Annotated in this window: 57 protein-coding genes and 1 pseudogene (1 of these 58 cut by a window edge); 36 read left to right on the plus strand and 22 right to left on the minus strand. The window is 73.2% G+C overall.

The window, feature by feature from the left end; genetic code table 11:
• Positions 1–511: 511 nt before the first annotated feature.
• From Csp2054_RS12415 to Csp2054_RS12425, 3 genes are read left to right on the plus strand one after another with little or no spacing between them, the layout of a single operon-like run.
• Complete coding sequence (locus Csp2054_RS12415; protein WP_096899632.1) at positions 512–1,354, plus strand: glycosyltransferase family 2 protein; 843 nt, start codon at positions 512–514, stop codon at positions 1,352–1,354.
• Positions 1,351–2,166, plus strand: a complete 816-nt coding sequence (locus tag Csp2054_RS12420) for an endonuclease/exonuclease/phosphatase family protein (protein WP_096899633.1) — start codon at positions 1,351–1,353, stop codon at positions 2,164–2,166. The genes Csp2054_RS12415 and Csp2054_RS12420 overlap by 4 nt, the downstream gene beginning before the upstream one ends.
• Positions 2,163–2,762, plus strand: a complete 600-nt coding sequence (locus Csp2054_RS12425) for a hypothetical protein (RefSeq protein ID WP_141399258.1) — start codon at positions 2,163–2,165, stop codon at positions 2,760–2,762. Before Csp2054_RS12420 ends, Csp2054_RS12425 begins: the two co-directional genes overlap by 4 nt.
• Before the next feature lie 83 nt (positions 2,763–2,845).
• Here the strand turns inward: Csp2054_RS12425 and Csp2054_RS12430 are convergent, their stop codons facing one another.
• Together Csp2054_RS12430 and Csp2054_RS12435 are read right to left on the minus strand one after the other, a co-directional pair.
• On the minus strand, positions 2,846–3,496 hold the full coding sequence (locus tag Csp2054_RS12430; RefSeq protein ID WP_096899635.1) for an NAD(P)H-binding protein: 651 nt from the start codon (positions 3,494–3,496) through the stop codon (positions 2,846–2,848).
• A 34-nt stretch (positions 3,497–3,530) separates the two neighbouring features.
• On the minus strand, positions 3,531–3,977 hold the full coding sequence (locus tag Csp2054_RS12435) for an SRPBCC family protein (protein ID WP_096899636.1): 447 nt from the start codon (positions 3,975–3,977) through the stop codon (positions 3,531–3,533).
• An 87-nt stretch (positions 3,978–4,064) separates the two neighbouring features.
• Here Csp2054_RS12435 and Csp2054_RS17825 point away from each other — a divergent pair, with 87 nt between their 5' ends.
• From Csp2054_RS17825 to Csp2054_RS12465, 7 genes are all read left to right on the plus strand, one after another.
• Positions 4,065–4,553: a DUF4126 family protein gene (locus tag Csp2054_RS17825; protein ID WP_141399259.1), complete on the plus strand. Its 489-nt coding sequence runs from the start codon at positions 4,065–4,067 to the stop codon at positions 4,551–4,553.
• A 167-nt stretch (positions 4,554–4,720) separates the two neighbouring features.
• Complete coding sequence (locus tag Csp2054_RS18165) at positions 4,721–4,867, plus strand: hypothetical protein (protein ID WP_176491687.1); 147 nt, start codon at positions 4,721–4,723, stop codon at positions 4,865–4,867.
• Positions 4,861–6,114 (plus strand): alcohol dehydrogenase catalytic domain-containing protein, encoded by a 1,254-nt coding sequence (locus tag Csp2054_RS12445; RefSeq protein WP_096899638.1) that lies wholly within the window; start codon positions 4,861–4,863, stop codon positions 6,112–6,114. Before Csp2054_RS18165 ends, Csp2054_RS12445 begins: the two co-directional genes overlap by 7 nt.
• On the plus strand, positions 6,111–7,625 hold the full coding sequence (locus Csp2054_RS12450) for an NAD-dependent succinate-semialdehyde dehydrogenase (RefSeq protein WP_096899639.1): 1,515 nt from the start codon (positions 6,111–6,113) through the stop codon (positions 7,623–7,625). The genes Csp2054_RS12445 and Csp2054_RS12450 overlap by 4 nt, the downstream gene beginning before the upstream one ends.
• A complete protein-coding gene (locus tag Csp2054_RS12455) occupies positions 7,622–8,191 on the plus strand; it encodes a formaldehyde-activating enzyme (RefSeq protein WP_096899640.1) in 570 nt (189 codons plus the stop codon). Before Csp2054_RS12450 ends, Csp2054_RS12455 begins: the two co-directional genes overlap by 4 nt.
• Positions 8,188–9,609: an MFS transporter gene (locus Csp2054_RS12460; RefSeq protein WP_096899641.1), complete on the plus strand. Its 1,422-nt coding sequence runs from the start codon at positions 8,188–8,190 to the stop codon at positions 9,607–9,609. Before Csp2054_RS12455 ends, Csp2054_RS12460 begins: the two co-directional genes overlap by 4 nt.
• A 151-nt stretch (positions 9,610–9,760) precedes the next feature.
• Positions 9,761–10,732 carry an NAD-dependent epimerase/dehydratase family protein gene (locus Csp2054_RS12465; RefSeq protein WP_096899733.1) on the plus strand — a complete coding sequence of 324 codons (972 nt, stop codon included), beginning with the start codon at positions 9,761–9,763 and terminating at the stop codon, positions 10,730–10,732.
• Positions 10,733–10,768: 36 nt separating this feature from the next.
• Here the strand turns inward: Csp2054_RS12465 and Csp2054_RS12470 are convergent, their stop codons facing one another.
• Complete coding sequence (locus Csp2054_RS12470; RefSeq protein WP_255252731.1) at positions 10,769–11,908, minus strand: PQQ-dependent sugar dehydrogenase; 1,140 nt, start codon at positions 11,906–11,908, stop codon at positions 10,769–10,771.
• 181 nt (positions 11,909–12,089) lie between these two features.
• On the opposite strand from Csp2054_RS12470, the gene Csp2054_RS12475 reads away from it, so the two are divergent.
• Positions 12,090–12,755 (plus strand): SDR family NAD(P)-dependent oxidoreductase, encoded by a 666-nt coding sequence (locus Csp2054_RS12475; protein ID WP_096899642.1) that lies wholly within the window; start codon positions 12,090–12,092, stop codon positions 12,753–12,755.
• Positions 12,756–12,799: 44 nt separating this feature from the next.
• Here the strand turns inward: Csp2054_RS12475 and Csp2054_RS12480 are convergent, their stop codons facing one another.
• The 8 genes from Csp2054_RS12480 to Csp2054_RS12515 all read right to left on the minus strand — a co-directional run bounded on the left by Csp2054_RS12480 (position 12,800) and on the right by Csp2054_RS12515 (position 21,695).
• Positions 12,800–13,537, minus strand: coding sequence for an SGNH/GDSL hydrolase family protein (locus tag Csp2054_RS12480; protein WP_141399260.1), 738 nt, complete (start codon positions 13,535–13,537; stop codon positions 12,800–12,802).
• A gap of 181 nt (positions 13,538–13,718) precedes the next feature.
• Positions 13,719–16,505 carry an FtsX-like permease family protein gene (locus Csp2054_RS12485; protein ID WP_141399261.1) on the minus strand — a complete coding sequence of 929 codons (2,787 nt, stop codon included), beginning with the start codon at positions 16,503–16,505 and terminating at the stop codon, positions 13,719–13,721.
• Positions 16,502–17,233: an ABC transporter ATP-binding protein gene (locus Csp2054_RS12490; protein WP_096899645.1), complete on the minus strand. Its 732-nt coding sequence runs from the start codon at positions 17,231–17,233 to the stop codon at positions 16,502–16,504. The genes Csp2054_RS12485 and Csp2054_RS12490 overlap by 4 nt, the downstream gene beginning before the upstream one ends.
• Positions 17,230–17,784, minus strand: coding sequence for a PadR family transcriptional regulator (locus Csp2054_RS12495; protein ID WP_096899646.1), 555 nt, complete (start codon positions 17,782–17,784; stop codon positions 17,230–17,232). Before Csp2054_RS12495 ends, Csp2054_RS12490 begins: the two co-directional genes overlap by 4 nt.
• A 165-nt stretch (positions 17,785–17,949) precedes the next feature.
• The gene (locus Csp2054_RS12500) at positions 17,950–18,828 is read right to left on the minus strand and encodes an aldo/keto reductase (protein ID WP_096899647.1); all 879 of its coding nucleotides are present in this window, start codon (positions 18,826–18,828) and stop codon (positions 17,950–17,952) included.
• Positions 18,829–18,890: 62 nt separating this feature from the next.
• Positions 18,891–19,478, minus strand: a complete 588-nt coding sequence (locus Csp2054_RS12505; protein WP_217990919.1) for a YdeI/OmpD-associated family protein — start codon at positions 19,476–19,478, stop codon at positions 18,891–18,893.
• 105 nt (positions 19,479–19,583) lie between these two features.
• A complete protein-coding gene (locus Csp2054_RS12510) occupies positions 19,584–21,143 on the minus strand; it encodes an FAD-binding oxidoreductase (RefSeq protein ID WP_096899649.1) in 1,560 nt (519 codons plus the stop codon).
• A gap of 9 nt (positions 21,144–21,152) precedes the next feature.
• On the minus strand, positions 21,153–21,695 hold the full coding sequence (locus tag Csp2054_RS12515; RefSeq protein ID WP_096899650.1) for an acyl-CoA thioesterase: 543 nt from the start codon (positions 21,693–21,695) through the stop codon (positions 21,153–21,155).
• A gap of 129 nt (positions 21,696–21,824) precedes the next feature.
• On the opposite strand from Csp2054_RS12515, the gene Csp2054_RS12520 reads away from it, so the two are divergent.
• The gene (locus tag Csp2054_RS12520) at positions 21,825–22,811 is read left to right on the plus strand and encodes an aldo/keto reductase (protein WP_096899651.1); all 987 of its coding nucleotides are present in this window, start codon (positions 21,825–21,827) and stop codon (positions 22,809–22,811) included.
• A gap of 353 nt (positions 22,812–23,164) precedes the next feature.
• On the opposite strand, the gene Csp2054_RS12525 is transcribed toward Csp2054_RS12520, so the two are convergent.
• From Csp2054_RS12525 to Csp2054_RS12545, 5 genes are all read right to left on the minus strand, one after another.
• The gene (locus tag Csp2054_RS12525; RefSeq protein WP_096899652.1) at positions 23,165–23,647 is read right to left on the minus strand and encodes an FBP domain-containing protein; all 483 of its coding nucleotides are present in this window, start codon (positions 23,645–23,647) and stop codon (positions 23,165–23,167) included.
• Positions 23,648–23,875: 228 nt separating this feature from the next.
• Positions 23,876–24,586 carry a class I SAM-dependent methyltransferase gene (locus tag Csp2054_RS12530; RefSeq protein ID WP_096899653.1) on the minus strand — a complete coding sequence of 237 codons (711 nt, stop codon included), beginning with the start codon at positions 24,584–24,586 and terminating at the stop codon, positions 23,876–23,878.
• A 171-nt stretch (positions 24,587–24,757) separates the two neighbouring features.
• Positions 24,758–25,663, minus strand: a complete 906-nt coding sequence (locus Csp2054_RS12535) for a helix-turn-helix transcriptional regulator (protein ID WP_176491688.1) — start codon at positions 25,661–25,663, stop codon at positions 24,758–24,760.
• 149 nt (positions 25,664–25,812) lie between these two features.
• A complete protein-coding gene (locus Csp2054_RS12540; RefSeq protein ID WP_096899654.1) occupies positions 25,813–27,105 on the minus strand; it encodes a hemolysin family protein in 1,293 nt (430 codons plus the stop codon).
• A 176-nt stretch (positions 27,106–27,281) separates the two neighbouring features.
• Positions 27,282–28,244, minus strand: coding sequence for a M23 family metallopeptidase (locus tag Csp2054_RS12545; protein WP_096899655.1), 963 nt, complete (start codon positions 28,242–28,244; stop codon positions 27,282–27,284).
• Between the two features lie 137 nt (positions 28,245–28,381).
• On the opposite strand from Csp2054_RS12545, the gene Csp2054_RS12550 reads away from it, so the two are divergent.
• A complete protein-coding gene (locus Csp2054_RS12550; RefSeq protein ID WP_141399262.1) occupies positions 28,382–28,876 on the plus strand; it encodes a hypothetical protein in 495 nt (164 codons plus the stop codon).
• A gap of 23 nt (positions 28,877–28,899) precedes the next feature.
• On the opposite strand, the gene Csp2054_RS12555 is transcribed toward Csp2054_RS12550, so the two are convergent.
• Entirely contained in the window at positions 28,900–29,280 is a 381-nt protein-coding gene (locus Csp2054_RS12555; protein WP_096899657.1) for a hypothetical protein, read from the minus strand.
• Positions 29,281–29,481: 201 nt separating this feature from the next.
• On the opposite strand from Csp2054_RS12555, the gene Csp2054_RS12560 reads away from it, so the two are divergent.
• Entirely contained in the window at positions 29,482–31,692 is a 2,211-nt protein-coding gene (locus Csp2054_RS12560) for an NADP-dependent isocitrate dehydrogenase (RefSeq protein ID WP_096899658.1), read from the plus strand.
• Between the two features lie 243 nt (positions 31,693–31,935).
• Here the strand turns inward: Csp2054_RS12560 and Csp2054_RS12565 are convergent, their stop codons facing one another.
• A complete protein-coding gene (locus Csp2054_RS12565) occupies positions 31,936–32,391 on the minus strand; it encodes a DUF3817 domain-containing protein (RefSeq protein ID WP_096899659.1) in 456 nt (151 codons plus the stop codon).
• Positions 32,392–32,521: 130 nt separating this feature from the next.
• On the opposite strand from Csp2054_RS12565, the gene Csp2054_RS12570 reads away from it, so the two are divergent.
• The 3 genes from Csp2054_RS12570 to Csp2054_RS12580 are packed head-to-tail and all read left to right on the plus strand — an operon-like array spanning position 32,522 to position 35,549.
• The gene (locus Csp2054_RS12570) at positions 32,522–33,643 is read left to right on the plus strand and encodes a Gfo/Idh/MocA family protein (RefSeq protein WP_096899660.1); all 1,122 of its coding nucleotides are present in this window, start codon (positions 32,522–32,524) and stop codon (positions 33,641–33,643) included.
• The gene (locus Csp2054_RS12575) at positions 33,640–34,407 is read left to right on the plus strand and encodes a ThuA domain-containing protein (RefSeq protein ID WP_096899661.1); all 768 of its coding nucleotides are present in this window, start codon (positions 33,640–33,642) and stop codon (positions 34,405–34,407) included. Before Csp2054_RS12570 ends, Csp2054_RS12575 begins: the two co-directional genes overlap by 4 nt.
• Positions 34,404–35,549 carry a GAF domain-containing protein gene (locus Csp2054_RS12580; RefSeq protein ID WP_096899662.1) on the plus strand — a complete coding sequence of 382 codons (1,146 nt, stop codon included), beginning with the start codon at positions 34,404–34,406 and terminating at the stop codon, positions 35,547–35,549. Before Csp2054_RS12575 ends, Csp2054_RS12580 begins: the two co-directional genes overlap by 4 nt.
• Before the next feature lie 61 nt (positions 35,550–35,610).
• On the opposite strand, the gene Csp2054_RS18170 is transcribed toward Csp2054_RS12580, so the two are convergent.
• A complete protein-coding gene (locus Csp2054_RS18170) occupies positions 35,611–36,051 on the minus strand; it encodes a hypothetical protein (protein WP_176491689.1) in 441 nt (146 codons plus the stop codon).
• A gap of 121 nt (positions 36,052–36,172) precedes the next feature.
• Here Csp2054_RS18170 and Csp2054_RS18175 point away from each other — a divergent pair, with 121 nt between their 5' ends.
• From Csp2054_RS18175 to Csp2054_RS12640, 11 genes and pseudogenes are all read left to right on the plus strand, one after another.
• A complete protein-coding gene (locus Csp2054_RS18175) occupies positions 36,173–36,847 on the plus strand; it encodes a ScbR family autoregulator-binding transcription factor (protein ID WP_176491690.1) in 675 nt (224 codons plus the stop codon).
• Positions 36,848–37,142: 295 nt separating this feature from the next.
• Positions 37,143–37,897 (plus strand): annotated as a pseudogene (locus Csp2054_RS12595) (aminoglycoside phosphotransferase family protein).
• Positions 37,898–37,971: 74 nt separating this feature from the next.
• On the plus strand, positions 37,972–38,583 hold the full coding sequence (locus Csp2054_RS12600; RefSeq protein ID WP_096899665.1) for a hypothetical protein: 612 nt from the start codon (positions 37,972–37,974) through the stop codon (positions 38,581–38,583).
• Positions 38,580–39,245 carry a DinB family protein gene (locus Csp2054_RS12605; protein WP_096899666.1) on the plus strand — a complete coding sequence of 222 codons (666 nt, stop codon included), beginning with the start codon at positions 38,580–38,582 and terminating at the stop codon, positions 39,243–39,245. The genes Csp2054_RS12600 and Csp2054_RS12605 overlap by 4 nt, the downstream gene beginning before the upstream one ends.
• A gap of 206 nt (positions 39,246–39,451) precedes the next feature.
• The gene (locus Csp2054_RS12610) at positions 39,452–40,099 is read left to right on the plus strand and encodes an ABC transporter permease (protein WP_096899667.1); all 648 of its coding nucleotides are present in this window, start codon (positions 39,452–39,454) and stop codon (positions 40,097–40,099) included.
• The gene (locus tag Csp2054_RS12615; RefSeq protein ID WP_411897155.1) at positions 40,086–41,381 is read left to right on the plus strand and encodes an ABC transporter ATP-binding protein; all 1,296 of its coding nucleotides are present in this window, start codon (positions 40,086–40,088) and stop codon (positions 41,379–41,381) included. The genes Csp2054_RS12610 and Csp2054_RS12615 overlap by 14 nt, the downstream gene beginning before the upstream one ends.
• Entirely contained in the window at positions 41,374–42,138 is a 765-nt protein-coding gene (locus Csp2054_RS12620) for an ABC transporter permease (protein WP_096899668.1), read from the plus strand. The genes Csp2054_RS12615 and Csp2054_RS12620 overlap by 8 nt, the downstream gene beginning before the upstream one ends.
• Entirely contained in the window at positions 42,135–43,130 is a 996-nt protein-coding gene (locus Csp2054_RS12625) for a glycine betaine ABC transporter substrate-binding protein (RefSeq protein ID WP_096899669.1), read from the plus strand. Before Csp2054_RS12620 ends, Csp2054_RS12625 begins: the two co-directional genes overlap by 4 nt.
• A 127-nt stretch (positions 43,131–43,257) precedes the next feature.
• Positions 43,258–43,986, plus strand: a complete 729-nt coding sequence (locus Csp2054_RS12630) for an ABC transporter ATP-binding protein (RefSeq protein ID WP_096899670.1) — start codon at positions 43,258–43,260, stop codon at positions 43,984–43,986.
• A complete protein-coding gene (locus tag Csp2054_RS12635; RefSeq protein WP_096899671.1) occupies positions 43,983–45,260 on the plus strand; it encodes an ABC transporter permease in 1,278 nt (425 codons plus the stop codon). Before Csp2054_RS12630 ends, Csp2054_RS12635 begins: the two co-directional genes overlap by 4 nt.
• A 57-nt stretch (positions 45,261–45,317) precedes the next feature.
• Complete coding sequence (locus Csp2054_RS12640; RefSeq protein ID WP_176491691.1) at positions 45,318–45,845, plus strand: GNAT family N-acetyltransferase; 528 nt, start codon at positions 45,318–45,320, stop codon at positions 45,843–45,845.
• Between the two features lie 70 nt (positions 45,846–45,915).
• Here the strand turns inward: Csp2054_RS12640 and Csp2054_RS12645 are convergent, their stop codons facing one another.
• Positions 45,916–46,191: a hypothetical protein gene (locus Csp2054_RS12645; RefSeq protein WP_096899740.1), complete on the minus strand. Its 276-nt coding sequence runs from the start codon at positions 46,189–46,191 to the stop codon at positions 45,916–45,918.
• A 103-nt stretch (positions 46,192–46,294) separates the two neighbouring features.
• Here Csp2054_RS12645 and Csp2054_RS12650 point away from each other — a divergent pair, with 103 nt between their 5' ends.
• The 3 genes from Csp2054_RS12650 to Csp2054_RS12660 all read left to right on the plus strand — a co-directional run bounded on the left by Csp2054_RS12650 (position 46,295) and on the right by Csp2054_RS12660 (position 48,927).
• Positions 46,295–46,966 (plus strand): hypothetical protein, encoded by a 672-nt coding sequence (locus tag Csp2054_RS12650; RefSeq protein WP_096899673.1) that lies wholly within the window; start codon positions 46,295–46,297, stop codon positions 46,964–46,966.
• A gap of 69 nt (positions 46,967–47,035) precedes the next feature.
• The gene (locus Csp2054_RS12655; RefSeq protein ID WP_096899674.1) at positions 47,036–48,481 is read left to right on the plus strand and encodes a phytoene desaturase family protein; all 1,446 of its coding nucleotides are present in this window, start codon (positions 47,036–47,038) and stop codon (positions 48,479–48,481) included.
• Positions 48,482–48,483: 2 nt separating this feature from the next.
• Positions 48,484–48,927 (plus strand): SRPBCC family protein, encoded by a 444-nt coding sequence (locus Csp2054_RS12660; RefSeq protein WP_096899675.1) that lies wholly within the window; start codon positions 48,484–48,486, stop codon positions 48,925–48,927.
• 63 nt (positions 48,928–48,990) lie between these two features.
• Here Csp2054_RS12660 and Csp2054_RS12665 read toward each other — a convergent pair whose 3' ends face one another.
• Entirely contained in the window at positions 48,991–49,809 is an 819-nt protein-coding gene (locus Csp2054_RS12665) for a shikimate 5-dehydrogenase (protein ID WP_096899676.1), read from the minus strand.
• Positions 49,810–49,885: 76 nt separating this feature from the next.
• On the opposite strand from Csp2054_RS12665, the gene Csp2054_RS12670 reads away from it, so the two are divergent.
• Together Csp2054_RS12670 and Csp2054_RS12675 are read left to right on the plus strand one after the other, a co-directional pair.
• Positions 49,886–50,824, plus strand: coding sequence for an NADP-dependent oxidoreductase (locus Csp2054_RS12670; protein WP_255252732.1), 939 nt, complete (start codon positions 49,886–49,888; stop codon positions 50,822–50,824).
• 44 nt (positions 50,825–50,868) lie between these two features.
• Positions 50,869–52,266: an L-serine ammonia-lyase gene (locus Csp2054_RS12675; RefSeq protein ID WP_096899742.1), complete on the plus strand. Its 1,398-nt coding sequence runs from the start codon at positions 50,869–50,871 to the stop codon at positions 52,264–52,266.
• On the opposite strand, the gene Csp2054_RS12680 is transcribed toward Csp2054_RS12675, so the two are convergent.
• Positions 52,247–52,480 carry a hypothetical protein gene (locus Csp2054_RS12680; RefSeq protein ID WP_096899677.1) on the minus strand — a complete coding sequence of 78 codons (234 nt, stop codon included), beginning with the start codon at positions 52,478–52,480 and terminating at the stop codon, positions 52,247–52,249. The genes Csp2054_RS12675 and Csp2054_RS12680 overlap by 20 nt on opposite strands.
• Positions 52,481–52,590: 110 nt before the next feature.
• Between Csp2054_RS12680 and Csp2054_RS12685 the strand changes: the two genes are divergently transcribed.
• The 3 genes in view from Csp2054_RS12685 to Csp2054_RS12695 are tightly spaced (at most 47 nt apart) and all read left to right on the plus strand, a layout consistent with a single transcriptional unit that may run on beyond the window.
• Positions 52,591–52,836 (plus strand): hypothetical protein, encoded by a 246-nt coding sequence (locus tag Csp2054_RS12685; protein ID WP_096899678.1) that lies wholly within the window; start codon positions 52,591–52,593, stop codon positions 52,834–52,836.
• Between the two features lie 47 nt (positions 52,837–52,883).
• Positions 52,884–54,569, plus strand: a complete 1,686-nt coding sequence (locus Csp2054_RS12690) for a bifunctional 3'-5' exonuclease/DNA polymerase (protein WP_096899679.1) — start codon at positions 52,884–52,886, stop codon at positions 54,567–54,569.
• A 37-nt stretch (positions 54,570–54,606) separates the two neighbouring features.
• Positions 54,607–55,378, plus strand: partial view of a phosphatase PAP2 family protein gene (locus Csp2054_RS12695; RefSeq protein WP_096899680.1) — the 5' portion only. The gene runs 35 nt beyond the window's last position; only the first 772 of its 807 coding nucleotides appear in the window; it begins with the start codon at positions 54,607–54,609; the stop codon falls past the right edge of the window.

Here is a 55,378-nt window from a genome sequence, read left to right on the forward strand (position 1 = left end):
CCTGCGCGGCGTTCACGCCGAACGCGGCGCCACCGAGGACGAGCGCGCCGGTCGTGGCGAGGGTGATCGAGGTCTTCAGGCTCTTGCGCATGGTGGTTCCCTTTCCTTCGTGCGGACCGCCGCCCTGCTGCTGTGGGCACGACGGATCAGCCCCGGGGGTCGGAGCTGCGATGCAGCGTGGTGCTGCGGTGACGACCGCTGTTCTGCGGTGGTCTCGGAAGGTATTCGGGACCCCCGGACGATCGGTTTGGGTCGTGTACCCCGACGGACTCCGTGGCGGTCCGTCCGCCGTGCGTCCGACTCCCCCGGCCGGCTTCGGCGACTGGTCGCGACCCTCCGGTCGATCCCCGGAACGACGGGGATCGAGGGCATTCGTGATGCTCCGGCTCCCTCCGTCACGACGTACCCGCCGACCCGAGCAGCGTCCCCCGTTCTGGGGTACGCGACATCATCCAGGGACACCGGTGCCTGTTCGACCCGGTCCCCAGGCGCTCCTTGGCAGGGTGGAACGATGGCAGCGCCCCGCACCGTGACCGTCGTCGTGCCCGTCCTCGACGACGCGGAGGACCTCCGTGTCTGCCTCGCCGCACTGGCCCGGCAGACCCGGCCGGCCGACGAGGTGGTGGTCGTCGACAACGGCAGCCGGGACGACAGCGTGGCGGTGGCCCTCGCCGCCGGCGCCCGCGTGCTGCACGAGCCGGTCCGGGGCATCGCCGCCGCTGCGAGCCGTGCGTACGACGCCGCGACCGGGGACGTCATCGCCCGGGTGGACGCCGACACCGTCGTGCCGGACGACTGGCTGGCTCGTGCGCTCCCCTGGTTCGACGACGACCTGGTCACCGCGGTCACGGGACCCGGGGCGTTCCGTGACCTCGGTCCCGTCGCCGCTGCGTTCTGGCAGGTCGTGTACATGCGCGCCTACTTCGTGACCATGACGGCGGCGCTCGGGCAGCCTCCGCTCTTCGGCTCGAACGCCTTGTTCCGCCGCGTGGCGTGGCTCGCGGTCCGGCACCGGGTGCACCGGACGGACCCCGGGGTCCACGACGACGTCGACCTGTCCCTGCAGTTCGACCCGCGGTGGCGCACGGTGCTCGACCGGTCGCTCGTGGTCTCGGTGTCGGGAGGTCCGGTGCGGGACCCGCGCGGCTTCGGGCGTCGGACGCGTCGGGCGGTGCACACCTTCGCCGTCGCCGGGCTCCGCGCGGTCCCACCGGCCCGTCTGCTCCGCCGTGGTGTCGGATCGGCTCGACTCGTTCCCGTGCGCGTCGTTCCCGTGCGCGCCCGCGTCCCGGACTACCCTGCGGACGTCGCGGAGCCGGTCCCGGCGGGTCGGGTGCGGACGGGGAGCGCGTGAGCGGGGCGGACGCTCCGGCCGGGGCACCCGACCTGCACTGCGTGACGCTCAACGTCCGTCGGCCGGTGCCGCACCTGCGCCGCGGGCACCCGGACGCCTGGGACACCCGGCGACCGGCGCTCGAGGCGTTCCTGGACGCGGTGCGGCCGACGGTCCTCGCCGTCCAGGAGGCCGTCCCGGCGCAGCTGACCGTGGTCCGTCGTGTACTCGGCGACCGCTGGCTGCCCGTCGTGTCCGCCAGGAGCCGGGCGCGCTCCGCCGAGCACGTCGGGCTCCTGGTCGACGGCGAGCGGCTCCGCGTGGTCGACCGTCGGACCGTGGCGCTCTCGACGCGCCCGGACCGGATCGGCTCCCGGTCGTGGGGCAGCCTGTTCCCGAGGATCGCCGTCGCCGCGGTCCTCGACGACCTCGCGACCGGCACCCGGTTCTCCGCGATCGCGACGCACCTCGACCCGTTCTCGCCGCCGGCCCTGCGGAACGGGGCGCGGGCGGTCGGGGCGCTCGCGGCGTCGGCGGGCACGCCCGTCGTGGCGATGGCCGACTGGAACGCGTCGGAGCGGTCGTCCTCCGCCCGGGTGCTGTCGGACGCCGGGCTCGTCGACACGTGGGACGTCGCCGAGTCCCGCGGCCCGGCCTCGGGGACCCTCACGCGGTACCGTTCGCCGCGGTCGGGTGCGCCGCGGCTCGACCGTGTCCTCGTCCGTCCCGGCGGCGGGTGGACGGCCCGGGTGCGCTCCGCGTCGATCACGCCGACGGCGGCCTCGGACCACGCGGCCGTGCACGCGGTGCTGCGGTGGGAGCGCACAGCGTGATCAGTTCGCTCGGTCCGACGTTCCTCCGCCGACCGCGCGGCGCGGAGTGGCTCGCCGACGCCGTCCGCGTCCTGGTGGTCGCCGGTGTCCCGACCGCGGCGATCGGCTGGGGACCCGTCGACCTGGCGATCGCGATGCTGGCGCTCCTCGGCGCGGTCGTCGCACGCGCGCTCGGACTCCGACCGGCCGTGGACGTCGCGGTGAGCGTGCTGTCGTCGCTCGCCGCCTGGAGCAGCACCCTCGGCTGGTACACGAGTGCGCCGGGCTGGGACAAGGTCGTGCACGTCGTGCTCGTGGGGCTGCTCGCCGTGGTGCTGTGCGTCGTCGCGTCCGACCTCGGGGTGCTGCACGACGTCCGTTCGCTGCCCGTGCCCGCGGACGTGGCGGTCGGCGGTGTCGCGGGACTGGCGATCGGCGGGGTGTGGGAGATGGGCGAGTGGGTGGGGCACACGTTCGTCGACGCGACGATCTTCGTCGGCTACGACGACACGATCGGCGACCTGCTGGCCGACCTCGTCGGCGGGCTCGCCGCCGGGGCGGCGCTCCGCTGGGCGGCCGGTGACCGCCGCACGCGGACCGCACCGCGGCAGCGGTGACCCGGGGACGGACGGGAGGCACGGTGCATGCCCGCACCGTGCCTCCCGTCCGTCCCGTGGTCGCGGACGCGACCGGTCCTCGGTCAGGCCTGCGGGGCCTGCAGGAAGGTCCCGATCTCCGTGTCGCCGTGGTTGAAGCGGATGGTGCGCCCGGCGGTCGAGGCGTCCTCGACCACGTCCGCCACGACGTGCGCGACGTCGCCGCGCGGCACCTCGGAACCGGAGCCGTCCCAGTCGATGCGGCCGGAGGGCTCGTCGTCCGTGAGGGTGCTCGGTGCGACGACGGTCCACCGCAGACCGGAGTCGCGGAGCACGGCGTCCGCGACGTACTTCGACTGAGCGTAGGCGAAGAAGTCGTTGTCCTGCGGCACCCCGTGGTCGAGCACGGAGCCGGACCACGAAACCATCACGTACCGGTCGACCCCGGCGCGCGCGGCGGCCTGCACCGACAGCACGGCGGCGTCGCGGTCGATCGCGTAGGTCCGCTCGGCGGACCCACCACCGGCGCCGGCGGACCAGACGACCACGTCGTGCCCGCGCACGAGCTCCGTGAACGAGTCAAGGGTCTGCTGCTCGATGTCGGCGACCGTCGGCTCCCCGCCGTGCGCGCGGACGTCGTCGGACTGGGCGGGATCGCGGATCACGGAGGTCACCGAGTGCCCGCGCTCGCTGAGGATGCGCGTCGCGAGGAGGGCGACCTTGCCGTGTCCGCCGAAGAGGATGATGCTGCTCATGGCGCGGACGCTACCCGGCGGTCCTCCGTGCGACTCAGCCGCGCTCGGCGACGGCCTTGAGCTGCTGCAACCCCTTCTCGAAGTCCGGGCCGACCAGCTTCTCGAGGTCGAAGATCCGCGACATGAACGTCCTGGGGCTCGTCATCCGCCAGACGACGTCCGTGCCGGTGCCGCTCGGGACGAGGTCGAAGCGGATCGTGTTCGACGAGCGGAACGGCTTGGTGAACTCGAGGTCCACGTCGACGCCGTCGGGGCCGATCGCGGTGATCCGCATGGTTCCGGCCCCGGCCTTCCGGTTGCCGGACCACGTGTACGAGGAGCCGACGGTCCCGGGGTCGCCGGCGTACGCACGGTGCAGGGCCGGGTCGGCGCCCTCCCACGGCGACCAGTCCACCCACCGCGTGAGGTCCGCGATGCGGGGCAGCAGCGCGGCGGGAGCGGCGTCCACGTGCTCCCGGCGCTCGACGGTCACCTGCTTCATGCAGGCAGGATACGACTCCGCGCAGCTCCCAGCACCCCTGCGTAGCGTCGGGTCAGACGTCCGGACGAGACCGCGAGGAGACCGACGATGAGCACGAAACGAGAGCAGCGCACCCTGGCCCGCACCCTGGCGCTCGGCGTCCTGACCGGTGGTCGGAGCGCCACGCCCCTCGCGGTCCTCGCCCTGAACCACGACCGGAAGTCCCTGTCCGGCTCCTGGCAGCAGTGGAAGCTGTTCAGCACGCCGCTCGGTCGCGGGGTCCTCGTCGCGAGCGCGGTGGGCGAACTCATCGGCGACAAGCTGCCGGCCACGCCGAGCCGCATCGGCTTCCCCGCGATCCTCGGCCGGATCGCGTCCGGCGCGGTGGCCGGCGCGGCGTTGGGCACCACCGGGCGCCGCAACCTCGTCGTCGAGGGAGCGATCCTCGGCGGGGTCGGTGCGATCGTCGGGAGCTTCGTGGGCTGGGCAGCGCGCAAGGCCGTCGGCGGCGTCACGCACCTGCCGGACCCGGTCGTCGCACTCGCGGAGGACGCCGCCACCATCGCCGGCGCGGTCAAGGTCGTCACCGCCGACTGACCGCGGCCAGCCGTTCCCCACGGCAGCGGCGTCGCCCTTGCGCAACGTCGTACTGCAATGTGGAACACCGGTTGCGCTCGAGCCGAGCGCGGCCCTAGTCTGACCGACACAACCGAACACCGGCCGTCCCCGCGGGGACGGTAGTCACGTACAGACCTCAGAGAACAGTGACCCAGAGCGCTTCCGGCGCTCGGGCCACTGTTCTCTTTTTTTGTGCGCTCGTCCCGCTCGTCCCGCTCGTCCCGCTCGTCCCGTTCATCCCGTTCATCCCTTTCATCCCGTTCGTCCCGCTCATCGAGGAGCACCCATGTTGATCGAAGCCGCGCTGCTCGACGCAACCGACGTCCCGTTCCGGGTCACCAGCCTGACCCTGGACGACCCCGGCCCCGACGAGGTCCTCGTCCGCCTCAGTGCGAGCGGCGTGTGCGCCTCGGACGCGCACACCCGCTCCGGCCACACGCCGTCGCCGCTGCCTGCCGTGCTCGGGCACGAGGGCGCCGGGGTCGTCGAGGCGGTCGGGCAGAACGTCCACCACGTCGCACCGGGCGACCACGTGGCGCTCTCCTGGATGCCGAACTGCGGGCACTGCCGACACTGCGTCGCGGGACGTCCGGTCCTGTGCACCGCCGCCGCTCCGGCACTGCTCGCGGGCACCATGCTCGACGGCACCACACGGCTGCACGACGGCGACCGACCGGTGCACCACTACTCGTTCCTGTCCACGTTCGCCACGCACACCGTGGTGCCGGCGAACAGCGCGGTGCGGATCCCCCGCGACGTCCCCCTCGCGCTCGCCGCCCTCGTCGGGTGCGCCGTGCTGACCGGGTACGGTGCCGCCGTCAACCGCGCGGGCATCCGGCCGGGGCAGACGGTCGTCGTGTTCGGTGCCGGCGGCGTCGGCCTGAGCGCGGTGCTCGGTGCGCGGCAGGCCGGGGCGGCCCAGGTCATCGTCGTCGACCCCGTGCCGGAGAAGGGCGCCACGGCCATCGCGTTCGGCGCGACGAGCGTGCTCGTCCCGTCGGACGACGTCGCGGCCCAGGTCGTCGCCCTGACCGGCGGCGACGGGGCCGACGTCGCGATCGACGCGGTCGGGGCCCCCGGCATCCTGGAGACCGCGTTCCACGCGACGGTCCCGGGCGCGACCATCGTCTGCGTCGGCGTGCCCGGTCCGGGCGCTCGGCACTCGGTCCCGGGGGCCGAGTTCGTCCGGTCCGAACGGGTCATCACCGGCTCGTTGTACGGGTCCAGCCGCCCGTCGGTCGACATCCCGGCGATCCTCGACCTCCACGCCCGCGGCCGGTTGCCGCTCGAGCGACTCGTGTCCCGGACGTACACGCTCGGCGGGATCAACGAGGCCTTCGACGACCTCGCCACCGGCCGACTCAACCGCGGCGTGCTCGTGTTCGACGAGGCCACGGCGTGGGGCGGCCCTGCGTCCACCAGCGCTGCGACCACCGGCGCTGCGTCCAACAGCGCTGCGCCCACCAGCGTCGCGACCGCCGCTGCGACCGCCGGTACCCCACCGATCACCACCCCCGCACGAGAGGAGGTCGTCGCGTGAGCACGGCCACCACCGACACCGGACGCGTCACCGGCACCGCACCGAGCACCCGCGTCGCCGGCGTCACCGTCCCCACCGGTCTGGCGATCGCCGGCACCTGGCGTCCGTCGAGCACCGGCGCGCACTTCGCCGTCGAGGACCCCGCGACCGAGCAGTCCATCGCGCTCGTCGCCGACGGCACCGTGTCCGACGCGCTCGACGCCCTCGACACCGCCCACGACGCCCAGCCGTCCTGGGGGGACACCCCGGCACGGACCCGTGCGGAGCTGCTCCGCCGGGCGTTCGACACCGTGACCGCGCGCGCCGACGAGTTCGCCGCGGTCATCACGGCCGAGATGGGCAAGCCCCTCGCCGAGGCGCGTGCCGAGGTGGCCTACGGTGCCGAGTTCCTCCGCTGGGGCTCGGAGCAGGCAGCGCACGTGCACGGCGAGTTCGGGCACGCACCCGGCGGCGGGTTCCGGATCGCGACGAGCCGACGACCGGTCGGCCCCGCGTACCTCGTCACCCCCTGGAACTTCCCGCTCGCGATGGGCACCCGCAAGGTCGCCGCCGCGCTCGCCGCTGGGTGCACGGTGGTCTGGAAGCCCGCGGCGCAGACCCCGCTCACCGCGGCGCTCCTCGTCCAGGCGCTCGCCGACGCCGGCGTACCGGACGGCGTCGTGAACCTCGTCCCGACGCTCGACGCAGCTGCGCAGTCCCGGGCGCTGATGGCCGACCCACGGCTGCGGAAGCTGAGCTTCACCGGGTCGACCCGCGCCGGCACGACCCTGCTCCGCCAGGCTGCCGACACCGTCATGCGCACGTCGATGGAGCTCGGCGGCAACGGTCCGTTCGTGGTCCTCGCCGACGCTGACGTCGACGCCGCGGTCGAGGGCGCGGTCCTCGCGAAGTTCCGGAACGGCGGTGAGTCGTGTGTCGCGGCGAACCGGTTCGTCGTGCACGAGGACGTCGTCGACCGGTTCGTCGCGGGTTTCGCGGCGCGGGTCGGCCGGATGGTCCCGGGCCCCGGCACGGACCCGGCGAGCACGCTCGGCCCGCTCATCGACCGGGCCGCCGTGGACAAGGTCGACGGGCTCGTCCGCGACGCCCTCGCGGACGGCGCGCGCCTGGTGGCGGGCGGTCACCGCATCGACCGCCCCGGCCACTTCTACGCCCCCACGATCGTGACGGACGTGCCCCGCGCCTCCCGGCTGCTCCGCGAGGAGATCTTCGGCCCCGTCGCCCCGGTCACCACGGTGTCGTCGGTGGACGAGGCCGTCGCCGTCGCGAACGACACGGAGTACGGGCTCGCCGCGTTCGTGTGGACGCGCGATGTGCAGACCGCGCTCGAGGTCGGCGACCGGATCGAGGCCGGCATGGTCGGCATCAACCGGGGGCTGGTGTCCGAGGTCGCGGCGCCGTTCGGCGGGGTGAAGGTCTCCGGGCTCGGCCGCGAGGGCGGCAGCAGCGGGATCGACGAGTACCTCGAGACCCGGTACCTCGCCATCGACGACCAGCGGAGGACACGATGACCGACCTCGACGGCCGCATCGCCCAGGGCTGGGGCGGCACCGCACCGGAGGGCGTGCACGTCAACGTGGTGCTCGCCGACCGGGGCAGTGCCACCGCGGCGTCCCTGCTCGGTGCGTACACGGCGCCACGGCAGGGCTTCACCCCGATCCTCGCGAGCGTCGGGCCCGACCAGCCGTCGTACGAGACCGTGTGGCCACCCGTCCTGCTGCTCAACAAGACCGCCCCCGCCGACGACCGTGCCGCCGGCCTCGTGTCCGGTGCCGCGCAACTCGGTGCGGCGCAGGGGGCGCTCGACGCCGCGGCGGACGGGATCGTCCCGGCGACCCCCGACGTGCTCGTGTTCGTCTCGCTCTGGATCGACGAGCGCGCCACGGACGAGACCGCGGTCCGCCGAGCCACCCGCCAGGCCGTCGGAGCGGCCGTCCGTGAGGCCGCGGTCGGCCGTGAGCCCGCCGTGACCGAGCGGTTGGTCGCCGAGCGCGACCGACTGCAGAACCCCTTCTACCGCGGCGACGACGACGCCGACCGCACCACCACTCGACGACGAGGGAGCACCCGACCATGACCCGCACCACCCCGACCGGCCGGACCACCCCGGTCGGCCAGACCACGCCCACCGGCTTCGTGGAGACCCACGACGTCGGCGGCTCCGAGCAGCTCAACCCGCTCGCGCGCCGGTTCCTCACCCGACTGACCGCGGTCACCGCCGGTGGGATGTTCATCGACGGGTACGTCTTCGCCGTCATCGGTGTGACGCTGGCCCTGCCGCTCTTCCACCGGGAGCTCGGGACGACGCCGTTCTGGGAGGGCATGATCTCGTCCTCGACCCTGGTCGGCATCTTCGTCGGCGGCCTGGTGTTCGGCTGGCTCACCGACCGGTACGGCCGCAGACCGCTGTTCGTGGCCGACCTCATCGCCTTCGTCGGGGCCGGTGTGCTGCTGTTCTTCGTGCAGGAACCGTGGCAGATGTTCGTGCTCGGGCTCGTGATGGGGCTGGCGGTCGGCGCGGACTACGCCATCGGCACGCCGCTGCTGTCGGAGTTCTCGCCGCGGTCCGCCCGCGGCCGACTCGGGGCGAGCCTGCAGATCGCGTGGAACATCGGCTACGTGGTGGCGTTCCTCATCGGCTTCCTCGTCACGGCCGCGAACCCCGGCGCCTGGCGGTGGGTGCTCCTGTCCGCCGCGCTGCCCGCGGTGATCTGCCTCGTCGCCCGGCACGGCCTGCCCGAGTCGCCCCGCTGGTTGCTGGCCAAGGGCCGGGTCGACGAGGCCCGCGCGGTGCTCGAGCGCCTCGGGTGGTCGCTCGAGTCCGGTGACTTCACCGAGGAGCAGAGCGACACCTCCGACCGCTTCGCCCTGTTCCGCCGTGGGCAGCTCGGCCGCACGGTCTTCGTCAGCGTCTTCTGGATCTGCCTGGTGATGCCGTACTTCGCGATCATCTTCTTCCAGTCGCGCGTGTACGAGACGCTCGGCATCGACGGCCCCATCCTCACGGCGCTCCTCGGCACGATCGTGGCGCTCGCCGGGGTCGTCGTGGGCACGCTCGTGGTCGACCGCGTGGGCCGTCGGCCGCTCCTGATCGTCCCGTTCTGGGTCACGGGTGCCGCGCTCGCGATCGTGACGTTCGCACACCTGCTGCCCGCGGCCGTGATCGTGACGTGCTTCTTCGTGTACCTGTTCTCGTACGGGGTCGCCTCGATCCTGTGCGGCGTGTACCCGATGGAGCTGTTCCCGACGGCGATCCGCACGACCGGGGTCGGCTTCGCGTCGGCGATGAGCCGCATCGGCGCAGCGGTCGGGACGTTCGCGTTCCCGGTCGTCCTCGCCTGGAGCGTCCCCGTCGCGATGGCAGTGATGGCCGGCGTCTGCGTGCTCGGCGCCGTGGTCGCGTTGGTCTACGCGCCGGAGACCGCCGGACGGTCGCTCACCGACGTCGCGACCGGTTCGCTCGGGGTGCGCCGCGCGCCAGCGCGGACGCGCTGAGGGACCCGACGACCTGCGCCACCGGCCGCCGGAGGGCACGGCGGACAGAGGGCGCGGCGGACGGGAGGCGCGGGGCGGCCCCGGCCCGCGCCTCCCGTCCGGCTCCCACTCGGTGTGTCCCACCCAGCCGTCCAGGCATAGCGTGACCGGCATGCGCATCGTCGTCATCGGGGCCACCGGCCACATCGGTTCCTTCCTGGTCCCCCGCCTCGTCCGTTCCGGTCACGACGTCGTGACCGTCAGCCGCGGGACCCGTTCCGCCTACGTCGACGCTCCGGAGTGGGAGCAGGTCGAGCGGGTCGTCGCCGACCGCGAGCAAGAGGACCGGGACGGCACCTTCGGCGCCCGCATCGCCGGGCTGCACGCCGACGCGGTGGTCGACCTCGTCTGCTTCACGCTCGAGTCCGCGCAGGCCCTCGTCGCCGCGCTTCGTGGGTCGGACACGCATCTGCTCCACTGCGGGTCGATCTGGCGCGCCGGGGTCTCGCACGTGCTCCCGATCACCGTGGAGAACGCCACGCCGCCGTTCGGCGAGTACGGCGAGCAGAAGGACGCGATCGCCCGCTGGCTGCAGGAGGAAACCGCCTCGGGAGGTGTCGCGACGACCTCACTGCACCCGGGACACATCAGCGGGCCGGGCTGGGTGCCGATCGGTCCGCTCGGCAACCTCGACACGTCGGTCGTCACGCGACTGTCCGCCGGCGAGGTCGTCGAGGTGCCGGGCCTGGGTGCCGAGGCGATGGCGCACGTGCACGCCGACGACGTCGCGCAGGCCTTCCAGCTCGCGGTCGAGCACCGCGAGCAGGCGGTCGGGGCCGCACTGTTCGTGACGGCCCCGACGGCGCTCACGGTGCGCGGGTACGCGCAGCTGGTCGCGTCCTGGTTCGGACAGGAGGCACGGCTCGAGTCCGTCTCGTGGGACCGGTTCCGCGCGACCACCGAGCCCGAGCACGCCGACGCGAGCTGGGCGCACCTGTCACGCAGCCAGGTCTTCAGCACGGACGAGACCCGGCGGGTGCTCGGGTACGAGCCGGCGTACACCGCCGAGGCGACCGTGCTCGACGCGCTCCGGTGGCTGATCGAGCACGGCGAGGTCGAGGTCGCGCGCCCGCTCGCGGTGTGACGGGCGCGGTTCCGGCCGGACGCGTTGTCGGCGGGGTCAGCGTTCGGTGAGGGGGACGGAGACGATCCGGTCGTCGCCGTCGCTCGGATCACCGCGCCCGTCGGTGTTGTTCGTCACGAACCACAGCGCTCCGTCGGGCCCCTCGAGCACCGAGCGGATCCGGCCGAAGTCCCCGCCGAAGTACACGCGCGACGTCGAGGGCTCCGACACCGGCACGGCTCGGACGCTCTCGCCCTGCAGGTTGGCGACGAACACGGTGTCGCCGATCACCGTGAGGCCGCTCGGGGACGCGTCGCTCGTGGCCCACTGCTGCACGGGGTCGACGAAGCCGCGGTCGGTGCCGCCCTTCCCCTCGACCTCGGGCCAGCCGTAGTCCGAGCCCTTCTCCACGACGTTGAGCTCGTCCCAGGTGTTCTGCCCGAACTCCGCGGCGAACATGGTGCCGTCGGCGGCCCAGCCCATGCCCTGCACGTTCCGGTGCCCGGTCGTCCACACGAGCGAGTCGCGGAAGGGGTTGCCGGCGGGGACGTCGCCCTCGGCCGTCATGCGGAGGATCTTGCCGGCGAGCGAGTCGCGGTCCTGGGCGTCCTGCCCGTTGCCGGCGTCCCCCACGCTGGCGTAGAGCATCCCGTCCGGGCCGAACGCGATGCGTCCCCCGTTGTGGATGCCGCTCGCGGGCAGCCCGTCGAGGATCGTGGTGGCGTCACCGAGCTCGTACGAGCCCGGCCCTCCCGTGAGGTCGAAGCGCTGGATGCGGTTGCCGTCCTCGGCGGTGGAGTACACGAACAGGTCGCCGTCGTGGAGCGCCAGTCCGAGCAGGCCGCCCTCGCCCCCGTGCCGCACGCCGGGCACCGTCCCCACCACGCGGGTCGTGCCGTCATCGGTCAGCTCGAGCACCCGCGCCGAGTCGCGTTCGCTGACCAGCGCGTCGCGGCCGTCCCCGGTGCGGACGACGGACCAGGGGGCCTCGAGGTCGGTGACGACGTCGCTGGTCTCGCCGTCGGGAGCGAGCGCCGCGACGGACGGCGTCGTCGAGGCGCCGGGGGCCGAGCGGGAGGGCGTGGGCGGCGTGCCCTCGTCGGTGTCGGCGTCGGTGCAGCCGGACAGCACGAGTGCCATGGCGGAGACGGCGACGGCACCGATCGTCGTCCAGGTGCGGCGGGTGGTCGCGTGCACGGGGTGCCTCCCCTTCGTCGGGCGGTCGTCGCGGCACCCCGATCACACACGGCCCGCTCGGGAATCCGCTGGGTGGACGCGCGGAGACCGGTCCTGCCGGACCCTGTGTCCGCGAGGGTGCGGGTGGTTCAGTGGGACGGCGTGCACGGACGCACGTCTCCCGATCCGGAAGGACCACTCCATGACCACCATCGCCATCGTCGGGGCCGGCAAGGGCCTGGGCGTCGAGACCGCCGCCCGCTTCGCCCGCGAGGGGTTCTCGGTCGCGCTGATCTCCCGCAACCAGGACCGGCTCGACTCGCTCGCGGCCGAGCTCCGGGAGCAGGGCCACACCGCCGCCGGGTTCGCCGCGAACGTCCGCGACGGCGACTCGCTCCGTGCGGCGCTCGAGCGGGCCACCGAGCAGCTCGGTCCGATCGAGGTGCTGCAGTACAGCCCGCTGCCGGCGAAGGAGTACATGCGTCCCGTGCTCGAGACGACCGCGGAGGACCTCGTCGGCCCGGTCGAGTTCTCGGTGTACGGCTCGGTGAACGCGGTCCGCCAGGTGCTCCCCGGCATGCGCGCACTCGGCCGCGGCACGATCCTGTTCGTCAACGGCGCGAGCGCGGTCCGCCCGGGTGCCCGGGTGACCGGCACGTCGGTCGCGTTCGCAGGTGAGAGCGCCTACGCCGAGCTCCTGCACGACGCGGTCAGGGACGAGAACGTCCACGTCGCGCAGCTCATCATCCCGTTCGGGATCGACGACGGCCAGGACGACCACTCGGGTGCCGCGATCGCCGAGCGGCTCTGGACGATCCACTCCGAGCGCGGCGAGTTCCGCACCTACGCGGAGGCGCTGCCCGAGTGAGTCGGCCCCGCGGGTTCCCGAGGACCGGTTCCCGCTGACCCGGCTCAGCGCCCCGTGGCCTCGATCGCCTCGGCCATGACGTGCGCGACGCCGAGGTTCGCCTCGGCCGTGGGGTGGATGCCGTCCGGCGTCGTGCCCGGCTCGTAGGCGCCGTCAGCGGTGCGGACCGCGGTGAACGGGTCGACGAACGCCCACCCGTGGCGCCGGGCGTCCGCCCGCAGCGCCCGCGTCAGGACGAGCTGCCCCGCCCGTCGGTCCGCACCCCACAGACTCGTGGTGCGGTCCGAGGGCGGCCCCGCGACGACGAGCACCCGGTGTGCGTCGACCTTGCGGACGAGCGCGTCGACGTTCGCGGTGATCGTCCCCACCGGCACGGCCTGGTTGACGTCGTTCGTGCCGAGCTCGACGACGAGCACGTCGGCGGTCGGTACCGGGCGGATCTCGCGGAGCACCTGGTCGGACCGGTAGCCGCTGTGCGCGTAGCCGCCGACCGCCCGCACGGCCGGGTCGCGTTCGAGCACGTGCAACCACGAGTCGGGCCGGGCCGTGATCGAGTCACCCGCGTACGCGAACGTCACGGCATCGGAGCGGTCCGTCGTGTCGATCGCCCCCGAGACGACCTGGTCCGGGGTCCGCCGGAGGGCCTCGGCCTGACGGACCGCGACCGCCTGCTCCGCGGCGGAGGCGTCGTGCGAGGAGGCCACCACGACGGCTCCCGTGCCGACGAGGGCGGCGGAGGCGATGATGCTGAGGAAGGCCACGAGGTGGCTGGTGCGGGACACGACTCCAGGTATCCCCCGGATCGCCCCGCCGAACCAGTCCCCAGACCTGGGGAATCGTCGCCGCTGCTGTGGCTTCTCGCACGAACCGCTGAGACCGCCGCGACGGGTCGGGCGGTGACCCGGGTCGGACGGGAGGCGCGGTGCGGGCCCGCCACGGGCCTCCCGTCCGGTGGTGCGCACGTCAGTGCGCGCGCCGCACCGCGACACGTCGGCTGCGTCCCGCCGTCGCCCACGTGCCCACCGTCACGAGCAGCGGCAGCCCGATCGCGAGCAGGGCGAGCGTCGGCCAGTCCGGCACGAACGGCATGTGCGTGACGCCTGCCGGGGTCGGGCCGAACCGGAGCGTCAGGGCGCGGATCGGCAGCAGTCCCAGGAGCGCGCCGACCACGGAGCCGACGCTCGTGAGGATCGCCGCCTGCCACGCCGACACCCGGCGACGGAGCCGTGGTGCCGCGCCGATCGCGTCGAGCACCTCGTCGTCCCGCCGCCCGTCGGACCGGGCGAGCCCGATCGCCACCGCGGTCGCCCCGATCGTGACGGCGGCCGCGAGCGCGAGGGCGATCGACTTCACCGCCGCGTTCCCGTCGACCGGTCCGGCCTCGTACTGGAACGACAGCCCCGCACGGTCCCGGTCCGCTCCGGCGTTGCTCTGCCACGCCGTCGCGAGCTCGCCGTACTGCTCCGACGAGATGTCCGCGGGGAGCCGGGTCACGAGCAGTCCGTCGACGGCGGGCACCCCGTACCGCTGGGCCGTCGCCCGCGTCATGAAGACGCCGATGGCGATGCGCGGTGTCTGCACGTCGAGGACGGCGGGGATCGCGACGCTGCTGCTCGGGCGGGCGTCGACCGGCACCGCGGTGTCGCTGGAGACCCCGCGGAAGGTGTCGACGTGCACCGAGCCGTCGCGGGCGTACTCCGACCACAGCGACACGGCGCGTCCGGAGTGCAGGGCGTCGCGGACCGCTGCGGACGGCCGGTGTCCCGTCAGGACGGCGTAGTCGTCGACCGTGCCCGTGACGATGTGCGGCGAGGAGTTGTCGGAGGCGCCGAGGAACGACGCGCACGTCGTGGTGTTCGGCGTCGGGCAGGCCCGGACGACCTGGTCCCGCGGGCGGACGAGCGTGCCCGGTTCCGACCCGAGGTCCTGGCTGACGGAACCGAGGACCCGGATGCGGTCGTGGCCGAGCACCGTGGCGGCGATCGATGCCGCGCGCCGGGTCAGCGCGGCGTCGTGCGTCGCACCGTGCTCGCCGGTCTCGTCCCACACGGACACGTCGCTCGTGGCGACCCCGACGGCGGTCCGGTACTCGTACTCCTGCACGAAGCGAGCGTGCGAGGACGCGGTGTAGGTCACCAGGACCGAGGCGACGAACACGACGCTCATCACGCTCGCGAGCACCGGGATGGTCCGCACCGGGTTCCGGCGGGCGTCCCGGCCGGCGAGCCGAGCAGCGAGGCCCATGCGGCTCGCGATCCGTGCGGCCAGGGTGAGGACCTCGGGCGAGCACAGGGCGACCCCGAGCTGCACCAGACAGGGCCCCAGCGCCACGCCGGCACCGACCACGAGCGCCCAGTGGTCGGGCTCTCCCTGCACTGGTCGGTCGTTGAGGGCGAGCACGCCGACACCGCAGCCGAGCGTCAGGAGCGCCCCCGCGACGATGAGGACCGGACCCCACACCCGACGGCGTCGTCGCGCGGGACGGTTCGTGGGGGCGGGCCGGAGCGAGCCGCGGAGCGCCGCGAGGACGTTGACGCGGGTGGCCGCCCGGGCCGCGACGAGCGACGACACCAGGCCGGCCACCACACCGAACCCGGCAACCGCTGCGAGCAGGCCGACGGGCAGGTGCAGCCCCGGGAACTTCGTCACGTCGCCGTCGTCGATCAGGCGGAACGCGAGCGCGCCGAGCCCGGTACCGGCTCCGAGCCCGAGCAGCGCTCCGGTCACGCCGAGCACGAGGCCGGAACCGGCGACGACCGAGCGGACGAACCCGCGGTCACCGCCGACGCTCGTGACGATCGCGTACGAGCGGGCGTCCGCCCGGGTGCCGACGAGGAACGCGGCCCCGGCGAGCAGGGCGACCTCGAACAGGGCGAACACCGCGACCAGCCCCAGCGCACCGACGTACCACCCGATGAGCGACGCCTGCCCGGCGTTCGCGAGCCGGTCGTCCGGCGGGTCGAGCACGACCGGGCGGGACTCCACGAGGATCCCGTGCGCGTTCAGTGCCCGGATCTCCGACCACGTCGGGGCGTCGTCCGGCAGGTACACCGTGACGTTCCAGGTGTCGCTCCCGGCCGCGTCGGCGGTGCGCTCGGAGAAGGTCCCCCACGGCACGAACACGCCGAGCGCGTCGGGGTCGGAACCGAGGTCCCGCAGGGTGCCGGTGATCGTGAACGTGGAGCGGACCGGGTCGGTGAGCGCGACGTGGTCCCCGACGTGCAGCCCCATCCGGTCGAGGGCGGCCGGGGTGAGCATCAGCTCGTCCGCCCGCTCCGGAGCGCGGCCGTCGAGGACCCGCCAGCGTCCGTCGAGCACCTCGTCCCACACGGCACCCTCGGTCGCGCTGAGCCCGAGCGGACCGTGCGCGCCCTCGAGGACGGCGTCGGCGGTCGCGACCGGGATCGACCGGGCTCCGGCGGGGACGTGGTCGAGCGGGTCCGCCCACGCCGTCGTCGCGGCGGCGCCGTCCGCCGGGCTCCCCGGTTCGGTCTCGGTCGCGGTCCAGTCGACCGGGTCCTGGCGGAGCCCCGGCACGTCCGGACCCCACGCCTGCAGCTGCGCGGCGGCGTGCCCGAGGTCGTGGTCGAGCCGCTCCTCGGTGGTCGGCTGCGTCGACTGGAAGACGACGGCCAGTGCCGCGAAGCCCGTGGTCGGGACGGCGATGAGCGCGAGGACCAGCGCCGCACGCCCGACCGACGCGAACGCCATCCGCCGACCCAGCCGCAGCGCGGGCCGGAGTCGGCTCACGAGTGGTCCCGGTCGGCGAGCGCGAGCTCCACGCCCGAGTACACCGTCTCGTCGACGACCCGGCCGTCGCGGAGGAACACGATCCGGTCCGCCCAGGCAGCGTGCCGGGCGTCGTGGGTGACGAGGAGCGCGCCCGCCCCGGCGTCGACGTGCCGACGCAGCATCCGGAGCACCACCTCGCCCGTCTGCGAGTCCAGGGCCCCGGTCGGCTCGTCGGCGAGGACCAGCCGGCGCTCGCCGACGACCCCTCGGGCGATCGCGACCCGCTGCTGCTGCCCGCCGGACAGGTCGTCCGGGAACGCGTCGGCGCGGTGCCCGAGCTCGACGTTGTCGAGGGCGAGACGTGCGGCACGCCGGGCCCGGCTCGCCTTCCACCCGTCGAGCTCGAGCGGCAGGGCGACGTTCTCGACGGCGGTCAGCGACGGGATGAGGTTGAAGTCCTGGAAGACGAACCCGACCAGGCGTCGACGCAGCGCCGCGAGGTCCTTCGCCGAGCGGTCGGCGACCCACTCGCCGTCGATGCGGACCTCGCCGCTCGTGGGCGGCAGGAGCGTGCCGGCGCAGGCGAGCAGCGTCGACTTCCCGGAGCCGGACGTGCCCATCACGGCGACCATCTCGCCGCGGCTGATCGTCAGGTCGACACCGGCCAACGCGGTCACCGCCTTGGCGCCGGAGCCGTACTGCACGCTCACGGCGTCGAGTTCGAGGAGCGGGGCCGCGGCGTTCACCGGGCGCTCCTGACGGTCTCTTCGGCGGTCGTCGGCGCGGGGTGGTCCGTCGGACGGTACCGCGCGACGCTCGACTCCACGTGATCGAGCCAACGCACCTCGGCCTCCGCCTGGAACACCATCGACTCGAGGACGAGCGACCACGCGAGGTCGTCGGCCGGGTCCGCGGTGCGCTTCAGTCGGGTGAGGTCCTGGAGGTTCCGGATCGCCGCGGCGCGCTGCACCTGCACGAGCCGGGCCACGTCGACCCCGGGCACGGTGACCGCGAGGGCGAACTTGATCGCCAGTTCGTCGCGCCCGCGCTTGGCCGGCACCGGTTCGCTGAACCAGCGCGCCACCGCCTCGTGACCCGCGTCGGTCGCCGTGTAGACGACGTGTCCGTCGTCGTCGGCGTCGCCGCGGGCCACGAGGCCGTCGCGTTCCAGGCGGTCGAGCGTCGTGTAGACCTGGCCGATGTTCAGCGGCCAGCTCCCGCCGGTGCGGTGCTCGAACTCCCCCCGGAGCTGGTACCCGTAGCCGGGTCCTCCCACCAGCAGTGCGAGTACGCCCATCCGTACGCTCATGACGCGGTTCCCCCTCGTTCCGTCCACCGTGGACATACCGAGTATGCACATACGCGGTATGGGCGGGCAAGTCACGATCCGGACACGGGACGGACGGGAGGCCCGTGGCGGTCTCGCCACGGGCCTCCCGTCCGTCGTCCTGGTCGCCCCGGATCAGCTCCCGAGGCCGGAGAGCTCCTCGAACTCCTCGTCGGACAGCTCGATCGTCGCGCCCGCGAGGTTGTCCTCGAGGTGCGCCACGCTCGACGTCCCGGGGATGGGCAGCATGACGGGCGAGCGCTTGAGCAGCCAAGCCAGTGCCAGCTGCGCCGGGGTGGCGCCCTTGCGTTCGGCGATCTCGGTGAGGGGCGAGTCCTCGCCGGTGAGTCCGCCGGTCGCGAGCGGGAACCAGGGGATGAACCCGATGCCCTGCTCCTCCGACCAGTCGAGGAGCTCCTCGGCGTCGCGCTTCTGCAGGTTGTAGAGGTTCTGCACGGTGACGATGGTGGCGTGCTCCTGCGCCGCCTTCACGTCGTCGACGGACACCTCGGACAGGCCGATGTGACGGAGCTTGCCCTCGTCCTGCAGCTTCTTCAGCTCGCCGACCTGGTCCTCCAGCGGGACCTTCGGGTCGATGCGGTGGAGCTGGAACAGGTCGATGCGCTCGAGTCCGAGGCGGCGGAGGCTCATTTCGCACTCCTGGCGCAGGTACTCCGGTCGGCCCACCGGCGGCCACTCGTTCGGGCCGGTCCGGGTCAGACCGGCCTTCGTCGCGATGACGACGTCGTCGCCGTAGGGGTGCAGGGCCTCGCGGAGGAGGTCCTCGGCGACGTAGGGGCCGTACGAGTCGGCGGTGTCGAAGAAGTCGACGCCGAGGTCGACCGCGCGCTTGAGGACGCGGATCGCCTCGTCGTGGTCCTTCGGCGGTCCCCAGACGCCGGGGCCGGTGAGCTGCATGGTGCCGTAGCCGAGGCGGTGGACCTCGAGGTCTCCCCCGATGCGGAAGGTGCCGGAGGACGCGGCGGGACGGGTGGTGTCGGTACCGGTGGTCATGCACGCCGTTCTACGCCGGGTGCTCGACGGGCCGCTGTGTGGTCGTCCCCCGCGCGCGGTCGTCAGGCCGACGGCTTCCGCGGGTACGGCGTCTCGCCCCGGGCGAGCCCGCCCACGAGCTTCGCGATCCGGTTCGCCCGAGCCGTCGGGCTCGGGGCGGTGGTGACCCGGTGGAGCACGGCGTACCGGTTCGTGCCGTCGAGCTCGTCGAACAGTGCCGCGGCGGACGGCTCCGCGTCGAGCGCCGCACGGAGGTCGTCGGGCACCGTCGCGGTCGCGGCTCCCGCGTAGGCGCGCTCCCACCGGCCGTCGTCCTTCGCGCGGTCGACCTCCGCCTGGCCGCGCGGACGCATCCGGCCCTGGGTCACGAGCGTCGCGACCAGCCCGATGTTCCGCTGCGACCACAGCGACGCGCGCCGCCGCGGGGTGAACCGCTGGCGGAAGGTCGCCGCGTCCCGTGCGCGCTTCTGCCCGTCGATCCACCCGGAGCACAGCGCCTCGTCGAGCGCCTGGTCGTAGGTCAGCGAGGTCGGCTCGACGGTGTCCTTCTTCGCGAGGACGAGCCACACGCCGTCGGGGTCGTTCTCGTGCGTGTCGAGCCAGGCGCGCCACGCTGCGGCGTCGGGCAGGACCAGGTCGTCGGTGTCCACGCCGCGATCGTAGGCCGACCGACCGACGGAGGCGAGGGGCGCGACGGCGGCGATCCGTGCCTCCCGGCCGTCGCTCGCGCCCCGCGGCGGACCCGGCCTCGCGCTTCAGACCCAGTGCGGCTGCGACAGCAGCCCGTCCGGGTCGACCTGCTCGGCGATCCGGTGGAGCCGCGAGGTGTTCACGCCGAAGTAGGCGGTCGGATCGGTGATCGCCGCGTCGCAGTAGTTCGCGTACGCCGCGCTCCCCCACGCCGGCTCCATCGCGGCGCGGAAGCCGCGCACGTAGGCGTCGAACGGCTCCGGGTCGGCACCGTCCCGGAAGACCGCGGTGTACTGCGCGGTCATCAGGGCGGACCGCCACGGGAACGCCGTGTCCGTCCGACCGACGCGCGCGACGGCGCCACCGAGGGCATCGAGGGACACCCCGCCCTCGAGGTTGCCGCTCACGTCGCCCGCGGCCGCCGCGTGCTGCACGAGCGTGTCGATCTGCCCGTCGGTCAGCTTCGTCCCGCCGATCGACGAGGTCGCCGCCTCGGACACCCGCTGCGGCTTGCCGGCGAGCGCGTCCATCGCGGCCCCGTACGACATCTGCTCGGCCGTGTGCCGGATCGGTGTGGCCCCGGTCGCCGCGATGAAGGCGTCGACGCTGGCATCGGCACCCGTCTTCGAGCCGGTCCACACTCCCGTCACCGTGACAGCGGGTCGGCTGTGCCGCGAACCGTTCAGCAGCTTGAGCGTCGACCACAGCTCGTCGTCCGCGCTCGGTGCCCAGTCCTGCCAGGCCCGGACGACGTCCGCGGCGGACGACCAGGGGAACGCGAGGTCGAAGAGCAGCACGCCGGGCGCGGTGCGGGTCCGGAAGGTCAGTGCGGTCACGACGCCGACGGTGCCGCCTCCGCCACCGCGGCAGGCCCAGAACAGGTCCGGCTCGTCGTGCTCGGACACGTCGTGCACGGTGCCGTCCGGCGTGACGATCCGCACGGCGGTGAGCTGGTCGCAGGTCAGGCCGAAGGAGCGGCTGAGCACGCCGACCCCGCCGCCGAGCGTCAACCCGCCGATGCCGACCGTCGGGCAGGAACCGCTCCCGATCGCCCGGCCCTTCGCGGCGAGCGTCGCGTACACGTCCCCGAGGGTCGCGCCTGGCCCGATGGTGGCGGTGCCGTCCTCGTGCACCGCGATCCCGTCGAGGTCCTTCGTGCTGATCACGAGCGACGGCGGGACGTCGGTTCCCGGTGCGCCGCCCGCGGACCATCCCGTGTACGAGTGGCCGCCGGCCCGGAGCGCGAGCGGGGTGTCCGAGTTGCGGGCGAACGCGAGACCGGCCTGCACGTCGGAGTCGCTGGTGGCCAGCAGGATGCCCCTCGGGTCGGCGTCGTCGTAGCGCGGGTTCTGCAGGACCCGGGCGTCGTCCCAGCCCTCGGACCCGGGGCGGAGGAGCCTGCCGGAGACCGTGGCGGCGAGCGCCTGCCAGGTGGTCGGACCCGCCGCCGTGGACGTCGGGGTCGCACCGTCCGGTGGCGCCGAACCGGCGGTCGACGACGGGGACCGCGTCGGTGCCGGCCCACCGCCCGAGCACGCGGCGAGCAGCCCGGCGATGCCGAGCCCGACCCCGCCGCCGATCAGCGCGCGGCGGGTGGGGGTGTGCTGCGTCCGGTCACCCGTCATCAGCCCTGTCTACCGCACCGTCCGGTCGGCGCTGCTGCTGATCCGCACAGCGTCCGCCCACGCGCGTACCCAGTCCGGCACGGTGAGGTCCCGCGGCGACGGTCCGGTGATCGCGAGCAGTTCGGCCGGGGTCACGTGCCCGCCGTCACGGTGCAGGAACCGAGCCTGCACGACGGCACGCGCGACGACCGCGTCCCGCCGGACGAAGGTCTGCTCCATGTAGACCGACCGCTCGTCCATCCCGAGCACCCGCGTCCGCAGGGCGAACCGCTGCCCGAGCGTCAGGGACCGCTTGTAGGTGATGGTCTGCGCGGCGACGACGGCGTACCACCCGCGTTCGGCGGCCGCCTGCCAGAAGCCGGACCGGTTCAGCAGGTCGTACCGGCCGAGGTCGAGCAGCGACAGGTACTTGCCGTTGTTGACGTGTCGGAGCGGGTCGAGGTCGGTGGGGGCGACGCGGAACGGCGTGCGTGCCTCGTCCCAGAGCGACAGCCTGCGGGGACGCAGCCGCACACGCAGCGCGAGGAGGAACAGCCGGAAGTACAGGTTCACGTCCCGATCACACCAGGAGCCGGCCTTGCGCGACGATCCCGTTGGAGGAACCGCACGATCCACATTCCCGTCCGGGCGGGCCCTGTCGGTGCCTCCCTCCAACCGAGGAACGGCGAGTAGACCGGTGTCATGCAGACACGCACCCTCGCAGACCTCGAGGTCGGTTCGCTCGGCCTCGGCACCATGGGCATGAGCGCCTTCTACTCCGGCGCCGGCTCCGACGACGACGAGTCGATCCGCACGATCCACCGTGCGATCGACCTCGGCGTCACCCTGTTCGACACCGCCGAGGCGTACGGCCCCTACACGAACGAGGAACTCCTCCGCCGTGCGCTGGCCGACCGCCGCGACGACGTGGTGATCGCGACCAAGTTCGGTCTCATCACGCACACCGCCGGCGAGACCACCCCGGCGACCGAGCGCGGGATCAGCTCCGCCCCGGAGTCCGTCCGTGAGGCGCTCGAGGGCTCGCTCCGCCGGCTCGGCACCGACCACATCGACCTCTACTACCAGCACCGCGTCGACCCGGCCGTCCCGATCGAGGACGTCATCGGTCAGCTCGCCGGCTTCGTCCAGGAGGGCAAGATCCGGCACATCGGCCTGTCCGAGGCCTCGGCGGCGACGATCCGGAAGGCCCACGCCGTGCACCCGATCACCGCGCTGCAGAGCGAGTACTCGCTGTGGACGCGCGACCCCGAGGGCGAGGTGCTCGACACCCTCCGCGAGCTCGGCATCGGCCTCGTGCCGTACTCCCCGCTCGGCCGGGGGTTCCTGACCGGCGCGATCACGAAGCCCTCCGACCTGGACGACGACGACTTCCGCCGTGCGAACCCGCGCTTCGCCGAGGAGGCCTTCGCCCAGAACATGCGGATCGTCGACTCCGTGAAGGAGATCGCTGACGAGGTCGGTGGCACTCCGGCGCAGGTGGCGCTCGCGTGGCTGCTCGCCCAGGGCGACGACATCGTGCCGATCCCGGGCACCAAGCGCGTCAACCGCCTCGAGGAGAACGTCGGCGCCACGGAGCTGTCGCTGTCGGACGACCAGCTCGCCCGGCTGTCCGCACTCCCGGTGCCCACCGGCGACCGCTACCCGGACATGTCCTCCATCGGTCGCTGACGCGTCCCGCGCGGTAGCGCGCCCGTGGTTGCCGTTCCGCTCGTGGGTGACCGTTCCGCTCGTAGGTGACCGTTCCGCTCGTAGGAGGCCGGTTCTTCCGGCCTCCTACGAGCGATTCGGCATTCCACTGCGGGTGTGATGGGTCGGAACGCGCGGGGTGCGCTGGTGACCAGCGGACGGACAGGAGGCGCGGTGCGGGCCGGTGCCGTGCCTCCCGTCCGTCGGTCGGCAACGTTGCCGAACCGCTCGTGGGTGACCGTTCCGCTCGTAGGAGGCCCGTTCTTCCGGCCTCCTACGAGCGAATCGGCTTCCCACTGAGGGTGTGATGGGTCGGAACGAGCGGGCGGAGCGGCTCAGACCTCGGCGGCGAACGACGCCGCGCGGAGCTGCAAGTCCTCGATCCGCTGGAGCCGCGCGGCCTCCACGTCGTACCCCTCGTACGCCGGCGGCGGCAGCTTCCGCACGTTCCGCGAGCACTGGAAGTCCTGGCAGACCAGGGTGCCGACGGTGTTCCCCTTCCGACCGGCTCCGCCCGACCGCTTCGCGCTGTAGAACACGACGTCGTTCGGCAGCTTGACGTCCTGACACCACGAGCACTGTGCGCGGTTGCGGGGCGAGGCCTCGGCCTGCCGGAAGAGGATGCCGACGAGCTCGCCGTCGAGCGTGGGCACGACCGCGTAGGCACGGCGGCTGATCTTCGGGTCACGCCAACCGAGGTAGTCGAGCGCGTCCCAGTCGAGGGTCTCGAAGCCGTCGGGGAGCGTGATGTCGCTCGTCTCCTTGCGGGAGGCGTTGACGAAGGACGTGCGGATGGTCTTCTCGCTGATGGGCAGCATGGTGTGTCGCTTTCGTGGGTGCCCGGGGCACGCGGAGGCGCGCCGCACCGGGCGGAGGTGATCAGGGTTCGCTGACGGCGGCCGCACCGGACGGTGCGACCAGGGGCGTCACGCCCTGATGCCGGCGCTCTGCGCGCCGACCACCTCCTGGAAGCTCACCGTTCCAGCCTACGACGCCGTGTCAAGCCGGGCGTGTCGGCGAGCGTCGGACCGGAGTGTGGCCGAGCGTCAGGCCGGCGTGGCGCGGAGCAGCACCACCGAGCCGTCGATCGCGGGCCGGATGCGGAGCGCGCCGTGCCGACGGTCCCAGTCGCCGGTCTCGAGCGCGGTGGCGAGGGCGGCGACGGAGCGCCGGGCCGTGAGCTCGTCGACCAGGCCCCACGCCGGGTCCGCGGCTCGGGCGCCTGCATCGAGGAGTCGTTCCGGCCGTGCCGCGTACGCCTCGGAGAACCCGTCGACGCACGTGAACGGGATCGGCACCCGGGCGGTCGTCACCGTGCCGCCGAGCGCGGCCCGGATCCGGTCGATCGAGGGGTGGCGTCGAGCATCGGCCTCGACGACCTCGGGTGCGTACTCGGCGAGCCACGACTCCCGCATCCGCTCGGGTTCGCGGGTCAGGACGACGACCGGGCCGGACGTGACCCGACGGACCTCGGCCAGCCCGAGCTCGACGTCCGGCCAGTCCTGCACGGTGAAGGCGCACAGCGCGGCGTCGAACGTCCCGTCGGCGAAGGGGAGCCGTTCGGTCGGGGGATCGACCTGCCGGACCTCGTGCGCCGGCGGCGCGTACGGCACGGCACCGCGGACGTCGAGGACGGTGGCGGCGTGGATCGTGCCCGCGTCACCGAGCGCGGTCGCGACGGCCCGTGCGAACGCCGGCTCCGGGCGACGGAAGCGACGGAAGCGCTCGTCCGCCGGTCGCTCGGTGCTGCCCGTCACGTGACCAGCCTACGGACCATGGTCGTACCCGTACCCGTACCCGTACCCGTACCGGTGTGCGTGCCCGCGCCGGTGACGCTGCACGACCGCGACAGAACACTCGTCGAACGACTCGCGTGTCGTCGGAGCGTGGGCGTTTTCCCGACCCGGCGCGCCCGGCACGCGCCCGCGTCAGTCGACGGGCTCGGACTCCGCCGCCCGCTCGGCAGCCACCCGCTCCGCCCGCTCGGTCGCCGCCCAGGTCCCGAGGAGCGCCAGGCTCCGCTCCGACTCACTGCCCGGCTCGGCACCGTACGTGAACATCGTCAACCCGGGGTCGGCGACGAGCTCGAGCGCCTCGTACGTCAGCTCCAGCAGCCCCACGGCGGGGTGGTCGATGCGTTTGCGCCCGGTGCGGTGCGAGCGGACGTCGTGCGCGGCCCACCACGTGCGGAACTCCTCGCTCCGCGTCGACAGCTCGCCGACGAGGGTGACGAGTCCGGGCTCGCACGGGTTGGACACGGCGGCGGCGCGCAGGACCGCCACGGCGTCACGGGCGGTGTGCGCCCAGTCCGGGAAGAACGAGCGCGCGGCCGGGTCGAGGAACGTGAACCGGGCGGTGTTGACCGGTCGTCCGGGTCCCGCGAACATCGGCGCGTACAGCGCCCGTCCGAGCTCGTTCGTGGCGATGACGTCGCCGCGGTCGTTGCGCACCCACGCCGGTGCGCCCGTGATGGCGTCGAGGAGGTGCTGGATACCGGGACGGACCCGCGTGGGCACGTTGCGGTGCATGCTCTTCACGCCGGCGTTCGCGAGCCGTGCGAGGTCCCACAGGTGCGCCCGCTCGTCGTCGTCGAGCCGGAGGGCGCTCGCGAGCCCGTCGAGCACGCTGTCGGACACGCCCTTCAGCGTGCCGCGCTCGAGCCGCGTGTAGTAGTCGACGCTGACGCCGGCGAGCATCGCGACCTCGTGCCGCCGGAGCCCCGGCACCCGTCGCACGCCGCCGCCGAACGACGGCATGCCGACCTCGTCCGGGGTGAGCCGCGCCCGTCGTGAGGACAGGAAGTCCCGGATCTCCTTGCGCACGTCGATACCCATGCGCGCAAGGCTACGTGGCACCACCGGCGGCGGACCAGGTACCGGCGGTACCCGCCTGGGCGCGGGGCGGACGGGAGGCCCGTGGCGGCGCCACCACGTGCCTCCCGTCCGGCGTCCGGTCGCGTCGCGTCGGCGCCCGCCGACCCCGGTCAGGGCGTGTCGGCGGGAACCGGGCGCTCGCGCGCCGACAGGCGCACGCGAGCGACGCGGTGGCCGTCCATCGCTGCGACCTCGAGCGTCCACTCGTCGAGCTCGACGACGTCGCCGACCTCGGGCACCCGGTCGAGGTGCACCTGCACGAGGCCGCCGACCGTCTCGTAGTCGCCGTCGGGCAGCACCGGGCCACCGTCGGCGGCCAGGTCCTCGAGCACGAGGGCGCCGTCCACGGTGTCGTGCCCGGGACCGACCGGCTCGCGCTCGACGGTGTCCCACTCGTCGCGGATGCGGCCGACGAGGTCCTCGAGCAGGGCCTCGAGCGTGACCATGCCCGCGCTCCCGCCGTACTCGTCGACGACCAGCGCGATCTGGTGGCCGTCGGTCCGCATCTCGGCGATGGCGCTCGACAGCGACTTCGTCTCGGGCATCGCGAGGACGGGACGGACGATGCTCGACAGCGACGCCTCGGGGTCCTCGGGACGGAGCAGGTCGCGGAGGTGCACGAAGCCGGTGACGTCGTCGCGCGAGCCGGAGGTGACGAGGTACCGGGTGTGGCCGACGTCGATCGCGCGGTCGGTCGCCTGCCGGACGGTCAGGTCGGCGTCGAGCGTCGCGACGTCGTACCAGGGGCGCATCGACTCGCGGAGGGTGCGGTCACCGGCGTCCAGCGCGCTCTGCGCGATCTGCCGACCCTGCGCGTCGATCGCGTCGTGCTCGGCGACGAGCGAGCGCAGCTCCTCGGTGCTCATCGACTCGCTGCGGGCGTCCGGGTCGCCGCCGAGCAGGCGCACGACGGCGTTCGTCGTGGTCGACAGCACCCAGATGACCGGACGCATGAGCGTCGCGAACCGGTCGAGCGGCGGGGCGACGAGCATCGAGAAGCCCTCCGCGCGCTGCAGGGCGAGGCGCTTCGGCACGAGCTCGCCGAACACGAGCGACAGGTACGCGATCACGAGGGTGAGCAGGACGAGCGCGACCGCCTCGGCCGCCCCGCGCTCGAGACCGAGGCCCTGCAGCAGCGGGGCGATGTCGGGGGCGATCGACGAGGCACCGTAGGCGGCCGAGAAGAACCCCGCGACGGTGACGCCGATCTGGACGGCGGAGAGAAAGCGGTTGGGGTCGCGGCCGAGTCGGGCGACCCGGGCACCGCGGCTCCCACGGCGCTCGAGCTGCCGGAGCTGGGACTCGCGGAGGGAGACGAGGGCGATCTCGGCGGCGGCGAACACGCCGCCGACGAGCACGAAGAGGATGACGAGCCCGAAGGCGATCCAGGTGTCGGCGCCCATCAGCGGGTGGTCCGCTCAGCTCGGGGCGGTACCGGTCGCGTGCGGGCGCTGGGCCTGTGACAGTCGTCCATGCCTGTGAGTCTGCACAGGGTGGCTGGGACGCTGCCCCATCCGTGCTGCACGACGCCTGTGGGTCGACCGGGCCTGCGGGGCGACGGAGCCGGAGCCGGGTGTCGCTACGCGGTGAGCGAGCGGCCGATGCGGGCCTCGAGCCACGCTTCCGGGTCGATCGGCGTGACGCCGTCCATGAGGACCTCGAGGTGCAGGTGCGCACCGGTCGACACCCCGGAGTTCCCGACCTGGCCGATGAACTCGCCCGCCTCGACGGTGTCGCCGACCTTGAGCGGGGTCGATCCGGGGACCATGTGGCCGTACAGGGTGGCGACCTTGCGACCGTCGATCACGTGGTCGATCACGACCGCGGTGCCGTAGTTGAAGTAGGTGCCGGCGACCCGCACCGTGCCCGCGGCGACCGCACCGATCGGGGTGCCGAGACCCGGGGTGAAGTCGAGCCCCTGGTGCAGCGACGAGCACGCCCCGCACGGAGCCGACCGGTACCCGAACCCGGAGCTCATCCGCACCGGTCCGGGGAACGGCGACCGGACCTCGCCGCCGAACGAGACCGAGGTGCCCGGGGTCCCGTCCGAGCCGCCGCCGACCGTGAAGCCGTCGCGGGCGGGATCGGCCAAGGCGGCGACCTGGGTGACGGCGTAGTCCTGGCCGGCGACGCTCGGTGCGAGGGTCGAGGTGGCGACCGCACCGGAGCCGGCGGCGTGCGCGGGCGTGGCCGAGGCGGCGAAGAGGACGAACGCGGCGAGGGCGCTCGTCGCGGTGACCCGGCTGGCCCGGTTCGCGGAGCGCAGCGGGTCCAGTGCGCGCAGGGGGTTCGTCCGGGAGGCGCGGGCCGGCTCCGCAGGGCGTGTCACCCGGCTGCTGCGGCGTGCGTCCGCGGTGCGGGCGGCCTCCGTGCTGCGGTGCGCCTCGGCGGCACGGGCAGCCTTCGTGCTGCGGCGCTCTTCCGCCGGGCGGGTCGTCTTCGTGCAGCGGCCCGCGGCGCGTTCCGCCTCGAGGGCGGCGCGACGGGACAGGTGCACCACCGGGGTCGCCGGGTGCTGGTCGTCGAGGGGTGCAGTCGTCATGGCCGCCCACCATTCTGCACGACTCTGTCGGTTTGTACAGGCCCGGACGTGATCATTCCGTTACCGGAGCGCACGGTCCGCGCCACGTCCCGCGCCGATCGGTAGTGTCCGAGGAGAGCGACCGGAAGGACCCCGCCATGGCCCGCACGCCGCGCGAACGCCACGAACCGATCAACCTGCGCGCGGCCGAGGTGGTGCTCGCCGGCACGCAGGACCTCCTGCCGGTGCTTCGCGGCGCTGCCGTGCGGGCCGGTGTGGACGCGATGCGGATGCGGGTCGTCGGGGTGGACGACCTGCCCGACCCCGGTGAGCGGGGTGCCGCGGAACTCGCGGTGATCGCCATCCGCCGACCCGGCGACGACCCCGCGTTCCACCGGGCGCACGAAGCCGCCGAACTGATCGCTCCGCTGCTCGCCCCGAACGCGGTGCGGATCGTCGTCACCGTGTCCGGCATGACCCGCCTCGCGCCGAAGCTCGAACGCACCCTGACGTCGGAGGTGCTCCACCAGATCAGTGCGGCCTCGGCGCCGTCCGGGTCGTCGCGCCCGTTCCGGAGCCTCCGGATGCGGCTCGGGCTCGCCGGCCTGAAGGCGTCGGGCGTCCGCGTCTTCCGCGTGTCGATCGGGACCTGACCGCGGTCGTCGGTCCCGTGCGGTCAGTCCCGGTCGGGTGACGGAGACGGCGAGGTGCCCGCGTGCACGGCGCCGGCCTGCACGGCGGACCGCGGAGGCGCTGCGTGCGCGACGACCGCCACACTGCCCACCGCCAGCACGACCGCGAGGGTGCCGGCCGTCACGGCGGTCCCGATGCGACGGAGCCGCCCGCGGGACCGGCGGTCGCGCGGAGCGAAGCGCGCCAGTCCGCGGGCCGGCTCCGGGCCGACGAGCCACGGACCCGAACCGTCGGCGTCGTACGAGAACGGCCCGGAGCCGTCGGGGGCGTAGCGGTGCGGACCGCTGCCGTCCACCGCGTAGGCGGAGCGGAGGTCCTCGGCCGTCCACCCGAAGTCCTCGGGGGTCCGTCGTGCTGTCGTCATGGCCTGCTCCTCCCACCGCGACCGGTGAGCCGCGGAAGACCAGTCCACGCGCCCTGCCCATGAAACGACCATGTGCCTTCCGGGCGGCCGCCGTTCGTTCGCTGGGAGGCGACCCGACCAGGTATCTTGACATCGAGACATCCCGCGCCTGCGAGTAGCGTGGGACGTACCGACGGCATGAACAAGGGAGTACCCGCCAGCATGGCCAAGATCATCTACACGCTCACGGACGAGGCGCCGTTCCTGGCGACCCACTCCTTCCTCCCGATCATCCAGGCCTTCGCCGGCACCGCCGGTGTCGACGTGGAGACCCGCGACATCTCGCTCTCCGGCCGGATCATCGCGCAGTTCCCGGAGCGACTCACCGACGAGCAGCGCCTGGACGACGCCCTCGCGGAGCTCGGCGACCTCGCGAAGACCCCCGAGGCGAACATCATCAAGCTGCCGAACATCTCGGCGTCGATCCCCCAGCTCAAGGCGGCGATCAAGGAGCTGCAGGCGCAGGGCTACGACCTCCCGGCGTACCCGGACGAGCCGACCACGGACGAGGAGCGCGACGTCCGCGCCCGCTACGACCGCGTCAAGGGCAGCGCCGTGAACCCGGTGCTGCGCGAGGGCAACTCCGACCGCCGTGCGCCGCTCTCGGTGAAGAACTACGCCCGCAAGCACCCGCACCGCATGGGCGCCTGGAGCCACGAGTCGCGGACGAACGTCGTGACCATGGGCAAGGACGACTTCCGCTCGAACGAGCAGTCCTGGATCGCCCCGGCCGACGACACCCTGACGATCGAGTTCGTCGGCACCGACGGCGAGACCACCGTGCTCAAGCAGTCGATCCCGGTCCTCGCGGGCGAGGTCGTCGACGGCACCGTTCTGCACGTCCGCGCGCTCGAGGCCTTCCTGCAGGAGCAGATCGCCGCGGCGAAGGCCCAGGGCGTGCTGTTCTCGGTGCACCTCAAGGCGACGATGATGAAGGTCTCCGACCCGATCATCTTCGGACACGTCATCCGCGCGTTCTTCCCGACCGTGTTCGAGCGCTTCGGCGCCGACCTCGCCGCCGCCGGGCTCAACCCGAACGACGGCCTCGGCTCGGTGCTCGCCGGCCTCGACGCCGTGCCGAACGGCGCGGAGATCAAGCAGGCCTTCGCGGACGGCCTCGACGCCGGCCCCGAGCTCGCGATGGTCGACTCCGACAAGGGCATCACCAACCTGCACGTGCCGAGCGACGTCATCGTCGACGCCTCGATGCCCGCGATGATCCGCACCTCCGGGCACATGTGGGGACCGGACGGCGAGGAGCACGACACCCTCGCGGTGATCCCGGACTCGAGCTACGCCGGGATCTACCAGACCGTGATCGAGGACTGCCGCGCGAACGGCGCCTTCGACCCGGCCACGATGGGCTCCGTCCCGAACGTCGGCCTGATGGCGCAGAAGGCCGAGGAGTACGGCTCGCACGACAAGACCTTCGAGGTGCCCGGCGCCGGTCGTGTCCGCGTGGTCACGAGCAGCGGCGAGACCGTCATCGAGCACGAGGTCGAGGCCGGTGACATCTGGCGCGCCTGCCAGACCAAGGACATGGCGATCCGCGACTGGGTGAAGCTCGCCGTGACGCGCGCCCGAGCCTCGGCGACCCCGGCCGTCTTCTGGCTCGACGAGACCCGCGCGCACGACGCGAACCTCATCGGGCTCGTCCGCACGTACCTCGGCGAGCACGACACCGACGGCCTGCAGATCGAGATCATGTCGCCCGAGCGCGCCATGGCCTTCTCGCTCGAGCGCATCCGCCGCGGCGAGGACACCATCTCGGTCACGGGCAACGTCCTCCGCGACTACCTCACCGACCTGTTCCCGATCATGGAGCTCGGCACCTCCGCGAAGATGCTCTCCGTCGTCCCGCTCCTCGGCGGCGGCGGCCTGTTCGAGACGGGCGCCGGCGGCTCCGCACCGAAGCACGTGCAGCAGCTCGTCGAGCAGAACTACCTGCGGTGGGACTCCCTCGGCGAGTTCCTGGCGCTCGCCGTGTCGTTCGAGCACCTCGCCGGCGTGACGGGCAACCAGCGCGCTGCGATCCTCGGCGCGACCCTCGACCGGGCCACCGGCACCTTCCTCGACGAGAACAAGTCGCCCGGCCGCAAGATCGGCACGATCGACAACCGCGGCAGCCACTACTACCTCGCGAAGTACTGGGCCGAGGAGCTCGCTTCCCAGACCGAGGACGCCGAGCTCGCAGCGGCGTTCGCGGACGTCGCGAAGCAGCTCGACGGCCAGGAGTCGACGATCGTCGAGGAGCTGAACGGTGTGCAGGGGCACCCGGTCGACATCGGCGGGTACTACCGTCCGGACGACGCCAAGACCGGCGCGGTGATGCGCCCGTCCGCGACGCTCAACGGGATCCTGGCCGCGCTGTAGGCGCGACCACGCCACGGACGGGAGGCCCGGTGCCAGCTGGCACCGGGCCTCCCGTCCGTCCCGGGGTGCGTTGGTACCCCGCGCGCGCTCCCCCGCGCCCGATCCCCCAGGTTCCGAATCTTCGGCATCTCGCGCTCGCAGGTGGCCGTGAACGGAACCTCGGTGGACATGAGCGGCGAGTCGTGGAACCGCGAGGGCGCGGCGCCGGGCCCTCCGTGCCGCGCGCCCCCCCCGCCGCGCCCGTCAGCTGCGCGCCGGCACCGGCGGGCCGACCACGAGCAGCCCGGAGAACACGAGCGCGATCGCGACCACACCGATCGCGACCGAGAGCACCGGCCGCCGCACCACGAAGAACAGCAGGCGGTCCCGGACGCCCACGCGCCCCTCGCCCGACCGACGCCACCCGCCATCGAGCATCCCGCGCCGAGCGACGGCGACCTCGAACGGCACCGTCGCGTAGGGCACGACCGCGCTCGCCCAGCCGAGCACGAGCGCCCCGGTCGACCACCGCTGGTTCACCGCGACGACCGTCGTGACCACGAGGTAGGCCAGGAACACGAAGCCGTGCACGCTCCCGCCGATGCGCACGCCCCAGTCGCCGGCGTGCACGACGTACTTCAGCACCATCCCGGCGATCAGGAGCGTCCAGGTCACGAGTTCGGCCACGGCGGCGGCACGGAACAGGGATCGCGAAGTCATGCCGACATGGTGACGCACCGTCCCCGACAGAACCCCGACACCGACACCCGACACCCGACATCCCCACACCCACACCCGACACGCCGCCGGTCGTATCGATTCGACCCGCACTCCCGCTAGCGTTGACGGCATGTCGACGACGACACCGAACAGCACACCAACCCTCCGCGTCGGGGTGATCGGGCTCGGCTTCGCCGGCACCACCCACCTCGACGCCTACACCGCGCTCCCCGGGGTCGAGGTCATCGCCCTCGCGGGGCAGGAGACCGACCGGCTCCACGAACTCGCCGACTCCCGGGGCGTCGAGCACCGGTACGAGGACTGGCAGGACCTCGTGGCGCGCGACGACCTCGACGTCGTCTCGATCGGCGTCCCGAACGCCTTGCACCACCCGATCGCGGTGGCGGCCCTCGAGTCCGGCAAGCACGCGTTCTGCGAGAAGCCGCTCGCCACGACGGGCGACCAGGCGCAGGAGATGGTCGACGCCGCCGTGCGGAACGACCGCGTGCTCGAGGTCGCCTACAACCACCGTCGCCGCGCGGACGTGCAGTTCCTCGGCGCCCACCTCGCGCAGCGCGACGCCGAGGGCAACGGTCCGCTCGGGCACGTCTACCACGCCCGCGCGAGCTGGCTCCGTCGGGCGGGCATCCCCGGCATCCGCAGTTGGTTCGCGAACAAGGAGACCGCGGGCGGCGGGCCGCTCATCGACCTCGGCTCGCACGTGCTCGACATCGCCCTGCACCTGCTCGGCGAACCCCGCGTCGTGACCGCGAGCGCCGTGGCGTACAACGAGCTCGGCAGCGCCGGCCGGGGCGGCAGCGACCGCGACCCGGTGTCCGCCGCGACCGGTCGGCCTTTCGACGTGGAGGACTTCTCGAGCGCCCTGCTCCGGTTCGAGGACGGGTCGAGCCTGCTGCTCCAGGCGAGCTGGGCGAGCTACTCGAAGGACGTCGAGGACATCGAGGTCGAGCTCCTCGGTTCGACGGGCGGCGCACGGCTGTTCGTCCGCGACTACGCCACCGAGGGCACGGTCACGCTCTACTCCGACGAGCAGGGCGTCCCGACCGTCACCCGCCCGGGCGTCCGGGTCCCGGCCGGGCACCACCAGCGGGTCATCGAGGAGTTCCTCGCCACGATCCGCTCCGGGACCCACGAGGGGCACCACGGGGAGTTCGCACTGCACCGCAGCCGTGTCGTCGACGCGATCTACGCGTCCGCTGCTGCCGGTCGAGAGATGGAGGTCACGGCATGACGAAGGACGCACCGACGATCGTCGTCTGGAACGAGAACGTGCACGAGTCCCGCGGCGACGCCACGGTCATCGGGCACTACCCGGACGGCATGCACGCGGTGATCGCCGCCGCGCTGCGGGAGCTCGTGCCCGGCGCCGACGTCTCCACCGCGACGCTGCAGGAGCCCGAGCACGGCCTGACCGCCGAACGCCTGGCGCGGACCGACGTGCTCTTCTGGTGGGGGCACGCGGCCCACGACGAGGTGTCCGACGCGGTCGTCGACCGTGTCGTCGACGCGGTGCACGCCGGCATGGGCCTGGTGGTGCTGCACTCCGGCCACTACTCGAAGCCGTTCAAGCGCCTGATGGGCACGACGTGCTCGCTCAAGTGGCGCAACGACGGCCAGGACCGCGAGCTCGTCTGGACGATCGCACCCGACCACCCGATCGCCGAGGGCGTCCCGCACCCGATCGTCATCGACCAGCAGGAGATGTACGGCGAGTTCTTCGACATCCCGCGCCCCGACGAGGAGGTCTTCCTCTCGACGTTCTCCGGCGGCGAGGTGTTCCGGTCCGGCGTCGCGTACCGGCGCGGCCTCGGGAAGGTGTTCTACTTCTCGCCGGGCGACCAGGAGTACCCCGTCTACCACCACCCCGACGTGCAGCGGGTCCTCGCGAACGCTGCCCGGTGGGCCGCCCCGGTGTCCGAGCGGCGCGAGCTGACCGCCGACCCTCACCCGCGGGACTGGTTCACGGCGGAGGGTGCGGGTAGACAGGGCGTGTGACCCAGCTCGACCCCGCCGCACAGCTCGACCCCGCTGCACGCCGGACCGCCGTCGTGGAGGCCCTCGGCGTCCTCGGGAGCGGTCCGGAGGAGCGGTTCGACCGCATCACCCGGATGACCCAGGAGGCGTTCGGCGTGCCGCTGACCTTCCTCAACCTGGTGCACCACGAGGTCGTCACCACGCAGTCGACCTTCGGCTGGCAGCAGGGGTCGAGCGTGCCCGCGAGCGAGCAGTTCTGCGCGACGACGGTGCTGACGCCGGACCCGATGGTCATCCCGGACACGACCCTCGACCCGCGGTTCGCCTTGACACCGGCGGTGGCGGAGCACGGCATCCGGTTCTACGCCGGCGCCCCGCTGTCGACGGTGGACGGAACGCGGGTCGGCACGCTCTGCGTGATGGACGCCCGACCGCGTGACTTCGGACCGGAGGACGTGGCGCTGCTCCAGGACCTCGCCCGGTGGGCGGAGCGGGAGCTCGGGCACGTCGTCGACCGCCGACGGGTCCGTCGTGTGCTCGAGGGGCTCGTGCCGGAGCCGATCGCGGTCGCGGGCCACGACCTCGCGATCCTCGCCCTCCGCCCCGAGGGCAGGGACGTCGCCGACTGGCGGACCGCCGGCGACGGCTCGCTGCACCTGACGGTCGGCAGCGCGTCGGCCGGGGGCGCCTCGGCCATCGTGGCGGCGTCGGTGCGCGGCGCGGTCGCGGCGCGCACGGACGAGCCGCTCGACGCGGCCGTCGGCGCACTGGAGGCGCAGCTCGCGCCCGTCCTGTCGGCGGCGGGGGCCGTCGTGACGCTCACCCACGCCCGCGTCGACCCGGGATCGGGTCGCGTCGGGTACGTCGACGCCGGGCACGGCCTGGCGGCCGTCGTCCGGTCGGGCGGCGACGTGGAGGTGCTCCCTTCCGGTGGCCTGCCCCTCGGCCTGACGGCCCCCGGTGCTCCGCGGGCCGTCACGGAGCAGACGCTCGCGACCGGTGACGTCCTGGTGCTCGCCTCGGACGGCGCCGTCCGAGCGGGCGTGGCCGTCGAGACCCTCGCCCGGGCCGCCGCGTCGGACGGTCCCGACGGGGTGCGTGCCCTGCTGCCGACGGGCGAGCCGGCGCACGACGTCACGGTCGTCGCGCTGACCCGGCGCTGAACGGGGCGGTCAGAGCGAACGGTGTGGCCAGTGCGGACGGGGTCGGAGCCCGGGGGACCCGTCAGCGCCGAGGACCGGCGTCGCGGACGGGGTTCGCGGTGAGCGACACCACGAGCAGCGTCGCGAGCATGCCGACCCCGGCGAGCTCCACCCCGAGGCCGAGGAGCTTCCAGTAGGCGCTGCCGACCACCTGTGGCTGCGTGATCGCCTCCGGCCACCACGGGTCGATGAGCGGGAGGGCGCTCGGGAACGGGTCGAGACCGAAGACGACGAGTCCGCCGAGCATCAGGACGACGCCGAGCGCAGCCATCGCGCCCCGCGAGCGGCGGAGCATGCGGACGACGAGGGCCGCGCCCATCGCCGCGAGCCCGACCACGGCGATGAGGAACGCCGTGACGACGACGACCTGCGGGGCCAGGGCCACCCAGTCGAGCACGGCGACGGGCAGCAGCAGCCACCGACCCGCACGGGCCAGCACCCCCGGGTTCGTCCACGTGCGCATGTCGACGACCGTAGGGCACGCGCGCTGGACGTCGGCCGACCACGGCCTGTGCAACCGCGGTCCGGACGGCTCGGGCGCAGCCACTACGATCGACTGCGCAGACACCGGAGGCAGAGGACGCATGGTGCAGCAACCGAAGCCGCGGGACACCCGCGCACGGCAGCCCCGGGCGGTCGCGACCCGCGCGGCGATCGTCGAGGCCGCGGCGCACGAGTTCGACGAACGCGGCTACGTCGGCGCGTCGATGGACGGCGTGGCCGAGCGGGCGGGCGTGACCAAGGGCGCGCTCTACTTCCACTTCGCCTCGAAGGCCGACCTGGCCGGGGCCGTGATCGTCCGCCAGCACGAGGTGGCGCGCGCCTACGGGGACGCCGCCGTCGCCCGGTCCGACTCGCCCCTCGAGTCCGTGGTGTGGCTCACCCGGGCCCTCGCGGTCCAGATGACGAGCGAGGTCGTCGTGAGCGCGGGCATCCGTCTGTCCACCGACCCGGCCGCGACCGGCGTCGAGCGGCGCGACCCCTACGGGGACTGGCTGCGTCTGGTCACGGGGCTCGTCCAGCAGGCCGTCGACGCGGGCGAGGTCGACCCCCGCTGGGACCCGGAGTCCGTCGCCCGGGTCGTCAACGCCGCGTTCACGGGCGTGCACACCGTGTCGTCGGTGCTGAGCGACCGCGCCGACCTGCACGACCGGCTGCGCGAGCTGTGGACCGTGCTGCTCGCGGCGCTCGTGACGGACCGGCTCCGTCCGGAGGTCCCCCGGATCACGTCGATCCTCGACCGCCCGTGGGACGACTGACCCGCCAGCGGTGCACGACGTGGGTCCCCCGCCCCCCACGTCGCGTGACGTGGGTCCCCCCAGGGACACCCACGTCACCGCTCCTATGAGGATACCAAGTAGTCGGTTCTGAACCTCGCCCCCGTTCGCGGGCCGGTCCGACCGGCTCCGGAGTGCGGCCGTTAGCCTGTCGTCCGTGCCCACCCCCGCTGCCGAGGTGCACGTCGACGTCCCCCTCGTCCGTGCCCTGCTCCGCGAGCAGCACCCCGACCTCGCCGGGCTGCCCCTCGCCGTCGCGGCGCACGGCTGGGACAACGTGGTCGTCCGGCTCGGGGACCTGCTGGCCGTCCGACTCCCCCGTCGCGCCGCCGCCGCCGCGCTCATCGAGCACGAGCAGCGCTGGCTGCCCGGGATCGCCCGGCGGGTCGCGCCGATCGTCCCGGTCCCCGACCCGGTCCGGACCGGCGTGCCGGGTGCGGGCTACCCGTGGTCCTGGAGCATCGTCCGCTGGCTGCCGGGTCACCCGGCCGGCGAGCGCGCGGGCGGGGTGCACGTCGCCACCGCGCTCGCCGCGTTCCTCGAGCGTCTGCACGTGCCGGCCCCGGCGGACGCGCCGCACAACCCGGTCCGGGCGGTGCCGCTCGCCGAGCGCAGCGCGGCCGTCCTCGACCGGCTCGCCACGTCCGACGTGCCACGTGCACCGGAACTGGCGGCGCTCTGGCGGGCCGCAGCGTCCCTGCCGGCGTCCGCCGGGCCTCCCGTCTGGGTGCACGGCGACCTGCACCGTTCAACCTGCTCGTCGAGTCCCACCCCGACGGCGACCGCCTGTCGGCGGTCGTCGACTTCGGCGACGTGACCGCCGGGGACCGGGCCGTCGACCTCGCGACCGCCTGGTTGACGCTCGACCGGGAGGCGCGGCGCGTCTTCCGGACGACGGTGACGGCGGACGACGCGACCTGGGGCAGGGCCCGAGGGTGGGCGGTGTCCATCGGATCGGCGCTGCACCAGACGTCCGATGCCGTCTTCCGTGCCGTGGGGCGCCGGGCGATCGACGCCGTGCTCGATGACTGAGGGCTGTTGCGGAGCGTCGACCGGCGTTATGGTGCTCCCACACATCCGTGCTCGTAGAGATCGGAGGGGCCACGATGACCCTCGAGTTCCGCGTCCAGCACGACGTCGCCACCGACGCCTCCCCCGTCCCCAGTCCGAACCGACGCCCGGGCCTCCCCGGCCTCCTCGACCGCTGGCGCGCGCACCGAGCGGTCGTCCGCGCCCGGCGCGTCGAGGAGCAGCTCGCGGAGCTCCACGACCTCGGGCAGCTGCTCTCCGACGCGCGCGCGGTGATCGAGCGCGGGTGGATCCAGCACGCCTGGTTCGCCTACCTCGACGTCCACGGGCGGGTGCGCAAGGCCTCGAGCGCGGCCGCCGTCGGTGTGCAGGGCCGCCCGCTCGTGGGCGCCTGCCTCGTGGGGTCGGTCGTGTACGCCGCCGGCGGTCCAGCCGCGGTCCACTCGCAGCGGGTGCAGCGTGCCCTGGACATCGTCTGGCACGCCCTCGCGGTCGAGGAGGGCCGGCCGGTGCTCTGGTGCCCCGCGCCGGACGTCCGCATGGCCCGTGTGCGGGACCTCACGAGCTGGAACGACCACGTCTCGCGCTCGTCCGACGAGGTCGCCGGCCTCCTGCTCACCGCCGAGCGCGTCGCCGTGCAGGAGTCGGCACGCGTGCAGGAGCGGACGCTGGCACGCTCGAGGACATGAGCGACGAGATCCCCGACGACGTCGTCCCCGAGGTCCGCCCCGCGGCCCCGGGGACGGCCGTCACCGAGCGACCGGTGACCGGGTCCGAGAAGGAGACCCTGCACCGCTACCTCAGGAAGCACCGCGCCGCCCTGCTCGCGAAGGTCGACGGGCTCGCGGAACGGCAGGCGCGCTGGCCGCTCACCCCGACCGGCACCAACCTGCTCGGGCTCGTCAAGCACGTCGCCGGCGTCCAGGCGGGCTACCTCGGCGAGGTGTTCGGTCGTCCGCTGCCCGACGCCCCGGCGTGGCTGGAGTCGTGGGAGGGCGACGACATGTACGCGACGCCCGACGAGACCATGGCCGACGTCATCGCCTTCCACCACCGGAGCGCCGAGCACGCCGACGCCACGGTCGCGGCGCTCGACCTCGACGCACACGGCACCGTGCCGTGGTGGCCGGAGGACCGCCGCGAGGTCACGCTCCAGCAGGTCCTCGTGCACCTGGGGTTCGAGGTCGCACGGCACGCCGGGCACGCCGACATCGTCCGCGAGATGCTCGACGGGACCGCCGGCGACGGGGACGGCAACCTCGCCGACAAGAGCGCCGCGGACTGGGTCGCGTGGCGGGAGCACCTCGTCGCCGTCGCCGAGCAGGCGGGGCTCCGCGACCTGCGCGTGTAGCCGACGTCCGCCCGGCATCGTTACCGTTCTCCCAGGGAGGGCACGGCACCCCTGCCCTGACCTGGTGTTTCCATCGCGCCTGCCAGGGTCTCGCCCGTCGATCCGAACATTTGCAGATGTACAAGAAGCGCTGTGCTGCGTAGCTTGGTCCGCGTTCGTGCCCCGATCTGTGGGCACTTCGACCGACCAGGAAGGAGCGCCCACGCGTGTTCCAGTACGTCGCGGAGCGATGGGACCAGATCTGGTTCTCGTCGTGGCAGCACTTCTCGCTGGTGGTCCAGTGCGTCGTCCTCGCCACGGTCATCGCCGTGGTGCTCGCCGCACTCGTCTACCGCATCCCCGCCCTCCGCAGCATCGCGAACGAGGTGTCGACGGTCGGGCTGACCCTGCCGTCCTTCGCCGTGATCGGTCTGCTGCTCGTCCCGCTCGGCTTCGGCGTCGTGCCGAGCGTCGTCACCGTCACCTTCTTCGCCGCCCTGCCGATCCTCCGCAACGCCGTCGTCGGACTCGGTGAGATCCCCGACACCGTCGTCGAGTCGGCGCGGGGCATCGGCATGAGCCGGTTCCGCACGCTCGTGCAGGTCGAGCTGCCGATGGCGTGGCCGATCATCCTCACCGGCGTGCGGGTGTCGGCGCAGATGGTGATGGGCGTCGCCGCGGTGGCCGCCTACGCCCTCGGACCGGGGCTCGGCGGGTTCATCTTCTCGGGCCTGTCCCGCCTCGGCGGCGCGAACGCCCTCAACTCCGTGGTCGTCGGGACGGTCGGCGTGGTCCTCCTCGCCCTCGTCCTCGACCTCCTGCTCCTCGGCCTCGGCCGCCTGACCATCTCGCGAGGTATCCGTGTCCAGCACTGAACGAACCAGCACTGAACGAGCCAGCACCGACGGCACCACCACGGCGCCCGACGCGTCCGTCACCGGTCGCGGCATCCTGCTCGACGAGGTCACCAAGCGGTACCCCGGGCAGTCGAAGCCCGCGGTGGACGGCATCACGCTCGAGATCCCGGCCGGCAAGGTCGTCATGCTCGTCGGCCCCTCGGGCTGCGGCAAGACCACGACGCTGAAGATGATCAACCGCCTCATCGAGCCGACCGACGGGCGCATCGTCGTCGGCGACGACGACGTGACGAAGATCGACGGCGACGAACTCCGCCGTCGCATGGGCTACGTCATCCAGGCGGGCGGGCTGTTCCCGCACATGACGGTCGCGGCGAACATCGCGATCGTGCCGAAGATGCTCGGCTGGTCCAAGGAGAAGATCGCGGCGCGCGTCGACGAACTGCTCGACCTGGTCTCGCTCGACCCCGACACCTACCGCGACCGCTTCCCCCGCGAGCTCTCGGGCGGCCAGCAGCAGCGCGTCGGCGTCGCCCGGGCCCTGGCGGCCGACCCGCCCGTGCTCCTGATGGACGAGCCGTTCGGCGCCGTCGACCCGATCACCCGCCAGCGGCTCCAGGACGAGCTCCTCCGCATCCAGGAGGAGCTGCACAAGACCATCGTCATCGTCACGCACGACTTCGACGAGGCCGTCAAGCTCGGCGACTGGATCGTGGTGTTCTCCGAGGGCGCCCACATCGTCCAGTACGACACCCCGGAGCGCATCCTCGCGGAACCGGCCAACGAGTTCGTCGAGAACTTCATCGGCTCCGGAGCGGGGCTCAAGCAGCTGACGCTGAACCGGGTCCGCGACGTCGAGGTCGAGTCGGCCGTCACCTGCTCACCGGGCGAGGAAGCGAAGGCCGTGCTGCAGCGGATGCAGGAGGCCGGTGGGCACGGGCACGCCGTGGTCGTCGACGCGCGCCAGCGGCCGATCGGGTGGCCGAACCGTCGGCAGCTCGAGCGCCTGGACCGCATCCCGGACGGCATCGACCCCGACCTGCCCGTCGTGGGCGAGGCCGCGACCCTCAACGACGCGCTCGACACCATGCTCGTCTCGAGCGCCGGTGCCGCCCTCGTCACCGGGCGCCGCGACGCGTTCCGCGGGGTCATCACCGTCGAGACGGTCATGGACGCCATCACCAAGTCGCGTGCCGCCGCCGCCGAGGACCAGGCCTACACGCCCGTCGGGACGAACACGAACCCGATCGAGACCCTGCCGTCCGACCCGGCGACCGTCGAGGAGCGCACTGATGGCTGACGTCGTCGCGAGCGGCACGGCCCGGTCCAGCCGGCGCACGTGGGTCCCGCTCGTCGTCCAACCCGCCGCCATCCTCGTCGTCCTCGCCGCGTTCGCGGTGTGGCTGAACACCGCGTCGCTCACGCCGACCGAAGCGAACACGCTCAACCCGGGGGACATCCTCGCCCTGACCGGCCAGCACCTGCTGCTCACCCTCGCGTCGACGGTCATCGTGCTCCTGATCGGGATACCGCTCGGCGTCGCACTGACGCGCGGACCGTTCCGACGGGCGAGCACGGCGATCCTCGCGGTCGCGAACTTCGGGCAGGCCGCGCCCGCGGTCGGTCTCGTGGTGCTCCTCGCCGCGTGGCTCGGCTTCAACTTCTGGGCCGCCGTCGTCGCACTCGTCCTGTACGCGATCCTGCCGGTGCTCCGGAACACCATCATCGGCATCGAGAGCGTCGACCAGCGGCTCGTCGAGGCCGGGCGGGGCATGGGCATGAGCGCGGGTGCGGTCCTGTTCCGCGTCGAGCTCCCCCTCGCCGTCCCGGTCATGCTCGCCGGCATCCGCACCGCGCTGGTGCTGCTCGTCGGGTCGGCCGCGCTGGCCACGTTCATCGGCGCCGGCGGCCTCGGGCTGCTCATCACAACGGGCGTCAACCTGTTCCTGCCGAAGGTGCTGGTGTCCGGAGCGCTCCTGATCGCCCTGCTCGCACTGTCCATCGACTGGCTCGGCCGTGTGGTCGAGACCGTCGCCCGACCGAAGGGGCTCCGATGAAGCGCCGAACGTTCGCCGCGGCGGTCCTCGCCGGGGCCACCGCCCTCGCCCTCACCGGGTGCGGCCTGCAGCCCGCGACCTCGTTCGTGCCGGCCGCCGAGCCCGGTTCCATCAAGCGGATCGACGACCTGCCCGAGGGTGCGCACATCACCGTGACGGCGAAGAACTTCACGGAGCAGCTCGTCCTCGGCAAGATCGCCGTCCTGGCCGCGAAGGCCGCCGGGTTCGACGTCACCGACGAGACGAACGTGCCCGGCAGCGTCGCGGTCCGCCAGCTCATGACGAGCCACCAGGCGGACATGACCTACGAGTACACCGGCACAGCCTGGCTGACCTACATGGGCCACAAGCAGGGGATCCCGGACAAGCAGGAGCAGTACCAGGCCGTCCGCGAGGAGGACCTGCAGAACGGGCTGACCTGGCTGCCGCCGGCGCCGATGAACAACACCTACGCGTTCGCGGTGCGGAAGGAGGCGGTGCAGGACCTCGGCGGCATCACGAAGCTGTCCCAGATCGCCGACCTGCCGACGGACGAGCGCACGTTCTGCGTCGAGTCGGAGTTCAACTCCCGCTCCGACGGCTTCAAGCCGATGCTCGCGAAGTACGGGCTGCAGATCGGCGGCTCCGGCGCGAACTCGATCCCGAGCGGCAACGTCGACATCCTCGACACCGGGACCGTCTACACGGCGACCGACCGGGGCAAGTGCAACTTCGGCGAGGTGTTCACCACGGACGGCCGCATCAAGTCGCTCGGCCTCGAGGTCCTCGAGGACGACAAGGGCTTCTTCCCGGCGTACAACGTCGCGCCCGTCCTCAGCACGGCGACGCTCGAGGAGTACCCGCAGCTCGAGGACGTCTACGACCAGATCTCGCCGGAGCTCACGGACGCGACGCTGCAGGAGCTGAACCGCCAGGTGGACGTCGAGGGCCGGGAGCCCGCGGACGTCGCGTTCGACTGGATGGTCAAGGAGGGCTTCATCACGAAGGGCTGACGCGCGCGACGCGCGCCCAGGCCGGACGGGAGGCACGGTGCCAGCTGGCACCGCGCCTCCCGTCCGGTGCTCCTGCCGTTCTCCACAGCCCAGCTGGACGGCATGCGATGTGCGATATCCTCGCCGCATGACCACCCCGGTGCTCGAGGCCCGCGGCCTCACCAGGACCTACGGCCGCGGTGACACGCGGTTCGACGCGCTGAAGGGCGTGTCCCTCACCGTCCAGCGCGGCGAGAGCCTCGCGATCGTCGGCAAGTCGGGCTCCGGCAAGTCGACGCTCATGCACCTGCTCGCGCTCCTCGACAAGCCCAGCTCCGGGCAGCTCCTGCTCGACGGGACCGACGCGTCGACGCTCGGCGCCCGGCAGGTCAACCGCACCCGCAACAGCACGTTCGGGTTCGTGTTCCAGCAGTTCTTCCTGACGCCGAAGACGTCCGTGCTCGAGAACGTCGTCCTGCCGCTGAAGATCGCCGGCGTCACGGGTGCCGAGCGCAAGCGTCGGGGGATGGCGGCGCTCGAGGCGCTCGGCTTGGCGGACAAGGCGAAGAGCGACGCGAACGACCTGTCGGGCGGGCAGAAGCAGCGGGTCGTGATCGCGCGTGCGCTGGTGGGGGAGCCGAGCGTCATCTTCGCCGACGAGCCGACGGGCAACCTCGACTCGGCGACCGGACAGGTCGTCGAGGACATGCTCTTCGGTCTGCAGCGCGAGCGGGGCATCACGCTCGTCGTCGTCACGCACGACGACGAACTGGCCGCGCGGTGCGACCGCAGCGTCCACGTCCGGGACGGCCTCGTCGTCCCCGGTCCGACGGCCACGGACTCCACCGGGTCCCACCACGGGAGGCACTCCGCATGAACTTCCTCGACCTCCTGCGCACCGCGGTCGCCAACACCTTCCGCTCCAAGCTCCGCACCACCCTCACGGTGATCGCGATCTTCATCGGGGCCTTCACCATCACGCTGACCTCGGCGATCGGCACGGGCGTCGGCAACTACATCGACGCCCAAGTCGCCTCGATCGGCGACACCGGCACGCTCACGGTGACGAAGGCCGTGCAGACGACCACCGACGGCGGCCCCGCGAAGTACGACCCGGAGGAGTCGAGCCAGAGCGTCGACCGGGGTCCGGCGTCCTTCGCCTACCTCTCGCAGTCGGACGTCGACACCATCACGGGGATCGACGGCATCCGGAGCGTCCGACCCGCGGTCGCGCTCGCACCGAAGTGGGTCGAGTACGACGACCACGGCAAGTACGTGGTGTCCGTCACCGCCGACGCCGGGCAGGTCACGGCCGACCTGGCGTCGGGAGAGCAGCTCGACGACGGCTCGGACGCCCCGAACCAGCTGCTCCTGCCGACGAACGACCTCGACGCCCTCGGACTCGGCTCGGCGCGGGCCGCGGTCGGCAAGGAGCTCACGATCGGCATCGACGACTACCTCGGCAAGGAGCACACCGTGACCGCGACGGTGGTCGGCGTGCAGAACGAGTCGCTGTTCGGCAGCACCGCGGGAGCGAACACCGCCCTGACCGACGCACTCCAGGCCGTGCAGGAGACCGGCAAGCCGTCGACGATCGCCACGTCCTACGCCAGTGCCACGGCGACGCTCGACTCGGGGGCGTCCACCACCGACGTCAAGCGGGCCCTGGCGAAGGACGGTTACACGGGGCAGACGATCCAGGACCAGCTCGGGCAGTTCCAGACGGTCATCAACGGCATCGTCGGCGTCCTCAACGCGTTCGCGGTGATCGCGCTCGTCGCCGCAGGGTTCGGCATCATCAACACCCTGCTCATGAGCGTGCAGGAACGGACCCGCGAGATCGGCCTGATGAAGGCGATGGGCATGGGCGGCGGCAAGGTCTACACGCTGTTCTCGCTCGAAGCCGTGTTCATCGGGTTCCTCGGCAGCGCGATCGGGGCGGGCGTGGCGATCCTGCTGGGCACCGGGATCTCGAACCTGCTCGCCGGCACCGTGCTGAAGGATCTCCCGGGCCTGCAGATCCTGCAGTTCGCTCCGTCGTCGGTCATCACGATCATCCTGGTGGTCATGGCGATCGCGTTCCTCGCCGGCACCCTGCCCGCCAGACGCGCCGCGCGGCAGAACCCGATCGAGGCCCTGCGCTACGAGTGACGCGGCTCCCGCTGCGGTCCCGGACGCCGTGGCGGTCGGGTGCATATGGTCGGGTACGTGGCGGCCTTCGGACGGGACCTCGGTGACGGGTACACGCTGACACTGCGTGACCTGACCACCGTCGAGCCGCTGCACGCCCTCGTCGTCGCCAACAGCGCGCGGCTCCGGGCCGCGGAGCCGTGGGCGTGGCAGCAGCAGACGGTGGAGACCATCGCCATGCACACCGAGCACCTGCTCGGGCAGTACGCGATGGACCGGTCGCTGCCGTGCGTGATCCGCGCGGACGACCGCGTGGTCGGCGCCGCCTCGCTCGCCTTCGACCCGTACCTGGGGCAGGCGTCGCTCGGGTACTGGATCGACGCCGGCCTGGAGGGACGGGGTGTCGTCCGCCGTGCGGCCACCGTGCTCATCGGGGTGGCGCGGGCACGGGGGTGCGCACGGGTCGAGATCCGCACGGCGGTGGACAACGCGCGCAGCCGCGGTCTGGCGGAGCTGCTCGGGTTCGTGCACGAGGGGACGCTCCGGAGCGCCATGCCCCTCGGGCCCCGGCGGGTGGACGTGGCGGTGTACGGCCTCGTGCTCTGAGCCGGGCCGGGCGGCCCAGGCAGCTCCCGTCGCGCCTCGGTGCGGAGCGCGCGGCGCTCGCGGTGCGACGTCAGCGGCCGGACGTCGCCCCCTGCCACACCGCGAAGACCCCGCCGGCGACGAGGAGCGCGACGAGGAGGATCCACACCGCGAGTGCGACGAGGTTGAGCAGGATGCCCCAGCCGGCACGTCCGCGTGCCATCGGCTCCCGGCTGCGTGACGCGATCCCGAGGCACAGGCCGACGACCGGGGCGAAGAACGTCCACCCGGCGAGCAGCGAGCAGATCCCCAGGACGAGCGAGGCCGTCCCGAGGCCGGTACGGGGTGCGGTGGCTGGCGCGGTCATGGCCTCGACGGTACGCACCCGCGCCGCCGCGCGCGTCCGTCCGGGAGCCGATCCCGGGTCCACCGCGCGGGTGACGGCCGTCGGACGCCGGTATCGTCGGAGCATGGCCATGTTCGGACGACGCAGCAAGAACGACGTGCGCGACCGACCCGTGAGCCAGGTCGAGCTGAAACGGGCCGTCGACGAGGGGTTCCTCATCGCCAAGGCAGCGGTGGTGGTCGCGGTGGCGAACCGGATCATCACGAACGCGCTCCGCGACCAGGGCTACTTCGACCACGCGCTCATCGCCGACGCCGCACGACAGGAGCTGCACCGCATGGCCGAGGAGCAGCGGGGCGACGCGGCGCGGATGCGGGAGATCCGGGCGACCGCCAGCAAGCAGAAGGGCCGGTCGCGGCACCAGCACGACTACCGCCGCGGCGACGACCTCAAGCTCCGCACGCGTGAGGCCACGTACGAGCAGCTCGCTGCGCTGCTCGACCGGCGACGGGACGACCAGGGCTTCGTCGACGGCATCGTGCTGCAGGCGCGGGCGCGGGCGTGGGACGACATCGGGACGACCGTGGTGGGGCGGCTCGGATGGGCTCAGCGTCCCGCGGACGACTACGAGGTCGGACGCGACGAACGTCTCCAGCAGATGCTCGACGAGGACTTCGCCGCGCTGCTCGCCGAGCACCCCGTCGGCTCGACCCCCGCCGGTGCTGACGAGCCCGACGACGCCGACGACCCCGACGACGGTTCGGACCCGGCCGACGCGGACACCGCGCGCGCCTGACACAGCCCGCCGCCGGCCGCACGCGGGCCCTGGACACGCACGCACGCCGCCCTGCCTAGGCTCGGGGGCATGGTGGATGCGGTGGTCGTCGGAGCTGGACCGAACGGACTCGCGGCCGCGGTGACCCTCGCACGAGCCGGGCTCAGCGTCGAGGTCGTCGAACGGAACGACACGATCGGCGGCGGCGCCCGGACCGCCGAGCTCACCCTGCCGGGATTCCGCCACGACGTCTGCTCGGCCGTGCACCCGATGGCGCTGCAGTCCCGGTTCTTCCGCGCGTTCGGGCTCGAGGACCGCATCGAGCTCCGCCTCCCGGACGTGCAGTACGGCCACCCGCTCGACGGTGGCCGCGCCGGCATCGCCCACCGCGACCTCGCCCGCACGGCGGACACGCTCGGCGTCGACGGTCCGGCCTTCCACCAGCTCATGGCGCCGCTCGTCCGGAACGCCGACCAGGTCGCCGACTTCGCCAACGACGCCCTCCTGCACGTGCCCCGCCACCCGGTCACGGTCGCCCGGTTCGGCCTGCGCGTGCTCGAGCAGGGCACGCGGGCCTGGGACGCCCGCTTCCGTGAGGACGTCGCGCCGGCGATGGTCTCCGGGGTCGCCGCGCACTCGATCCAGCACATGCCGTCGCTCTCGACCGCGGCAGCGGCGCTGTCCCTCGGCGTCTACGCACACGCTCGGGGGTGGCCCGTGCCGGTCGGCGGGAGCCAGGCGATCGTGGACGCACTCGCCGGCGACCTCGTGGCGCACGGCGGTCGGATCGAGACCGGTCGGGAGGTCCGGAGCCTCGGTGACCTGACGCCGGCCAAGGCGGTCTTGTTCGACACGAGCGTCCCGGGCATGCTCGCGATCGCCGGTCGACAGATCCCGACCCCGCGGCGCGGCGCCCTCCGGCGGTTCCGGTTCGGCAACGCCGCCGCCAAGGTCGACTTCGCGCTCTCGGGTCCGGTGCCGTGGCAGAACGAGGAACTCCGGCGTGCCGGGACCGTGCACATCGGCGGCACCCGGGCCGAGATCGCCGCCGCCGAGGCCGAGGTCGCCCGGGGCCGCCACGCCGAACGGCCGTACGTGCTCGGCTCCGAGCCGACGGTGGTCGACCCGAGCCGCGCGCCCGAGGGGAAGCACGTCTTCTGGGCGTACGCGCACGTGCCCGCCGGTTCGGACGTCGACCAGACCGAGGCCGTCACCCGGCAGATCGAACGCTTCGCGCCGGGGTTCCGCGACGTCGTCCTCGAGTCGGCGAGCCGGACGGCGGTCGACATGCAGGCCTACAACCCGAACTACCACGGCGGGGACATCGCGGCGGGGGCGGCGAGCTTCTGGCAGCTCGTGAAGCGGCCGGTGGTGTCGTCGGACCCGTGGCGGATGGGCGGCGGGATGTACCTGTGCTCGGAGGCATCGGCCCCCGGCCCCGGCGTGCACGGCATGGCCGGGTGGCACGCGGCGAGGAGCGCCCTCCGCCACACGTTCGGTCTGCCGACCGACGTCGATCTCGCACCGGAGGACTGACCATGGCCAAGAACGTCCGCATCCTGCACTGCCCTCCCGAGGCCGTCTTCGACGTGTTCCGCGACGGCTGGCTCTACACGACCTGGGTGGTGGGGGCCTCGCGGATGCGCGCCGAGGACCCGGAGTGGCCCGCCGTCGGCAGCCGCATCCACCACTCGTTCGGCGTCTGGCCGATCACGATCGACGACACGACGACCGTGCAGCGATGGGACCCGCCGCAGGCCATGACGATCCAGCCACGTGGCTGGCCGCTGGGGGAGGCGCGCGTCGAGCTCACCGTCGAGGAGCACCGGAACGGCTGCAAGGTGACGATCCGCGAGGACCCGGTCGCCGGTCCGGGGGCGCTGGTGCCGGGCTTCCTGATGCAGCCGGCGATCTGGGTACGCAACCGCGAGACGCTGCGACGGCTCGGCTGGGTCGCCGCGGGTCGCGCCGGGCGCGACTGACCGACGGCCTGGAGGCCCGTGGCGGCGCCGCCACGGGCCTCCAGGCCGGCGCGGCGAACGCCGCTACTCGGCGCGGCTGAACGCGCTCGCGCGGCGCACTTGGTCGTCCGTCAGGGCGACGCCGGTGTAGCGCTCGAACTGCCGTGCGGCCTGGAGCGCGATGACCTCCGCGCCCGCGACGACGTGCTTGTCGGCAGCTCGTCCCGCGCGGACGAGCGGAGTCTCCGACGGGAACGCGACCACGTCGAAGACGGTGTGCGCCGCGTCGATCCGGTCGTCCTCGAACGCGAGCACGTCCTGCTGGTCGCCGCGCATGCCGAGCGGCGTGACGTTCACGAGGACGTCGGCGTCGCCGGCGGCGGACACCTCCGGGACCCACTCGTACCCGTACTGCTCCGCCAGGTCCGGACCGGTGGCGGTGTTCCGCGCGACGACCGTGAGGTGCTCGAAGCCGGCACCGCGGAACGCCGCCGTGACGGCCTTGGCCATGCCGCCGGAACCGCGCAGCAGCACGCGGGACGTCGGGTCGACGCCGTGGCTCGCGAGGAGGGACGACACGGCCTCGTAGTCGGTGTTGGACGCCGTCAGCACGCCGTCGTCGTTCACCACCGTGTTCACCGACCGGATGGCGGCGGCGGACTCCTCGAGCCTGTCGACGAGGGGGATGATCGCCTCCTTGAACGGCATCGAGACCGAGCAGCCGCGGATCCCCAGCGCCCGGATGCCCGCGACGGCGCCCGGCAGGTCGGTCGTCGTGAACGCCTTGTACAGGAAGTTCAACCCGAGCTCGTCGTACAGGAAGTTGTGGAACCGGGTGCCGATGTTGCTCGGTCGGGCTGCCAGCGACATGCAGACCTGCATGTCCTTGTTGAGGATGGGCATGCCGCCAGTCTCGCACGCCGCTGCCGATGGAGCGGTCCATGTCCGCCGCCGCCACCGCGCGGGTACCGTCGTCCGCATGGCTGACATCCCCGACACCATGCGCGCCGTCCGGTTCTCCGAGTGGGGCGACCGATCCGTCCTCCGCGTCGAGGAGGTCCCGGTCCCGTCGGTCGAGGCGGGCCGCGTGCTCGTCCGGGTGCGAGCCGCCGGCATCAACCCGGGGGAGGCGGCGATCCGCCAGGGGCTCTTCGACGACGGTGACCCGTCGAAGCTGCCGTCCGGCCAGGGCACCGACTTCGCGGGCGTCGTCGTGGCGGTCGGTGAGGGCGTGGACGGCGTCGACGAGGGCGAGGAGGTCCTCGGCTGGTCGTGGGAGCGGTCGAGCCACGCCGAGTACGTGTCCGTGCCCGCCGGTCAGGTCGTGCAGAAGCCGCACCTGCTCTCGTGGGAGGTCGCCGGAGGGCTCGACGTCGTCGCGACCACCGCTGCCGCTGCCGTCCGTGCCGTCGATCCGCGACCGGGCGAGACCGTCGTCGTGTCCGGGGCCGCGGGCGGGGTCGGCGGGTTCGTCACGCAGCTGCTCACGAACGAGGGCGTGGACGTCATCGCGATCGCGTCCGAGGCGAACCACGACTGGCTCCGGTCGAAGGGCGCCCGTCCGGTGGCGTACGGCGACGGCCTGCAGGAGCGCATCGAGACCCTCGCGACGAACGGGGTGGACGCCCTCGTCGACACGTACGGCGCCGAGTACGTGCACCTCGGGGTGGCGCTCGGGGTGCCGGTCGACCGCATCGAGACGATCATCGCCTTCGAGGCGGCCACCGAGCTCGGCGCGCGGACCGCGGGCAGCGCGGACACCGCCGACCCGGAGATCCTCGGGGCCCTCGCGCTGCAGGTCGCGGACGGGGCGATCGAGGTGCCGATCGCGGCGACCTACCCGCTCGACCGGGTGCAGGACGCCTACGCCGAGCTCGAGGAGCGGCACACCCGCGGCAAGATCGTCCTCGTCCCCTAGTCGCCCTGGAGGCCCGTCCGTCCGGACGGGATAGTGTGGCGGACGTGCCGGTCTCCGTCTTCGATCTGTTCAGCATCGGCGTCGGCCCGTCGAGTTCCCACACGGTGGGACCGATGCGCGCCGGAGCCGCCTTCGCCGCGGCCCTACCGCCCGGCGTCGCCGGGGTCCGCGTCCACCTCTACGGCTCGCTCGCGTCCACGGGGCACGGGCACGGCACACTCGGGGCTGTCGCCGCGGGCCTGATGGGCCGCGACCCGGAGACGGTCGACCCGGACCGGATGGCCGCCGACCTCGAGGACCTCGAGCGCACCGGTGTGCTCCGCCTCGGCGGGGGAGTCACCGTGCCCTTCCGGCTGGCCGACGTCGTCCTGCACCCGCTGACGATGCTGCCGCGGCACCCGAACGGCATGCGGCTCCGGGCCACCGACGCCGACGGTTCCGTGCTGGCCGACGAGACGTACTACTCGATCGGCGGCGGGTTCATCACCCGGGACGGCGACACCGAGGACGACGGGGACCCGGACGCCGAGGTCGCGAGCGCGGCCATCCCGGTCGACGACCACGTCCCGCACCCGTTCTCGAGCGGCGCCGAGCTGCTCGCCGAGTGCGCGCGCTCCGGTCTGCCCGTGAGCGGGATCGCCCTCGCGAACGAGATCGCCCTCGACACCTCCGAGGCCGACGTCCGCGGGCGGATCCTCGGCATCCACGCCGTCATGGAGCAGTGCGTCGAGCGGTCGGTGCGCCGGACCGGGACCCTCCCCGGCGGCCTCGAGGTCCGGCGGCGCTCGGCCACCTGGTACGAGCAGCTCGTCCGGGACGACCCCGACCACGACCCCCTCTTCGCGATGGAGTGGGTGAACCTCGTCGCGATGGCGGTCAACGAGGAGAACGCGACCGGCGGACGGGTCGTCACCGCCCCGACGAACGGTGCGGCCGGCATCATCCCCGCGGTGCTGTTCTACGCGCTCACCTACGTGCCGGCGATCACACCCGGGCTGCGCGACGACGCGGTGGTCCGCTTCCTGCTCACGGCCGGCGCCGTCGGGTCGATCTACAAGGAGCGCGCGTCGATCTCCGGCGCGGAGGTCGGCTGCCAGGGCGAGGTCGGGTCGGCGGCGTCGATGGCGGCCGCCGGGCTCGCCGAGGTGCTCGGCGGCACCCCGGAGCAGGTCGAGAACGCGGCCGAGATCGCGATGGAGCACAACCTCGGGCTCACCTGCGACCCGATCGGCGGCCTCGTCCAGATCCCGTGCATCGAACGGAACGCGATCGCGGCGAACAAGGCGATCAACGCCGCCCGGATGGCGCTGCGCGGCGACGGGGTGCACCACGTCTCGCTCGACCAGGTCGTCGAGACGATGCGTCAGACGGGGGCGGACATGTCGACGAAGTACAAGGAGACGGCGATGGGCGGGCTGGCGGTCAACGTCCCGCTCTGCTGACCAGCATCTCGACCTCGGCGCTCGCCGGGACGACGTGGTGCCCGCCGTCCTCGTCGAGCACGATCAGCCCCGTCGCGCCCGCGCCGGCGAGCTCGTCGACGGCGATGCCGGTCACGGTGCGGTCGCGGTCGCGGTAGCGGACGAGTGCGTTGATCGGCACGTCGTCCACGGCCACCTGCTGCCAGCGCTCCCGCTCGTCGATGATCGTCGTCATGCCTCCATGATGACGGATATCCAGAATACGTGGTAACCGGAGGGATCCTCGCGCTCGCGGGCAGCGTCGGATGACGGTCTCGGGAGCCTGCGGCGCGTACCCTCACGCGCATGACCGCAGGAGACGCCCACGCCGACCAGCCCGACCGCCGTCATCCCGACCGTGACAGGCCCGACCGTGACCGGCTCGACGACGGGGTCGACATGACGTTCGAGGAGCGCCGACAGGACACGCTGCGGCGGATGTCCGGGTCCGACGAGCACGACGCCGCGCCGCGGGTCGAAGTCTCCGAGGCCCCCGACGGCGACGTCCGGATCGACGTGGCCGACACTGCGGCGGTCCGCCCGGGCGACTGATCGACCGCGGCGCGCTGGCCGACGGTGGCACACGGCATGATCGTCCCGTGCACCTCGTCCTCCACCGCCGCGACGGCGGCGTCACCGCGACGCCCCTGACCGACGCGGGGACCGACGGGGGCGAGCCGGTTCACGTGGAGCTGTCGCGCCTCCCGGCCTTCGTCGCCGACCGGGACGCGCCGGACGTCCGCTGGGTCTGGGACGACACCACCGGGTGGTACCCGCCCGTCCTGCAGGCGGGCGGCCGCGTCGGACGCTGCGTCGACCTGCGGCTCGGCCGCCGCGTGCTGCGCGGCGCGCTCGCCGCACGGGGGTCCGCGCTCCAGACCGCTCCGGCGGACGCGCTCGACGCGCCGGCCGCGGAGGCCCGGATCGCCCGCCCGACGCAGGCGCAGCTCTTCGACGACGCCCTGTTCGACGCGCCGGCACCAGCCGACGCCGTCGACCCGGTGGCGGAGTTCCGCGCCCAGGCCGACACGGTTGCCTCGTCCTCGGCTCCGGGAGCGCTCCGCCTCCTGCTCACCGCGGAGTCGGCGGGAGCGCTGGTCGCCGCGGAGATGCACCACGCCGGACTGCCGTGGCGCGCGGACCTGCACGAACGGCTGCTCGAGGCCGAGCTCGGGCCGCGTGTGCCGTACGGCGTCCGACCCCGACGGCTCGAGGAGATCGCCGCGGTCATCCGAACCCGCCTCGACGACCCCGGGCTGAACCCCGACTCGCCGGCCGACGTCCTCCGTGCCCTGCGCCGCGCCGGCCTCACCGTGGCGAGCACCCGGAAGTGGGAGCTCCGTGAGCTCGACCACGCCGTCATCGAGCCGCTCCTCGAGTACAAGCGGCTGGCACGGCTCCTCACCGCGAACGGGTGGACCTGGCTCGACGAGTGGGTCCACGCGGGCCGGTTCCACCCGAAGTACGTCGTCGGCGGCGTCGTCACCGGACGCTGGGCGGCGGACGGCGGGGGAGCGATGCAGCTGCCGAAGGGCATCAGGAGCGCCGTGGTCGCCGACGACGGGTGGAAGCTCGTGGTGGCCGACGCCGCCCAGCTCGAGCCGCGGGTCCTCGCGGCGATGTCCGGCGACCGGGCGATGGCCGCCGCGGGTGACGGCCGTGACCTGTACGACGGCGTCGTCGCCTCCGGTGCCGTCGAGACGCGCCAGCAGGCGAAGGGCGCCATGCTCGGCGCCATGTACGGCGCCACGCAGGGCGAGGGCGGTCGACTGGTGCCGCGCCTCGCCCGCGCGTTCCCGCAGGCGCTGGCGCTCGTCGAACGGGCGGCCAGGGCGGGGGAGCGCGGGGAGCCCGTGACCACGCTGCTCGGACGGACGTCCCCGGTGCCCGACGACACCTGGTTCACCGCCAGGAACCGCGCCTACGCCGTCGACGGCACCCCCGCGATGCAGCGCGCCGTGGAGTCGCGCGCCCGGAGCTGGGGACGGTTCACGCGCAACTTCGTCGTCCAGGGCACGGCGGCCGAGTGGGCGCTCGCCTGGATGGGGTCGCTCCGCACCCGGCTCGCCGCACGCTTCCCGGGGCCCGTGACGGCCGGACCGCACCTGGTGTTCTTCGTGCACGACGAACTCGTCGTGCACGCGCCCACCGAGCACGCCGAGTGGGTCGCCGACCAGGTCCGCGCGGCCGCGGTCGACGCCGGGCGCATCCTGTTCCGGGACTTCCCGGTCGTGTTCCCCCTGTCGGTGGCGATCGTCGACGACTACGGCGCCGCGAAGGACTGAGGGACCGCTCCCATGCACCCTCGGGCATGGTGGGCAGATGCACACGGAGCACCGGGAGATCCCCGACGAGCGGGTCGGCGACGTCGACCTCACGCGCTGGCGGACCCGGGCCGGCCGAGCGGTCGCCGACGCCTGGGCCGCGCTCGGGCACCGCTGGGGTGCGCTCCCGCTGCTCGTGCTGACGCTGGCGATCGGCATCGCGGTCGCCGTCGTCGCGACCTGGGCGGCCTCCGAGGTCTACGACGCGGTCCGGGAGCACGACGACGTCGCGGTCCTCGACCAGCCCGTGCTCGACTGGGTGCTCACCCTGCGCTCGCCGACGGCGGACGTGCTCGTGACGTGGTGGACGGACGTGGCGGGGACCATCGGGATGCCGATCGTCGCGGCCGGGTTCCTGGTGGGCTTCACCGTCCAACGCCGGGCGTGGACGCCGCTCGTGCTCCTGGTGGCCGCGAGCGCCGGGTCGCTGCTGATGACCGTGGCGGGGAAGGACCTCATCGGACGCGCCCGACCGCCGCTCGCCGACGCCGTGCCGCCGTACGAGCACTCGCCGTCGTTCCCGTCCGGACACACCCTGAACGCCACGGTGGTCGTCGGGACCATCGTGTACCTGCTCGTCCTGCGGCAGTCGCGGACGGTGACGCGCGTGTGGACGATCGTCGCCGGGACCGCCTTCGTGCTCTCGATCGGGGCCTCGCGGGTGTTCCTCGGCCACCACTGGCTGACCGACGTGCTGGCGGCGTGGGCGCTCGGGGCGGCGTGGCTCGCGCTCGTCGTGACGGCGCACCGGCTGTACCTGACGGCGCTCC

It is taken from the genome of Curtobacterium sp. 'Ferrero' (genome assembly GCF_002412165.1).
Taxonomy (GTDB): domain Bacteria; phylum Actinomycetota; class Actinomycetes; order Actinomycetales; family Microbacteriaceae; genus Curtobacterium.

Coding starts and splice junctions, on each gene's coding strand:
- Csp2054_RS12430 (WP_096899635.1), bottom strand. CDS start 3,496: ATGAGCAGCATCATCCTCTTCGGCGGACACGGCAAGGTCGCCCTCCTC.
- Csp2054_RS12670 (WP_255252732.1), top strand. CDS start 49,886: ATGGCTGACATCCCCGACACCATGCGCGCCGTCCGGTTCTCCGAGTGG.
- Csp2054_RS12525 (WP_096899652.1), bottom strand. CDS start 23,647: ATGCTGCCCATCAGCGAGAAGACCATCCGCACGTCCTTCGTCAACGCC.
- Csp2054_RS12650 (WP_096899673.1), top strand. CDS start 46,295: ATGGCCATGTTCGGACGACGCAGCAAGAACGACGTGCGCGACCGACCC.
- Csp2054_RS12680 (WP_096899677.1), bottom strand. CDS start 52,480: ATGACGACGATCATCGACGAGCGGGAGCGCTGGCAGCAGGTGGCCGTG.
- Csp2054_RS12545 (WP_096899655.1), bottom strand. CDS start 28,244: ATGACGACTGCACCCCTCGACGACCAGCACCCGGCGACCCCGGTGGTG.
- Csp2054_RS12620 (WP_096899668.1), top strand. CDS start 41,374: ATGGCTGACGTCGTCGCGAGCGGCACGGCCCGGTCCAGCCGGCGCACG.
- Csp2054_RS12575 (WP_096899661.1), top strand. CDS start 33,640: ATGACGAAGGACGCACCGACGATCGTCGTCTGGAACGAGAACGTGCAC.
- Csp2054_RS12415 (WP_096899632.1), top strand. CDS start 512: ATGGCAGCGCCCCGCACCGTGACCGTCGTCGTGCCCGTCCTCGACGAC.
- Csp2054_RS12465 (WP_096899733.1), top strand. CDS start 9,761: ATGCGCATCGTCGTCATCGGGGCCACCGGCCACATCGGTTCCTTCCTG.
- Csp2054_RS12435 (WP_096899636.1), bottom strand. CDS start 3,977: ATGAAGCAGGTGACCGTCGAGCGCCGGGAGCACGTGGACGCCGCTCCC.
- Csp2054_RS12560 (WP_096899658.1), top strand. CDS start 29,482: ATGGCCAAGATCATCTACACGCTCACGGACGAGGCGCCGTTCCTGGCG.
- Csp2054_RS18175 (WP_176491690.1), top strand. CDS start 36,173: ATGGTGCAGCAACCGAAGCCGCGGGACACCCGCGCACGGCAGCCCCGG.
- Csp2054_RS12570 (WP_096899660.1), top strand. CDS start 32,522: ATGTCGACGACGACACCGAACAGCACACCAACCCTCCGCGTCGGGGTG.
- Csp2054_RS12495 (WP_096899646.1), bottom strand. CDS start 17,784: ATGGGCGTACTCGCACTGCTGGTGGGAGGACCCGGCTACGGGTACCAG.
- Csp2054_RS12460 (WP_096899641.1), top strand. CDS start 8,188: ATGACCCGCACCACCCCGACCGGCCGGACCACCCCGGTCGGCCAGACC.
- Csp2054_RS12685 (WP_096899678.1), top strand. CDS start 52,591: ATGACCGCAGGAGACGCCCACGCCGACCAGCCCGACCGCCGTCATCCC.
- Csp2054_RS12625 (WP_096899669.1), top strand. CDS start 42,135: ATGAAGCGCCGAACGTTCGCCGCGGCGGTCCTCGCCGGGGCCACCGCC.
- Csp2054_RS12600 (WP_096899665.1), top strand. CDS start 37,972: ATGACCCTCGAGTTCCGCGTCCAGCACGACGTCGCCACCGACGCCTCC.
- Csp2054_RS12605 (WP_096899666.1), top strand. CDS start 38,580: ATGAGCGACGAGATCCCCGACGACGTCGTCCCCGAGGTCCGCCCCGCG.
- Csp2054_RS12660 (WP_096899675.1), top strand. CDS start 48,484: ATGGCCAAGAACGTCCGCATCCTGCACTGCCCTCCCGAGGCCGTCTTC.
- Csp2054_RS12510 (WP_096899649.1), bottom strand. CDS start 21,143: ATGACGGGTGACCGGACGCAGCACACCCCCACCCGCCGCGCGCTGATC.
- Csp2054_RS12635 (WP_096899671.1), top strand. CDS start 43,983: ATGAACTTCCTCGACCTCCTGCGCACCGCGGTCGCCAACACCTTCCGC.
- Csp2054_RS12520 (WP_096899651.1), top strand. CDS start 21,825: ATGCAGACACGCACCCTCGCAGACCTCGAGGTCGGTTCGCTCGGCCTC.
- Csp2054_RS12475 (WP_096899642.1), top strand. CDS start 12,090: ATGACCACCATCGCCATCGTCGGGGCCGGCAAGGGCCTGGGCGTCGAG.
- Csp2054_RS12645 (WP_096899740.1), bottom strand. CDS start 46,191: ATGACCGCGCCAGCCACCGCACCCCGTACCGGCCTCGGGACGGCCTCG.
- Csp2054_RS12500 (WP_096899647.1), bottom strand. CDS start 18,828: ATGACCACCGGTACCGACACCACCCGTCCCGCCGCGTCCTCCGGCACC.
- Csp2054_RS12455 (WP_096899640.1), top strand. CDS start 7,622: ATGACCGACCTCGACGGCCGCATCGCCCAGGGCTGGGGCGGCACCGCA.
- Csp2054_RS12565 (WP_096899659.1), bottom strand. CDS start 32,391: ATGACTTCGCGATCCCTGTTCCGTGCCGCCGCCGTGGCCGAACTCGTG.
- Csp2054_RS12540 (WP_096899654.1), bottom strand. CDS start 27,105: ATGGGCGCCGACACCTGGATCGCCTTCGGGCTCGTCATCCTCTTCGTG.
- Csp2054_RS18170 (WP_176491689.1), bottom strand. CDS start 36,051: ATGCGCACGTGGACGAACCCGGGGGTGCTGGCCCGTGCGGGTCGGTGG.
- Csp2054_RS12555 (WP_096899657.1), bottom strand. CDS start 29,280: ATGACGACAGCACGACGGACCCCCGAGGACTTCGGGTGGACGGCCGAG.
- Csp2054_RS12445 (WP_096899638.1), top strand. CDS start 4,861: ATGTTGATCGAAGCCGCGCTGCTCGACGCAACCGACGTCCCGTTCCGG.
- Csp2054_RS12655 (WP_096899674.1), top strand. CDS start 47,036: ATGGTGGATGCGGTGGTCGTCGGAGCTGGACCGAACGGACTCGCGGCC.
- Csp2054_RS12535 (WP_176491688.1), bottom strand. CDS start 25,663: ATGGGTATCGACGTGCGCAAGGAGATCCGGGACTTCCTGTCCTCACGA.
- Csp2054_RS12550 (WP_141399262.1), top strand. CDS start 28,382: ATGGCCCGCACGCCGCGCGAACGCCACGAACCGATCAACCTGCGCGCG.
- Csp2054_RS17825 (WP_141399259.1), top strand. CDS start 4,065: ATGAGCACGAAACGAGAGCAGCGCACCCTGGCCCGCACCCTGGCGCTC.
- Csp2054_RS12665 (WP_096899676.1), bottom strand. CDS start 49,809: ATGCCCATCCTCAACAAGGACATGCAGGTCTGCATGTCGCTGGCAGCC.
- Csp2054_RS12630 (WP_096899670.1), top strand. CDS start 43,258: ATGACCACCCCGGTGCTCGAGGCCCGCGGCCTCACCAGGACCTACGGC.